This window comes from Rhizobium sp. WCS2018Hpa-16, assembly GCF_031843705.1.
GTDB lineage: Bacteria > Pseudomonadota > Alphaproteobacteria > Rhizobiales > Rhizobiaceae > Agrobacterium > Agrobacterium tumefaciens_C.
In genome coordinates this window covers 574,733-632,111 of the sequence record NZ_JAVTIX010000003.1, presented here as the reverse complement: position 1 = coordinate 632,111, position 57,379 = coordinate 574,733, and the positions used below count along the sequence as shown (strand labels likewise).

Annotated in this window: 52 protein-coding genes and 4 pseudogenes (1 of these 56 only partly in view); 34 read left to right on the top strand and 22 right to left on the bottom strand. The window is 55.9% G+C overall.

Translation table 11 applies throughout. From position 1 onward, the window contains the following. Positions 1–658: 658 nt before the first annotated feature. Positions 659–2,110, top strand: a complete 1,452-nt coding sequence (locus RQI55_RS14040) for an EAL domain-containing protein (RefSeq protein WP_311272887.1) — start codon at positions 659–661, stop codon at positions 2,108–2,110. Between the two features lie 198 nt (positions 2,111–2,308). On the opposite strand, the gene RQI55_RS14035 is transcribed toward RQI55_RS14040, so the two are convergent. The 4 genes from RQI55_RS14035 to RQI55_RS14020 are packed head-to-tail and all read right to left on the bottom strand — an operon-like array spanning position 2,309 to position 6,312. Next, the gene (locus RQI55_RS14035) at positions 2,309–3,082 is read right to left on the bottom strand and encodes an ABC transporter ATP-binding protein (RefSeq protein ID WP_042618973.1); all 774 of its coding nucleotides are present in this window, start codon (positions 3,080–3,082) and stop codon (positions 2,309–2,311) included. 3 nt (positions 3,083–3,085) lie between these two features. Further along, entirely contained in the window at positions 3,086–4,063 is a 978-nt protein-coding gene (locus RQI55_RS14030; RefSeq protein WP_311272886.1) for an ABC transporter substrate-binding protein, read from the bottom strand. A 48-nt stretch (positions 4,064–4,111) separates the two neighbouring features. After that, a complete protein-coding gene (locus tag RQI55_RS14025) occupies positions 4,112–4,951 on the bottom strand; it encodes an ABC transporter permease (protein WP_311272885.1) in 840 nt (279 codons plus the stop codon). An 8-nt stretch (positions 4,952–4,959) separates the two neighbouring features. Continuing rightward, complete coding sequence (locus RQI55_RS14020; RefSeq protein WP_311272884.1) at positions 4,960–6,312, bottom strand: LLM class flavin-dependent oxidoreductase; 1,353 nt, start codon at positions 6,310–6,312, stop codon at positions 4,960–4,962. A 265-nt stretch (positions 6,313–6,577) separates the two neighbouring features. Here RQI55_RS14020 and RQI55_RS14015 point away from each other — a divergent pair, with 265 nt between their 5' ends. Beyond that, the gene (locus tag RQI55_RS14015) at positions 6,578–7,024 is read left to right on the top strand and encodes an Rrf2 family transcriptional regulator (protein WP_042618993.1); all 447 of its coding nucleotides are present in this window, start codon (positions 6,578–6,580) and stop codon (positions 7,022–7,024) included. On the opposite strand, the gene RQI55_RS14010 is transcribed toward RQI55_RS14015, so the two are convergent. Next, positions 7,000–7,875 (bottom strand): hypothetical protein, encoded by an 876-nt coding sequence (locus RQI55_RS14010; RefSeq protein ID WP_311272883.1) that lies wholly within the window; start codon positions 7,873–7,875, stop codon positions 7,000–7,002. The genes RQI55_RS14015 and RQI55_RS14010 overlap by 25 nt on opposite strands. A gap of 27 nt (positions 7,876–7,902) precedes the next feature. Next, positions 7,903–8,442 (bottom strand): flavin reductase family protein, encoded by a 540-nt coding sequence (locus RQI55_RS14005; RefSeq protein WP_243257055.1) that lies wholly within the window; start codon positions 8,440–8,442, stop codon positions 7,903–7,905. A gap of 154 nt (positions 8,443–8,596) precedes the next feature. Between RQI55_RS14005 and RQI55_RS14000 the strand changes: the two genes are divergently transcribed. Continuing rightward, positions 8,597–10,042, top strand: coding sequence for an FAD/NAD(P)-binding protein (locus RQI55_RS14000; protein ID WP_311272882.1), 1,446 nt, complete (start codon positions 8,597–8,599; stop codon positions 10,040–10,042). Between the two features lie 124 nt (positions 10,043–10,166). Here the strand turns inward: RQI55_RS14000 and RQI55_RS13995 are convergent, their stop codons facing one another. From RQI55_RS13995 to RQI55_RS13970, 6 genes are read right to left on the bottom strand one after another with little or no spacing between them, the layout of a single operon-like run. Next, entirely contained in the window at positions 10,167–11,462 is a 1,296-nt protein-coding gene (locus tag RQI55_RS13995) for an LLM class flavin-dependent oxidoreductase (RefSeq protein ID WP_311272881.1), read from the bottom strand. A gap of 14 nt (positions 11,463–11,476) precedes the next feature. Continuing rightward, on the bottom strand, positions 11,477–12,817 hold the full coding sequence (locus tag RQI55_RS13990) for an MmgE/PrpD family protein (protein ID WP_311272880.1): 1,341 nt from the start codon (positions 12,815–12,817) through the stop codon (positions 11,477–11,479). 2 nt (positions 12,818–12,819) lie between these two features. Next, entirely contained in the window at positions 12,820–13,608 is a 789-nt protein-coding gene (locus RQI55_RS13985) for an amino acid ABC transporter ATP-binding protein (protein ID WP_067646392.1), read from the bottom strand. Positions 13,609–13,620: 12 nt separating this feature from the next. Beyond that, on the bottom strand, positions 13,621–14,334 hold the full coding sequence (locus RQI55_RS13980) for an amino acid ABC transporter permease (RefSeq protein ID WP_409233734.1): 714 nt from the start codon (positions 14,332–14,334) through the stop codon (positions 13,621–13,623). Between the two features lie 59 nt (positions 14,335–14,393). Beyond that, on the bottom strand, positions 14,394–15,146 hold the full coding sequence (locus RQI55_RS13975; RefSeq protein ID WP_042618984.1) for an amino acid ABC transporter permease: 753 nt from the start codon (positions 15,144–15,146) through the stop codon (positions 14,394–14,396). Between the two features lie 23 nt (positions 15,147–15,169). Further along, a complete protein-coding gene (locus tag RQI55_RS13970; protein ID WP_311272878.1) occupies positions 15,170–16,006 on the bottom strand; it encodes a transporter substrate-binding domain-containing protein in 837 nt (278 codons plus the stop codon). A gap of 224 nt (positions 16,007–16,230) precedes the next feature. Here RQI55_RS13970 and RQI55_RS13965 point away from each other — a divergent pair, with 224 nt between their 5' ends. The 13 genes and pseudogenes from RQI55_RS13965 to RQI55_RS13905 all read left to right on the top strand — a co-directional run bounded on the left by RQI55_RS13965 (position 16,231) and on the right by RQI55_RS13905 (position 29,115). Then, complete coding sequence (locus tag RQI55_RS13965) at positions 16,231–16,377, top strand: hypothetical protein (protein WP_155398927.1); 147 nt, start codon at positions 16,231–16,233, stop codon at positions 16,375–16,377. Positions 16,378–16,410: 33 nt separating this feature from the next. After that, a pseudogene (locus RQI55_RS13960) lies at positions 16,411–16,833 on the top strand (hypothetical protein); the annotation flags it as partial. Between the two features lie 251 nt (positions 16,834–17,084). Beyond that, complete coding sequence (locus RQI55_RS13955) at positions 17,085–17,774, top strand: FadR/GntR family transcriptional regulator (protein ID WP_082249936.1); 690 nt, start codon at positions 17,085–17,087, stop codon at positions 17,772–17,774. 118 nt (positions 17,775–17,892) lie between these two features. Then, on the top strand, positions 17,893–19,356 hold the full coding sequence (locus RQI55_RS13950; RefSeq protein WP_409233733.1) for an ABC transporter substrate-binding protein: 1,464 nt from the start codon (positions 17,893–17,895) through the stop codon (positions 19,354–19,356). Positions 19,357–19,442: 86 nt separating this feature from the next. Then, entirely contained in the window at positions 19,443–20,390 is a 948-nt protein-coding gene (locus RQI55_RS13945; RefSeq protein WP_042618986.1) for an ABC transporter permease, read from the top strand. Next, on the top strand, positions 20,387–21,262 hold the full coding sequence (locus tag RQI55_RS13940; RefSeq protein WP_042618987.1) for an ABC transporter permease: 876 nt from the start codon (positions 20,387–20,389) through the stop codon (positions 21,260–21,262). Before RQI55_RS13945 ends, RQI55_RS13940 begins: the two co-directional genes overlap by 4 nt. Before the next feature lie 20 nt (positions 21,263–21,282). Next, positions 21,283–23,067, top strand: coding sequence for a gamma-glutamyltransferase family protein (locus tag RQI55_RS13935; protein WP_311272876.1), 1,785 nt, complete (start codon positions 21,283–21,285; stop codon positions 23,065–23,067). A gap of 4 nt (positions 23,068–23,071) precedes the next feature. Further along, positions 23,072–23,830: a DUF1028 domain-containing protein gene (locus RQI55_RS13930; protein WP_311272875.1), complete on the top strand. Its 759-nt coding sequence runs from the start codon at positions 23,072–23,074 to the stop codon at positions 23,828–23,830. A gap of 16 nt (positions 23,831–23,846) precedes the next feature. After that, complete coding sequence (locus RQI55_RS13925; RefSeq protein ID WP_311272874.1) at positions 23,847–25,676, top strand: ABC transporter ATP-binding protein; 1,830 nt, start codon at positions 23,847–23,849, stop codon at positions 25,674–25,676. Positions 25,677–26,379: 703 nt separating this feature from the next. Further along, on the top strand, positions 26,380–27,885 hold the full coding sequence (locus RQI55_RS13920; protein WP_042618823.1) for a helix-turn-helix transcriptional regulator: 1,506 nt from the start codon (positions 26,380–26,382) through the stop codon (positions 27,883–27,885). A 161-nt stretch (positions 27,886–28,046) separates the two neighbouring features. Next, entirely contained in the window at positions 28,047–28,226 is a 180-nt protein-coding gene (locus RQI55_RS13915) for a CsbD family protein (RefSeq protein WP_042618822.1), read from the top strand. Positions 28,227–28,291: 65 nt separating this feature from the next. Beyond that, positions 28,292–28,549 (top strand): BON domain-containing protein, encoded by a 258-nt coding sequence (locus tag RQI55_RS13910; RefSeq protein ID WP_042618821.1) that lies wholly within the window; start codon positions 28,292–28,294, stop codon positions 28,547–28,549. Between the two features lie 47 nt (positions 28,550–28,596). Further along, positions 28,597–29,115 carry a DUF992 domain-containing protein gene (locus RQI55_RS13905; RefSeq protein WP_311272873.1) on the top strand — a complete coding sequence of 173 codons (519 nt, stop codon included), beginning with the start codon at positions 28,597–28,599 and terminating at the stop codon, positions 29,113–29,115. Positions 29,116–29,570: 455 nt separating this feature from the next. On the opposite strand, the gene RQI55_RS13900 is transcribed toward RQI55_RS13905, so the two are convergent. Together RQI55_RS13900 and RQI55_RS13895 are read right to left on the bottom strand one after the other, a co-directional pair. Next, the gene (locus tag RQI55_RS13900) at positions 29,571–31,565 is read right to left on the bottom strand and encodes a diguanylate cyclase (protein WP_311272872.1); all 1,995 of its coding nucleotides are present in this window, start codon (positions 31,563–31,565) and stop codon (positions 29,571–29,573) included. A gap of 506 nt (positions 31,566–32,071) precedes the next feature. Continuing rightward, positions 32,072–33,091, bottom strand: a complete 1,020-nt coding sequence (locus RQI55_RS13895) for a zinc-binding alcohol dehydrogenase family protein (RefSeq protein WP_311272871.1) — start codon at positions 33,089–33,091, stop codon at positions 32,072–32,074. A 116-nt stretch (positions 33,092–33,207) separates the two neighbouring features. Between RQI55_RS13895 and RQI55_RS13890 the strand changes: the two genes are divergently transcribed. Further along, positions 33,208–33,576, top strand: a complete 369-nt coding sequence (locus tag RQI55_RS13890; RefSeq protein WP_311272870.1) for a helix-turn-helix domain-containing protein — start codon at positions 33,208–33,210, stop codon at positions 33,574–33,576. A 478-nt stretch (positions 33,577–34,054) separates the two neighbouring features. After that, complete coding sequence (locus RQI55_RS13885; protein ID WP_311272869.1) at positions 34,055–36,247, top strand: EAL domain-containing protein; 2,193 nt, start codon at positions 34,055–34,057, stop codon at positions 36,245–36,247. A gap of 356 nt (positions 36,248–36,603) precedes the next feature. Here RQI55_RS13885 and RQI55_RS13880 read toward each other — a convergent pair whose 3' ends face one another. Beyond that, complete coding sequence (locus RQI55_RS13880; RefSeq protein ID WP_155398913.1) at positions 36,604–37,269, bottom strand: MarR family winged helix-turn-helix transcriptional regulator; 666 nt, start codon at positions 37,267–37,269, stop codon at positions 36,604–36,606. A 238-nt stretch (positions 37,270–37,507) separates the two neighbouring features. On the opposite strand from RQI55_RS13880, the gene RQI55_RS13875 reads away from it, so the two are divergent. The 7 genes from RQI55_RS13875 to RQI55_RS13845 all read left to right on the top strand — a co-directional run bounded on the left by RQI55_RS13875 (position 37,508) and on the right by RQI55_RS13845 (position 44,674). After that, the gene (locus RQI55_RS13875; RefSeq protein WP_311272868.1) at positions 37,508–39,088 is read left to right on the top strand and encodes an ABC transporter substrate-binding protein; all 1,581 of its coding nucleotides are present in this window, start codon (positions 37,508–37,510) and stop codon (positions 39,086–39,088) included. An 81-nt stretch (positions 39,089–39,169) separates the two neighbouring features. Then, complete coding sequence (locus RQI55_RS13870) at positions 39,170–40,150, top strand: ABC transporter permease (protein WP_042618814.1); 981 nt, start codon at positions 39,170–39,172, stop codon at positions 40,148–40,150. After that, positions 40,143–41,063, top strand: coding sequence for an ABC transporter permease (locus RQI55_RS13865; RefSeq protein ID WP_311272867.1), 921 nt, complete (start codon positions 40,143–40,145; stop codon positions 41,061–41,063). Before RQI55_RS13870 ends, RQI55_RS13865 begins: the two co-directional genes overlap by 8 nt. After that, positions 41,060–42,034 carry an ABC transporter ATP-binding protein gene (locus tag RQI55_RS13860; protein ID WP_311272866.1) on the top strand — a complete coding sequence of 325 codons (975 nt, stop codon included), beginning with the start codon at positions 41,060–41,062 and terminating at the stop codon, positions 42,032–42,034. The genes RQI55_RS13865 and RQI55_RS13860 overlap by 4 nt, the downstream gene beginning before the upstream one ends. Further along, the gene (locus RQI55_RS13855; RefSeq protein ID WP_243257096.1) at positions 42,031–43,077 is read left to right on the top strand and encodes an ABC transporter ATP-binding protein; all 1,047 of its coding nucleotides are present in this window, start codon (positions 42,031–42,033) and stop codon (positions 43,075–43,077) included. The genes RQI55_RS13860 and RQI55_RS13855 overlap by 4 nt, the downstream gene beginning before the upstream one ends. A gap of 1 nt (position 43,078) precedes the next feature. Further along, positions 43,079–43,906, top strand: coding sequence for an alpha/beta hydrolase (locus RQI55_RS13850; protein WP_311272865.1), 828 nt, complete (start codon positions 43,079–43,081; stop codon positions 43,904–43,906). A 141-nt stretch (positions 43,907–44,047) separates the two neighbouring features. Next, positions 44,048–44,674, top strand: a complete 627-nt coding sequence (locus RQI55_RS13845; RefSeq protein ID WP_311272919.1) for a hypothetical protein — start codon at positions 44,048–44,050, stop codon at positions 44,672–44,674. 34 nt (positions 44,675–44,708) lie between these two features. On the opposite strand, the gene RQI55_RS13840 is transcribed toward RQI55_RS13845, so the two are convergent. Beyond that, positions 44,709–45,464, bottom strand: coding sequence for a DeoR/GlpR family DNA-binding transcription regulator (locus RQI55_RS13840; protein WP_311272864.1), 756 nt, complete (start codon positions 45,462–45,464; stop codon positions 44,709–44,711). Positions 45,465–45,473: 9 nt separating this feature from the next. On the opposite strand from RQI55_RS13840, the pseudogene RQI55_RS13835 reads away from it, so the two are divergent. From RQI55_RS13835 to RQI55_RS13795, 9 genes and pseudogenes are all read left to right on the top strand, one after another. Continuing rightward, positions 45,474–45,788, top strand: a pseudogene (locus RQI55_RS13835) (GDP-mannose pyrophosphatase); the annotation flags it as partial. Continuing rightward, a complete protein-coding gene (locus RQI55_RS13830) occupies positions 45,788–46,147 on the top strand; it encodes a DUF4406 domain-containing protein (RefSeq protein WP_192064544.1) in 360 nt (119 codons plus the stop codon). The pseudogene RQI55_RS13835 and the gene RQI55_RS13830, both read left to right, overlap by 1 nt. A gap of 371 nt (positions 46,148–46,518) precedes the next feature. Then, on the top strand, positions 46,519–47,715 hold the full coding sequence (locus RQI55_RS13825; protein WP_311272863.1) for a cadherin-like beta sandwich domain-containing protein: 1,197 nt from the start codon (positions 46,519–46,521) through the stop codon (positions 47,713–47,715). 15 nt (positions 47,716–47,730) lie between these two features. After that, positions 47,731–48,669, top strand: a pseudogene (locus RQI55_RS13820) (putative Ig domain-containing protein); the annotation flags it as partial. Positions 48,670–48,741: 72 nt separating this feature from the next. Further along, entirely contained in the window at positions 48,742–49,134 is a 393-nt protein-coding gene (locus RQI55_RS13815; protein WP_311272916.1) for an Ig domain-containing protein, read from the top strand. Further along, positions 49,127–50,287 (top strand): autotransporter outer membrane beta-barrel domain-containing protein, encoded by a 1,161-nt coding sequence (locus tag RQI55_RS13810; RefSeq protein WP_311272862.1) that lies wholly within the window; start codon positions 49,127–49,129, stop codon positions 50,285–50,287. Before RQI55_RS13815 ends, RQI55_RS13810 begins: the two co-directional genes overlap by 8 nt. A gap of 145 nt (positions 50,288–50,432) precedes the next feature. Beyond that, positions 50,433–50,697: pseudogene (locus RQI55_RS13805) on the top strand (IS3 family transposase); the annotation flags it as partial. Positions 50,698–50,807: 110 nt separating this feature from the next. Further along, positions 50,808–50,993 (top strand): hypothetical protein, encoded by a 186-nt coding sequence (locus RQI55_RS13800; RefSeq protein ID WP_042618807.1) that lies wholly within the window; start codon positions 50,808–50,810, stop codon positions 50,991–50,993. Positions 50,994–51,106: 113 nt separating this feature from the next. Next, a complete protein-coding gene (locus RQI55_RS13795) occupies positions 51,107–52,432 on the top strand; it encodes an FAD-binding oxidoreductase (protein ID WP_042618806.1) in 1,326 nt (441 codons plus the stop codon). 68 nt (positions 52,433–52,500) lie between these two features. Here the strand turns inward: RQI55_RS13795 and RQI55_RS13790 are convergent, their stop codons facing one another. The 6 genes in view from RQI55_RS13790 to RQI55_RS13765 are tightly spaced (at most 57 nt apart) and all read right to left on the bottom strand, a layout consistent with a single transcriptional unit that may run on beyond the window. Then, positions 52,501–52,854 carry a cupin domain-containing protein gene (locus tag RQI55_RS13790; protein WP_311272861.1) on the bottom strand — a complete coding sequence of 118 codons (354 nt, stop codon included), beginning with the start codon at positions 52,852–52,854 and terminating at the stop codon, positions 52,501–52,503. Positions 52,855–52,876: 22 nt separating this feature from the next. Then, positions 52,877–53,557: an ABC transporter permease gene (locus RQI55_RS13785; RefSeq protein WP_042618804.1), complete on the bottom strand. Its 681-nt coding sequence runs from the start codon at positions 53,555–53,557 to the stop codon at positions 52,877–52,879. A 1-nt stretch (position 53,558) separates the two neighbouring features. Beyond that, positions 53,559–54,272, bottom strand: a complete 714-nt coding sequence (locus tag RQI55_RS13780; protein WP_042618803.1) for an ABC transporter permease subunit — start codon at positions 54,270–54,272, stop codon at positions 53,559–53,561. A gap of 57 nt (positions 54,273–54,329) precedes the next feature. Further along, on the bottom strand, positions 54,330–55,148 hold the full coding sequence (locus RQI55_RS13775; protein ID WP_311272860.1) for a transporter substrate-binding domain-containing protein: 819 nt from the start codon (positions 55,146–55,148) through the stop codon (positions 54,330–54,332). A gap of 41 nt (positions 55,149–55,189) precedes the next feature. Next, positions 55,190–55,966 (bottom strand): amino acid ABC transporter ATP-binding protein, encoded by a 777-nt coding sequence (locus RQI55_RS13770; protein WP_311272859.1) that lies wholly within the window; start codon positions 55,964–55,966, stop codon positions 55,190–55,192. A 29-nt stretch (positions 55,967–55,995) separates the two neighbouring features. Beyond that, positions 55,996–57,379, bottom strand: partial view of an aspartate aminotransferase family protein gene (locus RQI55_RS13765; RefSeq protein ID WP_409233728.1) — the 3' portion only. 17 nt of this gene lie beyond the right edge of the window; 1,384 of the gene's 1,401 nt are visible here — the last part of the coding sequence; the start codon falls outside the window, past its right edge; it ends in the stop codon at positions 55,996–55,998.

Sequence of the window (57,379 nt, the reverse complement as noted above, 5' to 3'; positions counted from 1 at the left end):
CTTTAGTGAAAGCCACGCGGGCGGTTTACTGGGTGACAGTATTCCGGGGCCGGTGACTTGGTTCTCTCTAAGCTACGAATGCCCGAACTCTCGCGGCGAGCGACCGGATTTTCCATTCCGAGGCAATACCTACTCGCCGCCGCCCGAACGGTCTGTCGAGACGACATCAAGGCAGCGAGTCTCTGTCGGAAACATGGGCAAGTTCTGCCAGGGTGAGGCTTCGTCCACTTTCGGCCGCAGACCTCAGGACATACTGACCCTTCCGGTCGAAAGAACAGGCGGCGGCTTCACCGTCTATGGGCAGTTCCCTCCAGAAGGTTCGAGGGTCACCACATTCGAGTGCAGGTTCGACTCGTCGGGAGCGTTCAGGCGTGTGGTTCGCGACTAGCGTTGCGGACGGGGCATGCCGCTCACTTCGATGAGACTTCTGCTCTAGGGTAATCGCTGCATAGGCAGCATGCCTTGGATCAGCATTCTGCATCATGACAAGCTCGGTGCATTGTTATAACTGGAAATAGAAAGCAGCAAACGGGAGGTCCGCCTGCGACGCTCGAAAATTATCGCGGTTTCGTTTCTGCTTGGCATACTGGGTGCCGGCGTTCCGATCTTTGGCATGCTCTGGATCACATGGGCTCTCGCCCAAAGTGACGAGCAGGCAATGCTCAACACTGTTGCAGAGCGTATCTTGGTTCGGGCAACGCGCGCCGCATCGGAAGCGGAAGCTGCAATCACCATGCTATCCAACAGCGATGACGAACCTTGCTCAACCGCAAATATCGCCCTGATGCAGCGTGAAGTCTTCAATACACTGACGATTGAGGAAATGGGATATCTTCAGGACGGAACTCTACGATGCACGTCCTGGAACACGCTTCTCAATCTTCCGGAGACTACTGCGGACTTTCGAACGGAAAGTGGCTTGGACGTGACCTTTGCCCTGAGGCCAGCCCTCAAGGGTGGCACTCCCAAGCTAGCCTACAGAAAGGACAACTATAACGTCCTTGTCGATCCTGCTCGATTTGTCGATGTGATCACAGAACAGAAAGTCCATATGGCATTGGCCGCAAGAGACGGCCGCATCTTTGCGCACACCGAAGCTGCCGATCTTGCGGCAATCCGACGGATTGTCGCCCAGCCTCAATACGCCCCTGATGAAACCTATGCTTACGGGGTCGTTAAATCCGACGACTGGATCGCTATCGCCCTTGAACCGCATCCAGCGCTGTTGAGCACGTTGCGACGAGAGCAACTCCTCATGCTTCCGCTTGCTCTCATGCTCGCGGGCGTGATGGTGGCGACCGTGGTCTGGTTTTCAAGACAGAGACTGTCCATGCGCCGCGAGCTTGAGATCGCGATCCGGAAGCAAGAGTTTACAGTCCATTACCAGCCACTTATCGACTTGAAGACAGAGCAGTGTATTGGCGCGGAGGCTCTGGTACGGTGGAAGCGCCCGGACGGCAGTTGGGTTCGCCCGGATCTGTTCATCCCTGTCGCGGAACAGTCAGGGCTTATCCAGAAGATTACTGCACAGGTCATTGGCAGGATTGGGCAGGACATCGGTCAGATTTTGTCCCAGAATCCGTCCTTGCATATCGCCATCAACCTGTCGGCTGAGGACCTCGCCGACGGTGGCTTTCTCCAGCTTATCGACGGACTTGTTCGGGACCATCGCCTCGAACCGAACCAGATCTGGCTAGAGGCAACGGAGCGTGGCTTCCTCGACTATGCCGCAGTCAGGGAGACAATCTTGCGAGCACACCAATCAGGCTATGTTGTCTGCATTGATGACTTTGGAACCGGCTACTCAAGCCTCCAGCATCTCGAGCAGCTTTCGTTTGATGTCCTGAAGATCGACAAATCCTTCGTTGACAGTATTGGTATCTCATCGCCCAAAAGTATGGTAATCCACCATATCATCGAAATGGCGAAATCGCTCGGAGCCCGCATTGTAGCGGAGGGTGTGGAGCGGTCTGAACAAGCGGAATACCTCAAGGCAAAGGAGGTAGAATTTGGACAGGGATGGCTGTTCAGTCGTGCATTGCCGAACGATGAATTTGCTACTTATCTCCAAGAGCGCTCCACCATCGCTCAAGGAAAATCCCTAGTCTGAGCAGCAGGCACGGCTGTACCAAACAACGCCTTCAGGCGGCAGAACCGCCGACCCTCAGTTCAGTGGGTCGGTCTGTCTCAATTTTTCAGTAGCCAAATACTTTCTCTTCCGAATTGCCGGCGCGCTATCGCTCCGAATCTAGATCGAAAAGAAAAGCGCAGCCACAGACCGCGCTTCCTCGAATTCGGCTTAGCAACTTCAATGCAATCCAAACAACCCGAGCAGTTCCTCTCGCTGGCGCACGAAACTTGAAGCACTACGATCGCGGGGCCGGGGCAAGTCGATGTTGATCAGCCGCGGTTCACCGCCCTTCTCTCGCGGCAGGATCAGGATGCGGTCGGCAAGGAAAATAGCTTCTTCAAGATCGTGGGTCACGAGCACCGTCGTCACGTCCTCCTCCTTCCAGATCCGCGCCAGTTCCTGCTGCATGCCAATCTTGGTCATGGCATCAAGCGCACCCAGTGGTTCGTCGAGAAGCAGGATTTCCGGCTGGACGGCGAGCGCACGAGCGATGCCGACTCTTTGCGCCATTCCGCCTGAGAGCTGGCGCGGATAGGCGGTTTCGAAGCCCTTCAGCCCGACCAGGTCGACATAGCGCTGGGAGACAAAGCGCGATTCCTCGCGGGAAACACCCCTCGTTTCCAAGCCAAAGCCGATGTTGTCGATGACCGTCAGCCACGGGAGAAGACGCGGCTCCTGGAAGATGACGGCCCGCTCGGTTCCGACACCGCGAATGCGGCGACCGTCGATCAGTACGTCGCCGCTGTCCGCCTCCTCAAGCCCCGCGAGAATGCGCAGAAGCGTCGTCTTGCCGGAGCCGCTGGCACCGACGATGGCGAGGCTTTCGCCGGAGCGGATGGTAAGGTTCAGGTCTTTCAGGATCGGCAGCGGCTGTCCGTTTAGGGTGAAGGTCTTGGAGAGGTGACGGATCGTCACCTCTCCGTGGATGGTGTTGAACTGAGCGAGGGCCATGGATCAGTTGCTCGCAGTTTCGGAGGTGTAGAGAAGATCGTTGGCCGATAGCTGGCCTTGTTTCAGTTTGCCTTCGCGAACCAGAACGTCGATCCAGAACTGCAGGTCGCGCTCGACCGCCTTGCCGCCTGGACGCACACCATAACCACGGAAATACTGGGCAATGTCGGCATTTTCACCTCGCTCGGCCAGAGCCTTGGCGAAGATTACCTTGGTTTCCTTAGGGTTCTCACGGGCATAGTCGAGGGCGCGCTCGGACTGTTCAACGAAGACCTTGGCGGCTTCCGGGTGTTTTTCGATGAAGTCCCGGCGCAGGACGATGAAGCCACCGGCGATTTCGCCAAGCACATCGGTGTCGTCGAAGATCGCACGTAGCCCGCCCTTCTGCTTCGCCATGCCTTCAAAAGTCGTCTGCCAGTAACCGAAGGCCGAGATATCGACCTGCCCCGAACGGAGGACCTGTTCAAGTTGCGGTCCTGGAACCACGATCTGGTTGGCGGCGTCGGTCGGCAAACCGACGGAGTGCAAGGCTTCCCGGATCGTGTAGTCGAGATGGGCACCGAGCGTGTTCACCGCAATGCTTTTTCCGGCAATGTCCTTGATATCGCGAATGGGACTGTCTTCCAGCACGTAAAAGATCGACTGGACCTCGTTGTTGATGCCATTCGACGGATAGGCAGCGACAAAATCGTTGCCGCCGACGATCGAATTCAAGACGGCGGAGGTTGCGGCACTGCCGATTTCAACATCGCCCGAGGCGAGCGCAATGAGCGATGCAGGGCCACCTGTGGCGTAACCGACATTCTCGATGGTGATGCCGGTGCCATCGAAATAGCCGAGTTCGGCGGCGAGTTCATGCGCTGACAAACCGCCCTGGCTGGCGAGATAGCGGAACTTTACCTCTTCTGCGGCAAAAGCGGAGCCTGAGAGGGCGAAAGTGAAGGCTGCGGAGAGAAGGAACTTGCGGGAGTGGAATGTCATGGGAGAATCCTTCGGATCACGAATTTTTGGATGAACTTTGGTACCTGGTTAGGCCCAGCGGCACAGACGCCGTTGCATAAGGACGAGAGCGGCATTGGCGGCGAGGCCGAGCAGCGCGAGAAGCAGGATCGCTGCGAACATAAGCGGGATCTGGAAATTATATTGGGCGTTCATCACCTGGAAGCCGATGCCCTTGTTGGCACCGATCATCTCGGCGGCGATGAGGAGCAGCAGTGCTGTCGTCGCTGAAAGACGCAGGCCGACGAAAATCGCGGGGACGGAGGCCGGCAGAACCACGCGGCGGAAGATCTGCAGCGATCCGGCCCCGTAGGTGCGGGCCATCTCGATAAGTTTCTGATCCACCTCCTTCACGCCGCCAATCGTCGACAACAGAACCGGAAAGAGCGTCGCCCAGAAGATGACGAATATCTTTGACGTTTCCCCGAGGCCTAGAAGAAGGATGAAAACTGGATAAAGGGCGAGCGCCGAGGTCTGGCGAAAGAACTGCAAGAGAGGATCGAGGGCTCGCTCAACGGCTCTCACCTGGCCCATGAACAGGCCAAGCGGGACGCCGAGCCCGACGGCAGCGACGAAGGCTATGCCTGATCGCTGTAAACTGATGGCTATATCGTCGACGAAGGCACCAGTTGCAATCGCGGTCCACAAGGCCCTGATGATCTGGTCCAACGGCGGAAAGACGGATGGGTTGACCCAGCCCAAGGTAGACGACGCCTGCCAGAGAACCAGGAAGGCAATCACAACTCCATAGCGCGCAAGGAAGGGTGTGATTGCCAACATTGCGTGGCTTAGCCAGCGTGGCGGGCGCGCCGCATCTGGGGCAAGGTCTAGGCCATAGGCCCTTCCATGGCGGATATCTTCATAGGACATGGCGGACCTCACTCGGCTGCCTGCACGACCGAGCGGTCGGCTGCGTAGCGGTTGATTGGGAACGGCAAGCCGAGGTTTTCGCGGAGCGTTTGCCCCTCATAGGCGGTGCGGAACAGACCACGACGCTGCAGCTCGGGGATGACGAGATCGACGAAGTCGTTAAGGCCCGTCGGCAGCCATGGTGGCAGGATGTTGAAGCCATCAGCCGCTTCGTCCTCGAACCATTCCTGCAGCGTGTCGGCGATCTGACCGGCGGTACCGACAATGGTGAAGTGACCGCGTGCCGAGGCGACCCATTGATAGAGCTGACGGATCGAGAAATTGTTCTCGTCGGCAATCTGGCGGATCAGCGCCTGACGGCTCTTCATACCTTCCGTTGGCGGGGCGGGCGGCAGCGGCCCATCAAGATCGTAACCCTTCAGATCGAGCGTGCCACCTGTCAGGCCGTTCAGAAGGCCAATGCCGTCCTCTTCCAAGATGAGCGAGGTTAGGCGGTCATACTTCTCCCGCGCCTCAGCTTCGGTGCGACCGACAAAGGGCGAGACGCCGGGCATGACCAGAACGTGATCCGGACTGCGACCGAGGCCACGGGCCCGGTTCTTGATGTCACGGTAGAATTCCTGAGCGGTCTCGATGTGCTGATGGGCGGTGAAGATCACCTCCGCTGTTGCTGCGGCAAGCCCACGCCCGTCATCGGACTGGCCAGCCTGGACGATCACGGGATGCCCCTGTCGGGAGCGAGCGACGTTGAGCGGTCCCTTGACCTTGAAATACTCGCCCTTGTGAGCGGCATCATGTAGCTTCGCGGGATCAAAGAAGACGCCCGTTTGCTTGTTGCGAATGAAGGCATCGTCTTCAAAACTGTCCCAGAGCTTCTTGACGACATCGACATGCTCGGCGGCGCGCTTGTAGCGGTCGGCATGCGGTAGTTGTGTGTCGCGATTGAAGTTCTGCGCCGTGACATCGCCTGTCGTTGTCACGACGTTCCACCCTGCCCGGCCGTCAGAGATGAGGTCGAGCGAGGCGAATTTGCGCGCAGTGTTGTAAGGCTCCTCGTATGTCGTTGAGGCTGTCGCGATGAAACCGAGATGGGTGGTGAACGGGGCCAGCGCCGAAAATAGTGTGACGGGCTCGAACCCGGCGACGCGTGCGTTGCCGCCTTCGCGCGCACCGCCGAACCCGACGGCAAGGCCGTCGGCCAGGAAATAGGCGTCGAACAAGCCCCTCTCTGCCGTCAGAGCCAATTGCTTGTGAAACTCGAAGCTGACGGCGCCGTCGACCGGTTGATCCGGGTGCCTCCAAGAAGCGATATGCTGTCCGCCACCTGGAAGAAATGCTCCTAGTCTGATCTTGCGTGTCATGGCTGGTCCTCTCTCAGTCGATGATCGAATATGAGCAGCCTATATTGTCTATCGTTTTTATGGAGAAATGAGATTTCGAAGATTGAGCCGGATGGCAAATGGATTTGCGGGCCAAGCAATCGATGCGAACAAGCCTGCCGCAGATTTCGAAACGGTGCGAAGAAGGGATACGGTCGCGACAATCAGGGCTTGAACGGATAATTTATAAAAACTATGTAATTTGGACAAATTCAATCGCGGTGGCCATTGGCCGGATGTCTCAACAATGCTCACTAAAAAAGGCAAATATGGCCTGAAAGCGCTGGTCGACCTCGCCGGTCTGGAACCAGGGCAGACTGCCTTCGTGACCGACATCGCCACGCGAAACAATATTTCGAAGAAATTCCTCGACACGATCCTGCTGGAACTGCGCAACAACGGCTTCCTGCGCTCGAAAAAAGGACCGAATGGCGGCTACGCCCTGTCAAAGCCAGCCGACGAGATCATGATTGGACAGGTCATCCGCGCCCTCGACGGGCCGCTTGCGCCAATTCGCTGCGCCAGCCGCACCGCATTCGAAGCCTGTGACGACTGCCGGGATCCAGCCTCATGCCAGATCCGTATTTCAATGACGCAGGTCCGGGATGCGATGGCAGCCGTTCTCGACACGATGACGCTGACCCAATTCGTGGCGTCAGGACAGCCGGATCAGGATTTGATCGCTGGCGAATGATCACCAGAACAGCGTAATCGCGCCGTGTCCAGCGCGCGGCAAAATCGATCTATTTGTTCAAAGTCGATCTGGGGATCATCCACCTGAATGACATCGATCAGAGATGCGGACTTTTGGATCATCCCGTCCAAGAGTTCGACTTCAACTGCCATGGCGGGTTCCGGCGGATTTGTCCGCATCTGGGCGTTGACGTGTCCGCGTGTGTAAGCAGCCTTTAGAAATGCCGTCATCAGACGCGCGAGACAGTCTGCGTTTTCACCACGTGAAAGAACGTAGTCGGGGTGAACGGTCAAATCCGATGATGCGTTATTGCGCACCGACACGTGCTTGTGGTCCAGAATAGCGACCACCGGCTCAGAGCCGGCGCCAGATGCCCCTATGATTTGCCAGTCAACCGCGCTGTTCGCTAAAACCGATCCACCATGTTCCAGCGCGAAAGCCAGACCCGACCGCACCAGCCTTGGTAGCGCGACGCCCTCGCGACGACTGCTAAGTTCGAAGACATCACCCAGAACGACACGTGCGTAAATTGCCTTGCGCTGTTCTGTCGATCCGCTGGTGCGGACCAGTTCCAAGGCCACAAGATGTCCGAGAAGCCGCTCGGCCTCGGTGGTGCTCCACGTCACGATCCGGCTGACGGCCTCTGCAACGATCAGGTTTGAAATATCCGCGCCTCCGAAGCTTGCCGGAATGGACATAGCGAGAAGCCCGCTTGAGGGGAGAAGAGAGGACTGGTCCGGACTGCCGCTGGTCGCCAACGCTTCCAACCGATCGAGCGCTGCCACGACATCGCCCTCCCTTGTCAGGGCAAGCGGCACTGGTCGCAACCGGTCAGAAGTCGGTACCATCATGCAGGCCATCCTTCACTCAGACTGATGTCACGTCAACGCGTGATATTTGCCATTCTGATAGAGCAGCGAACTGCCACCACCGATGCGTATGGACAGAACCCGGCCGATGAGGATGACATGGCTGTGTCGCTCGATCGCCTCCTCGACCTCGCAATCGAGCGCGGCAACCGCATCTTCCAGAATTGGCGCTCCGCTGGCAAGCCTCGTCCATTCTGACCCGACATAGCGCTCGGCGCCTTTCAAGCCGCCGACGCCTGCAAACCGGTTTGCTACGTCCTGATGATCGGCGCCAATCACATTGACCGCGAAATGGCGGTAACGCTCAACGACGGGCCAGGTGGAGGAGGATCTGTTGAGGGATACCAACATGCGCGGTGGATCGACGGACAATGCCGTCGCAGAGGTGACTGTCGCGCCTGTGCGTTCTGCGCCGTCACCTACCGTGATGACACTGACGCCGCCACCCAGCGTTCTCAAGGCCTCCTTCAAACCGGCCGCATCTGCCGGGCGATCCGACACTGAGCGCGTCCGGGGCTCCTGAAATTCACTTCTGGTAAAAATGTTCATCTGACCTCTCCGTGCACGCTTCATCTGAACCATGGGTAACAGCCCCGGAACCCAAGCAGTAGACAAGCGTTTTTAATCTCCATATATTTTATAGAAAATATGCCCAGATCTAACCTCGCGAACCGGAAGGAAGACTGCCATGTTAAGGATCAGGATGTCATCGCCGAGACTGCAGGCGCAAACGACACGCCCGGCCTCTCGCGTCGTCATCATCGGCGGCGGATACACCGGTGCGATCATTGCCAAACTTCTGGTCGAGCGCGGATTGCGCGACATTGAAGAGGTGACTGTTTTCGAGCCTCGCGAGCAGCTCGGTTGTGGCCTGGCCTATGATGTCCAGAACATCGATGTTCGCCTCAACGTCGCTGCGCACAGAATGCGCGCCATCCCCGGCTCGCCCACAGCCTTTCTCGACTGGCTGCAGACCAGCGGAACTCTGACTGTCGATCCCGAGGCCGTGACCCCGGAAGGCATCTTTGCCCGCCGCAGTGATTTCGGGCGCTTTATGCAGGCACAACTTGCGCCACATCTGGACAGCGGCGCGATCAGGCACCTTCGCCAAACCGTTCGGAGCGTTGATCGCCAGAACGAGCATTGGCGGATCACGGACTCCAGCGGCACCGCGGTCTTGGCCGATATCCTGATCATCGCTACAGGGCATCCTCCTCTATCGAGACCGCCCGTGATCGACAACCTCGATCCTCTCACAGCGTCTCATATCGCCGATGTCTTCGCGCCGAACGTATTTGATGGCATCGGCAAATCTGACCCGATCCTCATCCTAGGTTCGGGGCTTACAGCCCTAGACGCACTCAGCCGCCTGGATGCCCTTGGCCACAACGGGCAGATCACACTTCTTTCCCGCTCCGGCCTGATGCCAAGGCCACATGCAGGCGGAGGCTTCTCGCCCTTCGGTGACTTTAGAGGCGCTGACCTCACCTCCGCCAGAAAGCTGCTAGCAAAGGTGCGGGCGACGATCGCCGATGCGGAAATACAGGGTATTCCATGGCAATCCGTTTTCGATGCGCTAAGACAGGATGCGCAGGAGTTATGGCAGGGTCTACCGATGCCCGAGCGGCAGAAGTTTCTGCGACGCCTTCGCCGCTGGTACGACGTCCACCGCTACCGAATGCCGCCACAGGCTACACATGCTTTGGAAAAGAGCCTCGACACAGGTCGCCTCACAGCAGAGCGCGGTACTCTCGCATCCATCACTCGAGATGGGCAAAGCCTTCTCGCAGCGATCGAAACCCGCGCCGGCATGGCCAAGGTCCGCTGTCGCCACATCCTTATGGCTACGGGCCCGGATTTCCGAGACTACGCGGCCAACCAGAGGTTTCTGCTCGGCATGCACCGGGATGGCTTCATCCAGTCGGATCCTCTAGGTCTCGGCCTTGCCTGCGACACGGCAGGCCGCGCACTCACGGTTACCGGTACTCCAAACACAAGTGTCTTTATCGGCGGCCCGCCCGCCCGCGCGGCGTACGGGGAGCTTACAGGCGTTCCTGAAATTGCTACCCAGTCTGCGAATATGGTGGACAGGATTATTCGCAGTTGCGCGCGAGAAACAAGGACGATGGTCATCTGCCAATCGGGTTGAGTTGAACGCCTATGCCTTGGGTGAACGATTGTTTGTGCAAACGACAACACCGCCACAGCTTGTATCAGCGCTGGAGGCGATACCGCCGCCATAAGCGTTGATGGCAGCGGCTGCGTCGCGTTCGTTACAGCGGTGGGCGCGCCAGACCGAGATGATCGCGCAGCGTTGATCCTTCGTATTCCGTGCGGAACAGGCCCCTTTCCTGAAGGATCGGGACAACCAGCTGCGTGAAATCCTCAAGCCCTTCCGGGAAGAAGGGAGGCATGACGTTGAAGCCATCGGCGGCGCGTCCGTCAAACCATTCCTGCATACGGTCGGCAATTTCGACTGGTGTACCAAGGACGATATGATGACCGCGACCGGCGGCCACACGCAGAGCCAGCTGACGGATCGTCAGGCTTTCACGGCGTGCAAGAGCCGTCAGCAGTTCAGCTCGGCTGCGCAATTGGTCCGATATCGGCAGATCCGGCAACGGACCATCGGGATCATATTCGCCAAGGCTGTGGCCAATGCGCTCTTCGAGAAGCGGCATAGCGCTTTTCAGCTCGGTCCACTGGTCAAGCTCGGCAAGTTTCTCCGCCGCTTCCTTGGAGGTGCGCCCGACGACCGGCAAAAAGCCGGGCATGACGGCAACATCATCAGGCTTGCGACCAAATTTCTCGACGCGGGATTTCAGGCTTTTGTAGAAAGCCTGTGCTTCGGCAAGGCTTTGTTGTGCGGTAAACACCACGTCAGCCGTGCGGGCGGCTAGATCCTGTCCGGGGCCTGATGAACCGGCCTGAATGAGGATCGGATGGCCCTGTGGAGAACGGGGAATGTTGAGCGGTCCTTTGACGGAGTAATATTTACCCGCGTGGTCAAGCATGTGCACCTTGTTTGGGTCGGCATAGATGCCGTTCTGCTTGTCCTTGATGAAGGCGTCATCATCCCAGCTGTCCCACAGGCCGCGCACAACATCGACGAATTCTTCTGCTACTGCGTAACGTTCGTCATGCTCGGGATGAGACTTGGAGAAATTATTCGCCGTGCGGGCATAGGATGTCGTCACGATGTTCCAGGCGGCGCGGCCATGGCTCAAATGGTCGATGGAGGAGAAGGAACGCGCCGTGTGGTAAGGTTCGCCGTAGGTTGTCGAGGATGTCGCGGCAAGACCGATCTTCTCAGTGACAAGCGCAAGCGCGGCAAGCAAAGTCAGCGGTTCGAAGCGGGCGATTGTCGAAGGGTGTGCATCCACACCGCTGGTCAGGCCGTCCGCCAGGAAAACCATATCGAACTTTGCCTGCTCGGCCATTTGCGAAACGCGGCGCAGCAGATCGAAGTTTTCGCTGCCTGCTTCCGCGTTCGGGTGACGCCATCCGGAAACGTGGTGGCCAGCACCCTGAAGGAAAAGACCCAGATGAATTTGTCTCTTGGCGCTCATGGTAAAATCTCTCGTCAAACGAAGTTCTGATTAAGCAGTTGAAGAAGCCGGGCAAAATCTGCCTCACTCCTCATGCTGCGGACAAGGTCGGGAATTTCTGCAAAGGCCGGTTTACCTGCCGTCGCGTCCTGAAATTTTTGCGTTGGATCGGTCACGCCCGGCAGGCCATCGAAGCGGCGCTGGATGGTGCTGCCATCTTTGAGCGCAATATCCAGCACGACGAAACGCGTGGTCGGATCACTCGTCATCCGTTGTGCCGTTTCATCATGTTGGCGGCCGGCAAGGCTGGCGAGCGCCATGATGCGGCTCTCGACCGGACGTTCATCGAAATGGTCAAGCCGCAATGCGCCATCGAGCAATGCTGCGGAAAACACATATTCCGGGCTGAACCGTGCCTCGATTCCATTGCTCGGCTTTGTCACGACCAACGCCGCATCCGCCCCGGGCGGATAGGTGAAGGTGATCCTGTCAATCTGCTCGGCTTTCAGCCCCTCACCGTGGAGTTCGATGCCGAGTGACGCGACAGGGTGGCTGGCCGTGCAGCAGGGATAGGCTTTGAGCGTCAGGCCGGGTGACAGGATCTGCCATGGCTCACCCCAGTTTTTGCTCGTCAGTTCCGCCTGTCCTGCGTCAAATGCATAGGCGGCGTGGAAACTGACCGGATTGTCCAGAAAATCATGCGCGCCACCAAAGCCTGCCGCTGCCAATCGCGCGGCGAGAAGGCCAGCCCGTGCGGCCATGCCAGCATGATATGGCTTTGCATCAAACCCGAACTGCAACCGCAGTCCGCCAGACTGGGTTGCGGCCAGGCCAAGCGCAATGGCAGTTTCTTCCACTGAAGCACCGTTCAGATGACAGATCGCGGCAGCGACACCAATGGGGCCAAGCGTTGCGGTGGCGTGAAATCCGTTCTCGTAATGCTTGGAGCCTACAGAAAGCCCCAGCCGCGCCATGGCTTCCAGTCCCACAATGTAAGATGCGATAAAAGCATCTGCACTGAAGGTTCGTTCTGCGGCCAGCGCCAGCAGTCCTGGTACAATCACCGTTGTCGGGTGCCCACGCACGCTTGCATGAACATCGTCATAATCCAGCACATGGCCCGCATAGGCGTTCAACACTGCCGCGACCAGCGGATCTGTTTGTCTGGCCTGACCGACCAAGATTGCCTTTCCCGGAAAATCGCCGCCGATGGCACTAGCCAGAACACCCCCCGTGCGGTCATTGGCTCCGGCAATCATGCAGGCCAGAAAATCCGTTATCGCCGTGCGTGCCGCATCCATTGCGGCGTGATCCCCGCTTGGATCGGATTGGACGATTACCTTGGCAAAGGCAGTCGTGAATTTGGCATTCTCCATGGTCAGATACCTTCGCCGTCACGCACCGAGGCGCGCGCACCGGACAAGCCGCCGACAAATTGTCGGATACGGGAATTGTCGGAATCGTGAAAAATCTCCTTTGGCGAACCATGAGCAACGACGCGACCGTTTTCGGTAAACACCACCGTGTCGCTGATCTCCTCTGCAAAACGCATTTCATGGGTAACGAGGATGCTGGTCATGCCATCGCGGATCAGGTCGCGGATGACCCACAGAACCTCGCCCACCGTTTCAGGGTCGAGCGCCGAGGTCACCTCGTCGAACAGCACGAGTTCCGGCTTCATGGCCAGTGCGCGTGCAATTGCCACGCGCTGCTGTTGGCCGCCGGAAAGCTGGCCGGGATAGGCATCGGCCTTTTCAGACAGCCGGACTTTCTCCAGCAATTCGCGCGCAAGTTTCTCGGTCGCTGTGCGGTCGGCACCCAGAATGCGCGTCGGCGCAAGCACGATGTTGTCGAGAACGGTCAGATGCGGAAATAGATTATATTGCTGGAACACGATGCCAACACGCTTGCGCAGTTCGATGCGCTCGCTTTCTTTCGTCAGCGTGTCTACCCGTGTGCCCGCCACGGTGATCCTGCCGCTTTGCGGCATGGCCAGCGCGTTGATACAGCGCAGCAAGGTAGATTTGCCGGAGCCGGAAGGGCCGATGATAGAGACGGCATCACCTTTATTGACGGTGAGATCAATGCCCTTAAGCACCTGCGTATTGCCGAAAGACAGGTGAACGTCTTCCAGTTTCACAATCGCGGTATCTGTTGATGTAGTCATCGTCAAAATCCTTCAGCCCGCGTTGAAACGCTGTTCGAGGCGGCGAGTAAGCCGGGATATCGGGTAGCAGAGCGTGAAAAACGCAGCCATGACAACAACATAGGCGATGATGGTGAAATCAAGTCTGCGCACCGCTGTGCTGGCATCCGTTGCGGCATGCATCAATTCATGAGCGCCCACAAGCGAAGCAAGCGAAGTGCCCATGGCAATCGAAGACGCGACATTCATCCATGGCGGCAGTGAGCGGCGCACACATTGCGGCAGGATGACAAAGCGTAGCGATTGCATGCGGGAAAAGCCAAGTCCCTTGGCCGCTTCCCACTGCGTTGTCGGTATGGAGAGCACGGCACCCCGGGTGATTTCGGCTATGTAAGCGCTGGCAAGAATAGCAAGGCCGATCACCGCTTTGATCCAGTCGGGAAACGCCAGGTAGTTGCCGAACAGCACGATCTCAAAGGGAAAGATATAGGTGGTGGCAAAGATCAGAACGAGCGCCGGTGCGTTGCGAAAAATCTGGACGTAGATGGCCGCTGGCCAGCGAATGAACCAGTAAGGCGCCAGTTGCATGAGGCCGAGCAAAACACCTGCCGTCGTGCCGATCGTGATCGCACAGAGCGTAATCACGATGTTCATCGAAAAGCCGGACGCAAGATAGGGTACCCACGTCACCAGTTCCTTGCCCAGTGTCAGGTCAACAAGCGACCAGACGACGACCAGAAGCGGCATGGCAACAAAGCCGGCATAGCGCAAAATACGGCTGCTTTTCTTGGGTGCATGGGTCTGTGTCATGCTGATAACCCATATCCCGGGACGGCCAGCTTTCGCTCCACCCACGAACCGGCGCGAGCGATCAGAAAATTGATCAGGCTGAAAAAGGCGAGAAGAACAATCATCAGCTCAACGACATTGTCGCGCTGTGTCCATACCATAATCGATGCATAGGTGATTTCACTGACGGCAATGGCATTGCCCACGGTTGTCGATTTGACCAGGCTGATAAGCCCATTGACGATAGCCGGCAGGCAAGCGCGAAACGCCAGCGGTACCTGCACATAACGCAGGATTTCGAACTGGCTGAAGCCCATGCCTCGCGCCGCCTCGATCATCGATGATGGTACAGCCTCAATGCCGCCACGGATGGCTTCCGCATGCAACGCCGCGACATGCAGCCCAACCACGGCAACGACCCAGAAAAAGGGAGACAGCGGATTGTGTTGCGCCCCGCCAAACAGGTTGGAGACAAATGTGTTCAGCACCAGAAAGCTGAACATGAGCTGCACGAGTGTCGGCGTGTTGCGGGTCAGCTCCACAAAGGCACGCACGGGCGCAGACAGCCAAAGTCTGCCTGAGGTCAGGCAGCCTGCAAAAATCAATCCAAAAATCAGACTGACGGGAATGGTGATGGCGACAAGATAAAGCGTGGTTATGAAACCATCGCGCCATATCTGCGCCTCGTAACCCGTTGCCAGGAATTCATAATTGAGACCAAGCCTGCTCGTCAGATCGACGAACAGGCTTGTGAAATTCACATCATTCATCAGGATTTACCGCTGGCTTCCGCTCATTGTACAGCAGAAAGCTTCTTGTTCTCTTCCTCGAGGTACTTGGTGTTCAGCAAGCGGTTTTCCTTCGCCATCTCAAGCAGTTTGCCTGATTTGTGAAGCTTTTTCACAGCGGCATCAAGAGCAGTCTTGGTGTCACTTTCGTCCTTGCGAAGCCAGATTACGGAATCGGAAGGGATCAGCTCCGTTGGAAACGGAATGGCATAATCTTTCCACTCGTCGGCGCGGTCAACAAGCAGCAAGCCTACCGTCGCACCCACGTGGACGGCTGCAACGCAGTTGCCACCCTGCAGAGCCAGCAGCGATTCTGGCTGGCTTGGCAGCGCCTTCACGATGGCTCCATATTCTTCCGCCAGTGGCTGTGCGTAATTCGAACCCTGCGAGATGCACACAGGCTTGCCCTTGAGATCAGCCCAGTCCTTCAGGCCGCTATCTTTGCGCACAACGGCAGCGCCACCGGCGCGGTCATAAGCTGTTGGAACGTAATCGAGAATTTTTGCGCGCTCGTCGGTATATTGCATGTTGGCGATGAGGATATCGACTTTGCCCTGCTGCAGAAACTGCACACGGTTTGGCGGCGTAACGGTCACTGCTTCCAGCTCGACGCCGAGATCCGCGGCCAGCGCTTTCGCGAGGTCAACATTGTAGCCTTTCTGCTCCTGCGACTTTGGATCGATAAATCCAAACGGCGCACCTGAGAGAATAACGCCAACAGTCAGCTTGCCCCGGCCCTTGATCCGCTCCAGCGTTGCGTCTGCAAAAGCTTGAGTGCTCACCACTGTTGCAAGCGAAATGGAAACCCCGAAAATAACTTTAGTAATGGCTTTGGCAAACATCAATGACTCCTCGTTTGCGGCGAAGATAGACAAAGGCGTTGCTTGCAGCGAGGAGGAATTTTCCAAGAGTGCGGCAAACAATGAAATAATTTTACATCGAAAAGAATTGTCCCCACTTGGTCGCGGGGAGATCGCGAAAAGGATGAGCAGGGCGACCTATCACGAAGAATTCGTGAAACACTTGCGTGTTTTTAGGTTTGCAGCTCAACCTGCGAGAGGGAGCGATGGGCGATATGACGGTAAGACGTGGATTGGAGCCGCTATTTTGGTCAATTGCATCTGGCTCTTCTCCTGTTATCGGCATAGCCATTCACGATGTGGACGGCACATATGAAGAAGTCGGCGGGCTGATGGCGCTTTCAGATATGTAAAAAGACTGCGTTGGGAGACTCTTTACGGCGGGGATGATCCCATCGGTCGCATGTAAAAACGTCAACTCGTCTTTCTTCGGATCTAAGCCATTAAGGCTGATCCTGCCTGACCTGCTGGACCTCTAACTACATCAACGCCTACATCGTACGTCATCGGGTCGCGGAGCGATCGGTGGCTTGCTGCCGCACTGACCTCATAATGTTGGGGCCGTGTTGGCGAGGCATATTCTGAAAGTCACGGGTTCATATGAACAGGCGGGCTACGCCATTCAGGATACGCCGCAGATGGTTCAGCAGCATTACTCGCGTTTCCTAGTGAGGTGTAAACCCGTGGAAAAAGGCGATCGATTGATCGACTTTGTTCGCCTGATCATACTGCGTGCTACCCAAAGCCAAATCCTTCTCGCCTTCGTTCATCGCAGGACCAATTGCGCGCGGACCGCACAAATCGGCTGATTCTTAAGCGCATCTATCCCGATAGGATATCGCAGACGTTAATTCCAAGTCGTTGATTATTGTTTGACCTCTTCACTCCGCGACCTAACGATCGATGCCTAATTTTCAATCAATTTCCACATAGCCAAAAAAAGTGGCTTGACGAAACGCATGTTAACAGCTTCATTGAACCAATTAGCAATTGGTGCGGACCATTGAACGAAAAAACAGGCAACATTTCTGTTGAGAATTCTAACTACGCTTTGGAGCGTATGCGTGAACTGTTGCGCGTCACGACGCTGGTCGCTGACGGAAAGTTGCCGACCGAGCGCGCGCTTTCAGAGCGTTTTGGGGTGGGAAGGCGAGAAATCCGGCGGGCGTTGGAGGTTCTGGAGGCTGAAGGGCTGATCTGGCGCAAACAGGGTGCCGGCACATTCCTCGGCCAGAGACCAGACAGCTGGAGTGACCACGCTGCCAGTTTGGTAACTGGAACCAATTTCATGGAAATTATGGAAGTGCGCCTGAGACTTGAGCCGCAATTGGCCCAACTGGCCGCGCTGCGTGCCAAGGACGCCGATATAGAGCGCATGCGGGCTCTGCGCGACAAGATCTATGAGCGCACCGATGCGGATTGGCGCGAGCTTTGGGATGGTTCTCTGCACCGGTTGATCGCGCAGTCGGCTGGCAATCAACTTTTCCTCTCGCTCTTCGATGTCATCAACCGTGTTCGTCAGGACCCGGTTTGGCAGTCGGTTCGTGAACGAGCGCGCAAGCAGCATAAAACGTTGCGTGAATCACGCGATCAGCACACCGAAATCATCGAGGCCATCGCTTCGCGGGACCCTGCTCGAGCGGGAGAAGCCATGCGCACGCACCTGCTGACACTTCAGGAAAGGTTGATCCGCCAGACATCGATGGAGCTGAGTGATCAGGCCACACCCGTGGAGGAGACCAAGTTTTAAACTGCCCAAACGTCGAAAACAAAAGACCGGAAAACCGGCGTGTTGAAAAATCACCAGAGGAACAGAGATCATGAAACGACTGAAAAAACTTTCCGGACTTCTTTTTGTAAGCTCTCTTATGGCGACATCGGCACTATCAGCCGACTTGCGGATCGGCCTGATGGACGATGCCGATGTGCTCGATCCCGCACAGTCGCGCACATTCGTCGGCCGCATCGTCTATACCAGCCTTTGCGACAAGCTGGTCGATCTCGACAATAATCTCTCCATTATTCCGCAACTGGCCACCAAATGGGCGTGGGGTGACAATGGCGGCACGTTGACGATGGACTTGCGCGAAGGCGTGGTCTTCCACGATGGCACGCCGTTTAATGCTGAAGCCGTCGTCTACAACATCGATCGCAACATGACGATGCCGGAATCGCGCCGCAAGAGTGAATTGGCATCCGTCGCTAAGGTCGAAGCCACCGGCGACTATCAGGTCAAGTTCACGCTGAAGAGCCCCGACGCCAGCCTTCTGGCGCAGCTTTCCGACCGTGCGGGCATGATGATTTCTCCGACTGCAGGCAAGGAACTGGGTGCAAAGTTCAGCACGAAACCTGTGTGCTCCGGTGCTTTCAAATTTGTAGAGCGCATCCAGCAGGACCGGATCGTTCTGGAGAAGTTCGCTGACTATTGGAACAAGGACAATATCTTTATCGATAAGGTCACGTTCCTACCAATTCCCGATACCACAGTTCGTCTCGCCAACCTGCAATCAGGCGATCTCGATCTTGCAGAGCGCATTTCCGCATCTGACGTCGCCTCCGTTAAGGCAGACAACAAACTGAACTACGGCGAGATCGTAGGACCCGGTTACATGGCGCTGTATGTGAATATCGGCAATGGTGCCAAAGCCGACAATCCTTTCGGCAAAGACAAGCGCCTGCGTCAGGCCTTCTCCCTCTCGATTGACCGCGAAGCAATCAACCAGGTGGTGTTCGAGGGCACGGCGATGGCCGGCAACCAGCCATGGCCACCATCCAGCCCATGGTACAACAAGGACATCCCCGTGCCGGCCCGTGACGTCGAAAAGGCCAAGGCGCTGATGAAGGAAGCCGGTTTCGACAAGTACGAAATCGAACTTCAGCACGCTAACAACACCACGCAGACTCAAGCGATGCAGGTCATCCAGTCCATGGCTGCCGAAGCCGGGTTTGACGTGAAGCTGAAGGCCACAGAGTTCGCTACTTTGCTGTCGGAGCAAACTGCAGGCAACTATGTCTTGTCGCGCTCAGACTGGTCTGGCCGTTCCGATCCGGATGGCAACATCCACCAGTTCGTGACCTGCAAGGGCGGCATCAACGACACCAAATATTGCAACCCCGAGGTCGACAAGCTGCTGAACGAGGCCCGCGCCTCAACGGACAACGCGGTCCGCAAGGAAAAATACGATGCGGCGACCAAAATCCTCGATGAGGATTTGCCGCTGATCTATCTCGGTCATCAGGCCTATCTCTACGCCTCCTCCAAGAAAGTCACCGGTTTCACGCCATCCGGTGATGGCATGATCCGCCTGACCGGCGTCAAGAAGACCGACTGAGCCTGTCTTGCGTACTGGCGGGATGCGTCTTTCGGCGCATCCCGCAGCCCTACTCCAAAGCCTTGCCCGTATAAGGATTTGCTTTCATGCATATCTACATCGCCAAGCGGCTGCTGGTAGCGATACCGACGCTGCTGATCATCTCCGTTTTTGTCTTTTCGTTGCAGAAACTTCTGCCCGGCGACCCAATTCTCGCCATGGCGGGAGAAGAGCGCGACCCCGTGGTGATTGAACTGCTGCGCGAGAAATACCGAATGAACGATCCTGTCGTGTATCAGTATTTTTATTGGTTAGGGTCTGTGGTGCAGGGCGATTTCGGCGTATCGTTGCGCACCAACCAGCCGGTTCTGGAGCTCGTGGCTGAAAAGTTGCCGGTCACCATTCAGCTAGCACTGATGTCTATGTTTTTTGCCTTCGTCATAGGCGTACCGATGGGCATTCTAGCGGCTGTGAAGCAGAACACGTGGATTGATTATCTTGCCAATATCGTTGCTTTGTCGGGGCTTTCCATTCCAAATTTCTGGCTCGGTATCATGTTGATCCTCCTGGTTTCGGTTCAACTTGGCTGGTTACCGGCCTCGGGTTACGAGTCCATTTTCGTTGATCCAGTGCGGTCACTGCAAACAATGATCATGCCGTCCTTCGTTCTAGGCACGGGTCTTGCTGCAACTCTCATGCGACACACGCGCTCATCCATGCTGTCAGTGATGAAGTCCGATTATATCCGCACGGCTCGTGCCAAGGGATTGTCCACCCGTGAAGTGGTGCTCAGCCATTCGTTCCGCAACGCGCTTTTGCCCGTGATAACGCTGACGGCACTGCTGTTCGGCGAGCTTCTGGCAGGCGCCGTCCTTACGGAGCAGATTTTTACCATTCCCGGATTTGGCAAGCTGATCGTTGATGCAGTGTTCAACCGTGACTACGCGGTGGTGCAAGGCGTGGTGCTGTGCACGGCCGTTGGCTTCATCTTCATGAACCTGCTCGCGGATGTCGTAACCGTCCTTCTCAATCCACGCATGAGGGCCGCCATATGAGTGTGTCCGCACAGACCTTCCCAGCCGCAAAGACAAAACCCCGCGAAAACCGGGCGTGGAAGAAAATGAAGCGTAATCGCAGTGCGATTGCCGGTCTCATCATCATTGCGTTCTTCACTTTGCTTGCAATCACCGCCCCCCTTCTTCAGCTGGCAGATCCGCTTGCCACGAGTTGGGGTACCATCCGCAAAGCACCTTCGGCAGCGCACTGGCTCGGTACCGACGATATTGGTCGCGACGTTCTTTCCAGAATGATCTGGGGTGCTCAGGCCTCGTTGATGGCGGGCGTTATATCGGTCGCAATCGCCGTCCTGACCGGCGTTCCCTTCGGACTCATCTCCGGTTATTTCGGCGGCTGGGTCGATCAGGTGATTTCGCGCATCACAGAAGCATTTCTCGCAATGCCATTTCTGATCATGGCAATTGCGCTCGCCGCGTTCCTCGGGCCCAGCCTGATGAATGCGATGATTGCCATCGGCCTGTCCGCCATGCCGATCTTCGTGCGGCTTACACGCTCGCAGGTGCTCGCAGTCAAGACGGAAGACTACATTGAGGGTGCGCGCTCCATCGGGCTTGGCCACGGCGATATCATGCTGCGTTATATCCTTCCCAACATCGTGCCACCGATCATCGTGCAAGCGACATTGACAGTCGCCACGGCCATCATCGCCGAGGCAAGCCTTTCCTTCCTCGGCCTTGGCCAACAGGCTCCGGCCCCAAGCTGGGGTTCCATGCTCAACGTCGCCAAGAACTTCCTGACTCAGGCACCGTGGATGGCAATGTGGCCGGGGGCTGCAATCTTCTGCGTCGTGATCGGCTTCAATCTGCTTGGCGATGGTCTGCGCGATGCGCTCGACCCACGCGAAAACTAAGAATTCCAAAGGATACTGCAATGACCACATTCACCACCCGTCCTGAAATTCTGGGTACGTTCGGCGTCGTCACATCGACGCACTGGATTGCCTCTGCTGTCGGCATGAGCATTCTGGAAAAAGGTGGCAATGCCTTTGACGCCGCCGTTGCCACCGGTTTCGTCTTGCAGGTTCTGGAGCCGCATCTGAATGGTCCAGGCGGCGATATGCCCGCCATCATCTATTCGAAAAAGAAAGACAAGGTCGAAGTCATCTGCGCGCAGGGCACGGCACCTGCAGCGGCCACCATCGAGCATTATACCGCCGAAGGCATAGACCTCATCCCCGGCGATGGCCTGCTGGCGACCGTCATTCCCGGTGCCTTCGATGGTTGGATGCTGATGCTGCGCGATTACGGCACCATGACCGTTCGCGAAGTGCTGGAGCCGTCCATCTACTACCTCGAAAACGGTCATCCTATGCTGCCGCGCGTGGCAGCCACCATCAAGGGACTAGCCGATTTCTTCCAGAAGGAATGGCCTACCTCCTATGAGACGTGGTTGCCGAGCGGGTTTGCACCCGAGCCGTATTCCAGCTTCAAGAACCCGGTTCTCGCTGAGACGTGGAAGCGCATCATCTCGGAATCTGAAGCCAGGCCCGGTCGCGAGGCTGGCATAGAAGCTGCACGTGACGCGTTCTATCGCGGTTTCGTCGCGGAGGCGATCAGCGCCTATCTCAAGACTGCGGAAGTCATGGATGCCAGCGGCAATCGCCACAAGGGTGTGCTGACCGCCGAGGACATGGCCAACTGGACGGCGACCATCGAAGAACCCACGACCTATGATTATCACGGCTGGACAATTGCCAAGACAGGTCCATGGGGGCAAGGCCCGGTGCTACTCCAGTCACTGGCAATCCTGAAGGGCATCGATATCGCGTCAATGGATCCGGCGGGCGCGGACTTCGTCCACACGGTGGTCGAAGCCATGAAACTGTCCTATGCCGACCGCGAAGTTTATTACGGCGACCCGGACTTCGGGCAAATCCCAACCCAGACGCTGCTGTCGGACGGATATAATGACGAGCGACGCAAGCTGATCACTGACAAAGCGTCGATGGACCTGCGCCCCGGTCGCATTCCCGGTTTCGATGCGCAGCATGATCTCACCATGGGCATGCTCAATTCGATGGCTGGCATCGGCGCGGTCTACGAGCCGACCATGTCGCACCTGACCGAAAAACGCGGTGATACAGTGCATATCGATGTGATCGACCGTGACGGCAACATGGTGTCGGTCACACCATCCGGTGGCTGGTTGCAGTCGTCGCCTATCATTCCCGGTCTTGGCTTCTGTCTCAATTCCCGCGCACAGATGTTCTGGATGAAGCCGGGTCTGCCGACATCTCTGGCACCCGGCAAGCGTCCGCGTACCACACTGACGCCATCACTGGCCCTGTTTGAGGGAAGGCCGACGCTCGCCTTCGGAACACCAGGCGGTGATCAACAGGACCAGTGGCAGCTGTCTTTCTTCCTGCGTTACGCCCATTTCGGAATGAATTTGCAGCAGGCAATCGACCTGCCGCTGTTCCATACCACCCACTTCCCAGGCTCATTCTATCCGCGTACGCGCCAGCCGGGCAATGTCATGATCGAGCGCAGCATTGGCGAGGCAGCACTTTCCGATCTCAAGACGCGTGGCCATGATATTTCCGCAGCCGACCCCTGGACCGTTGGTCGCCTGACCGCGGCGCGACGAGACGCCGACGGTTTGTTGAGGGCTGCCGCCACGCCACGTCTGATGCAAGCCTACGCAGTGGGACGGTAATCGCATGACCTGGTCCATCGTTGCGCGCGAACCCGAAACAGGCCACCTGGGAATTGCCGTTGCCACCCGCTTCTTTGCGGTTGGCGCGCTCGTTCCGCATATTCGCGGGAAGATCGGCGCGATTGCGACGCAGGCCTTTATCAACCCCACCTATGGCACGGATGGATTGACCCAACTTGCCGAAGGCAAGATGCCGCAAGAGATCATCGATGCCCTCATATCGAGGGATGAAGGCAGCGCCCAGCGGCAGTTACATATGACCGATGCCGAAGGTCACAACGCAGCTTTCACCGGACAAAGCTGCATTGATTGGGCGGGACACCTGGTGGATCACAACGTGTCCGTCGCAGGCAACATGCTGGCCGGGCCTCAGGTGATCGAAGAGACGATGAGGGTCTACAAGGACACTGTGGGCCTGCCATTTGCCGAACGTCTGCTTCTTGCCATTGAGGCAGGCGAAGCCGCAGGTGGAGACAAACGCGGCAAGCAATCGGCAGCGCTGGTGATCTACCGGTATCAGGATTATCCGTGGCTGGACATTCGCACCGATGACCACGCCGACCCTCTGGCGGAACTCCGCCGCCTCTATGCGGTGGCGCAGGAACGTTATCTGTACGTGGCCGAGACCATGCCGACGCGCGCCAATCCGCATGGAATGCGCGACCGAGCTGAAATCGATGACAAAATAGCAGCTGTGGAAGCGGCGCGAGCAGCGAAGGGCGTGCCTTCTTCGTCCTTCGCGACGCCGCTGAAACCAGCATGATGCCGGGGAAAACGATATGACCGAAGCCGTTAAAACATCGCCGCGCGAAACCGTCCTTTCGGTCCAAAACCTCACCACCTCATTTATGGTGGACGGGGAATGGAAGAGCGTCGTACGCGACCTTTCCTTCGAGGTGAACGCAGGAGAAACCGTTGCCATCGTCGGGGAAAGCGGATCGGGCAAGAGCGTCACCTCTCTCTCCGTCATGCGGTTGCTGGATACGCGCTCCAGCCGCATCGAAGGCAAGGTCTTGCTTGGTGGACGAGATATTCTCGCAATTCCCGAAAAAGAAATGCGCGGGGTGCGTGGCAATGATGTGGCGATGATTTTTCAGGAACCCATGACATCGCTCAATCCTGTCTTCACGATTGGTCGCCAGATTTCGGAAGTGCTGACCCGTCACAAGGGCATGAACAAGGCGCAAGCGCGGGCAGAAACCATCCGGCTTCTGGAAAAGGTTCGCATTCCAAATGCGCAAAGCCGCTTCGAAGAGTACCCGCACCAATTCTCAGGCGGTATGCGGCAGCGGGTGATGATCGCCATGGCGCTGGCATCAAGACCCAAGCTGCTGATCGCCGACGAGCCGACGACCGCACTCGATGTCACGATTCAAGGCCAAATCCTCGATCTCATCAAACAGCTGCAGGAAGAGGAAGGCATGGCCGTTCTCTTCATCACCCATGACATGGGTGTCGTTGCCGAAATTGCGGACCGCACGATCGTAATGTTTCGCGGCGATCAGGTCGAAGCCGGCGAAACTGCCGATGTCTTTCACCGTGGCCAGCATCCCTATACCCGCGCCTTGCTGGCAGCAGTTCCTAAGCTCGGCTCCATGGAGGGGCATGAGTGGCCTTTGCGCTTTCCCCGTGTGGACATGGAAAGCGGCGAAATCTCGGAAGCCAAAGAAGTACCCAATACCGTAGAGGGCGGCATGACGCCCGTTCTTTCGGTCAAAAACCTCGTGACACGTTTTGATATACGTTCAGGGTTGTTGGGCCGGCCAACGGGTGCTGTGCACGCTGTGGAAAATGTCTCCTTTGACCTGTTTCAGGGCGAAACCCTATCTCTGGTGGGCGAGTCCGGCTGCGGCAAATCAACGACCGGGCGCTCGATTGCCCGCTTGGTGGAACCGCGCAGTGGTGAGGTCACTCTAGATGGTTTCGATGTTCTAAAGCTCGATCAGGTCGCGCTGCGCAACATGCGCCGAAGCGTACAGATGATCTTTCAGGACCCCTTCTCAAGCCTCAATCCGCGAATGACGGTGGGCTATGCGGTGGCCGAACCGATGATCAAACACAACATCGCCCCATATTCCCAAGCCAAAGAGATGGCTGCGGATCTGCTGGAACGCGTCGGTCTCTCCGCTTCAATGATGGATCGTTATCCGCATGAATTTTCCGGCGGGCAGCGTCAACGTATCGCTATTGCGCGTGCACTGGCATTGAACCCCAAGGTCATCATCGCGGATGAAAGCGTCTCTGCTCTCGACGTGTCGATCAAGGCCCAGGTGTGCAACCTAATGCTCGATCTTCAGGAGCAATTTAAGATCGCCTTCCTTTTCATCAGCCATGATATGGCAGTCGTGGAACGCGTCAGCCACCGCGTCGCGGTCATGTATCTTGGTGAGATCGTAGAAATCGGCCCACGAGCATCGATTTTCGCCAATCCACAACACCCCTATACCAAGAAACTGATGGCCGCAGTGCCAGTACCTGATCCCGCACGGCGAGGCTTGCGCCGCAATGCTGCGATCGATGAACTGAAAAGCCCAATTCGTCCGTTGGGATACAACAGCCCGGAAAGAGTTTACCGTATCATTTCACCGGGGCACACGGTCTTGGCGTGATGGGGTTATTAATGGAACACCAGTGCATTCGGTTTGAACCGTATCGAACCAGGGGCCCTTAGTTGACAGGCTTCCTTCGCTTTGGCTTTTTAATGATAAAAGACTCGTCGCAGAGACCGGACTTCAGCGAAAAATGAGGCTTGTTGCGCTGCTTCTTCTATAAGGTCGGCGGCCGTCTGTGGCTGCGAGACCATAGCTACTAGGGAGGCGCCTTCCACGACAAGCGTGGACCGGCGCGGCTCGGGTAACTCGTTTACATGCAGCTCTCTAACACGGTTAAAGTGGATCTCCGCCAAGTAGATACCAGTGCGATACCCCAGGTCGATTTGCGTCAGAGGCCCAGCCTCTGGCTGTCAGGATCTTTCTAAAGGCTTATCACGCTCTCGTACTCCGTTCGCAAAAGATTGCAAATGTTCGGTAAAAGCCTAGCAGGACGAAAATTCATTATCCAACCTCGCTAGCAGCGCTCAATCCGGGGCATTTTGAATCCCCTTGATCTGACTTGGTGTCAATCACAGGACATAGCTGATGCTCAAAACCTTATCGGGCGCTCCTAGGCATCTTTGTATTGAGATACGGGCGTACATCTTGATGTTCGAGAGATTACAAAATTGAGTTCGGCATTGACCATTAGCAGTTTCTTCTTTTCCATTTCAAGGAAGGATGCGACGTATTTGTCGAGAAAAAACAATTGAGAAGAGACATGAGTGAAGCTGCCAATCGACCCCGAATTAACCGCGTTAGCCTGCAGGAGCTCATAGGTGGGCTGAGTGACGGCATCATACTTGTCGAACAAGATGGGCGCATTGCGTGGGCCAATACTGCCGCAATCGAAATGCACCGCGTGGACGGGATCGATGATCTTGGCGGGGACGCTGCGGGCTATCGGCGGAACTTCACGCTGCGGTATCGCAACAATCATCCACTTGAGGAAGGCCAGTATCCGATTGAGCGACTCTTGTCCGGCGAAACGGTCGATGATGTCACGGTCGAGGTATCGCCGTCAGTCGATCTTGATTTGGTATGGGTTCACACCATTCGCAGCATGGTCATCGCCGATTCCAGCGACAAACCGGATGTGCTAGCTCTGATCATGCGCGATGAAACGCCTCGCTTCGAAGCAGAGGAGCGGTTCGAACGTTCGTTCAATGCAAATCCCGCACCTGGCCTCATTTGCCGCCTGGAAGACCACCGTTTCATTCGCGTTAACCAGGGTTTTCTTGAGATGACGGGATTCGCCAAGGAAGATGTCGTCGGGAAAACCGTGCAGTCCATTTGTTTGTTCTCAAACTGCGAGACGGGCGAGGACGCGTTGCACAAGCTCAGCGAGGGTCGGGTGATCCGCCACCGAGAGGCGCTTGTTCCGCTTCCGGACGGTGGGGATCGGCTTGTTATCGTCGCCGGTGAGCCCATTGCTGTGGTCGAAGAGCCATGCATGCTGTTCACCTTCGCTGACCTCGACGCCCGTCGAAAAGCACAGAATGCATTGCGGCAGAGCGAGGAGCGGTTCTCCAAGTCGTTCCGGCTTTCGCCAGCACCCGCCGCCATATCAAGGCTAGACGATTTTGTGTTCACGGAGGCGAACGACGCTTTCCTGCAGATCTCAGGCTACGGCCTGACGGAGGTCGTAAGCCGGACCGCCGGCGAACTTCACCTATGGGAAGATATAGCCGCACGGCGGGCGCTGGAGCAGAAGCTGCGCGACAACACTTTTATCCGAAACGAGCCGCTGCGCATGAAGCAGAAGGATGGCGGCATGGCCGATTGCCTCGTTTCCGCAGAGCGGGTCGAGATCAATGATGAGCAATGCGTGATCTGGGCTCTTCAGGACGTGACCGAGCGCAGGCGCAGCGAAGCGCAACTGGTTGAGGCCATCGAGAGCGTCATGGCCGATACTTCCTGGTTTAGCCGCTCTATCGTTGATCGCCTCGCGACGCTCAAGCAGGGTTCAGCGGTTCCCCCAACTGCGCAACTGATGGAGCTGAGCGATCGGGAACGGGAAATACTCGGGCTGATCTGCAACGGCCAAAGCGACGCGGAGATGGGAGAAAGCCTGCACCTATCCAAGAATACCATTCGCAACCATATCGCATCCCTTTACGGAAAAATCGGGGTAAATCGGCGCGCTGCAGCAGTCATATGGGCACGCGAGCGTGGCTTTACGGGCGGAACGGAAGCGAAGTCGAAGGCACGCAACGGGAAAAAATAACGCTGAAAATGACGTTTACCCCGTAAAAAGGTCATTTGATACTAATTGCAATAGTACTTTCCAATCTGAAATTCCGCCGCCAGTCGTTCTATCTGCTTCATCATGACGCCGGCACATCCGGGGTCAGATGATCGAAACGCTGTCTGTGGAAAGGATGTATCATGGATAAGAACCGTATCGAGGGTGCCGCAAAAGAACTGAAGGGCACAATTAAGGAAGCTGCTGGCAAACTCACCGGCAACAAGAAGCTCGAAGCGGAAGGCAAGATCGACAAGGCAGCCGGTGAAGTGCAGAGCACAGTCGGTAAAAGCAAGGACTCGGTCAGGGACGCGCTGAAGTAACAGAAGCGCTTAAACCGGGCTCGCCACGGCTGGCGAGCCATATCTCCCATCCAAGGTCAATCACTATGCTATTTCCGCTGTTCTCGAGCGTGGTCACGCCCGCTGCAGACTTTGGCGCCACCAGCGCAGCGATAAAATGCCTGTTGGCTTACACCAGTGGCCTCGAAGACTGCCAGATCGATGTTGAAGTCATTGACGGCACCATCAAGCTCACCGGCACAGCTCCGTCCCAGGAGGCCGCACACGCGGCCACCGCCCTCGCCGCCGATTTCAGGTCGGGGCGGGTGACATGCAGCATCCTAGTGATTGGCCACCCAGCTTGAGACCGTCAAGAAAAGGCTCGATCAAGCAATCAGAAAAGGAACGTAATGTGAAAAAGACGCTCTTACTCGCACTGGTCAGCACCCTCGCTATCAGTTCCGTCGCTTCGGCAGCAAGCACGCATCATAACAAGAAGCAGAATAGTCAGCCAGTTGCGTCGCAGACCAAGCAACGCGTCGGCACCCTGTCCTGCGAAGTCGCAGGTGGTATCGGCCTATTGCTCGGCTCCAGTCGTACTGTGGAATGCCAATTTAAACAGCGCACAGGCAAGGTTGAACGCTACACCGGAACGATCGGCAAACTCGGAATCGATGTTGGCGTCACGGGAAAATCCTATCTGAGCTGGATCGTTGTCAATACGACGCCAAGCACCGTCGGCGAAGGCAGTCTTGCCGGAACGTATGTCGGCGCATCGGCAGGCGCTTCGCTCGGTGTGGGTCTTGGTGCCAACGCCCTGATCGGTGGAAACGCAAAGAATTTTGGCCTCCAGCCGCTCAGCGCGGAAGTGGGATCGGGTCTGAATGTCGCCGCGGGTGTGTCGCGCTTGCAACTGCGTAAGGCGAGCTAAATCACCAGCCACTCGCTTTGCATGGATCGCGCTGGACCATCTAGCCTAAGACCAAAGCAACGCGAGTGAGCTTCGCATTAAGCAGTATGACTGAGACGGACTTTGGTCTCTGTTCATAGATATCAGAAGTGCGCGGGTAAGCTGGTTGATAACGGCAAACCGCATGCCGGAGGCAGGGCGGCGGTTCTTCGGCACGTTCCATTCGAAATCTTGAACGGTCAGACACCAGTGTGGATTCGAACGCAGTGACCTGCACTTACCTGTCACCAACCCATTCGGAATGCCCGTGGTCGTATATTGGTGAGACTCTTGATCCTCAATTTCGATGTCCGCAACCACGAGATGGTCGGGAATCGCGTTATCACGAGTAGTTTTGGCTATGGGTTCAAGGCCGCAGATTACAGCCGCACTCGCGAATTCGCTGCGCTCCATCTGCTGCCGCGTTGAAAGGGTTACTAACGTTTGCGAAACGCATGAACTGCCGATGTCTGAGCTCCAGTCGACGCGACCACTTTGTTCCGACCACTCCGCTTTGCAGAATAAAGAGCATCGTCGGCAAGTTTCAGAAGCTCACGCTGTTCCAATTGCCCGTTGCTCGTAACGACACCAATGCTGATCGTGACATGTCCGACTTCGTTGCCAGAATGCTTGCGGTTTAACGAAGCAACAGCGTCTCTAATAATCTCGGCACGAGCCCATGCTTCCTCCTCGGATGTGTTGGGAAGAAGCACGGCAAACTCTTCACCGCCGTACCGGGCACAACTATCCGACGGTCGACCTATTGCATTCGAAATTGCACCGGCGACCTCCTGCAAGCAGCGATCTCCTTCAAGGTGACCATATGTATCGTTGAACGATTTGAAATGATCGACATCTATGAGCAATACAGAAAGTGGCGGCCCTTCCCTCGCGGCGCGTCTTGCTTCGAGATCAAGACGTCTGTTCAGCTCGCGTCGATTGTTGATCCCTGTGAGCTCATCAATCGTCGCAAGTCTAGAGAGCCGGATATTTGCGGCCTCAAGCTCTGCTTCGACCGCTTTTCGTTTTGATATATCGCGCATGGTGAAAACGAAGTCGCCGCTGCCAGGCATGCGCCGACCACTCACCTCAACCCACAAAAGAGAGCCATCTTTGCGGGCGACACGATATCGCTCACTGCCACCATCCTCAGATCTACTCGTCTTCCCAAAAAGCTCTTTCACCCGGTCGCGATCCTCCGCAACCACGAGCTGGAGTGCATTCTTGCCAATGAGCTCCTCGGGTTCGAAACCCAGAATTTCGCGGCAGGCGCCGGATACGAAGGTACGCGTACCCGTAGGATCGATCACTGTAATCATGTCCGCCGTATTGTCCGCCACGAGGCGGAAACGGCGGTCAGATTCGATCGTCCGCCTCTCGATTTCCTGGGCAACGAGGAGCTTGTGAGCCGTTTTGTTGAGGCTACTGGCGAGACCTCGAAATTCATGAGCCTGCCAGGGTTCAATAACGACTTGGTCGGAAAATTCGCCGTCACCAATGCGCTCAGATTTTTGCACCAGCCGAACAAGTGGCCTCAGTTGTGTCCAATAGGCAATCGTCGCCGACAGCAGAGTGGCGATGACGAAAGCGAGCGCGGACAAGACTATGGCGTAATTTGATCGCACCTGAACGTCTGCAAATGCCTCATTCTCGGGAAGCCCGAGCGAGACGGCCAATGAGCTGCCCGTCGCATCGATCACGGGAGCGTATCCGAAAAATCGGTGGATGCTGTCGAACCCTATCGAAAAGGACGTACCGCCTTGCGGGTTCTGGGCGATCGCTTGGATGAGGGGATGATCAGGAAACGCTGCTCCGAAGGAGCCTATGGCTGGCCAACTGACCAACACACGCTGATTGGCAGGCTCGATGAGTGCGACGGTATGATTGGTGCCAGCTGCGATCGACTTTGCCAGGTGACTGAAAATGTCGAGATTCAGCGAGCCAAACAGGGAGAGTCGCTCGCCGTTCTTTGCCGAAGGCAATCGCATCATGACCGCAACGGTCGGTTTTTTACTGACTGGACCAATCATGAAACGGCCGACTACGAGATCATCTGGCGCCGCTTGCGCCATGCGACGTGCAAGCTCTGCATCACCGAATTTTCCCGTCGCGTCAGGCTTGTTGTGGCAAACGATGTTCCCTTGTTCATCCACAATGCCCATGGTCACAAAGACCGGTTGGTTTGCGAGAACTTTTTGGACAAAGCTGTCACAACGCGGGCGATCCGCGGTCTGGAGAGGCGGCATACCCCGCAAGGTCCCCAAAACGACTTTGGCATCGAGAAAAATGCGGGAGAACTTCGCCGCGCTTAGCTGTGCATCGGAGGCGACATTTCTCCTGGCAGCTCTGTCCGCCTCATCGTAGGAAAAGATGATGCCTGCAGCAATCAAAGCCAGAAAGGGAAGGATGGCCGTAGAGATCAGCGTGACCATGCGCGACCGCACACCCATCCGATAGAGTATAGACATTCCCTGTTCCCTTGTTGACGTCTCTGGTGAGGCCATAGCACCCAGCCGTCAATGAAGGCCTAACATGTTGCACCTCTTAAATAAGGTTTGCCTGATAATTCTTAGCTTGTGTTTTGGAGCATTGCGGTCGCATGAAGCTACACCGCTTCTCCGGGGGAAGTTTCTGAACGGCGCAGGTTTTTCTCATGCTGTCTCAGACCGTCGAGGTAAGCAGGTCATGCGATGCCCCCCTCGCATATCTTGGCCGTTGGCCTGGCGGCCCGTTAGGGTCAATCGCCTGTCAGTGCAATGTGCCTGCGGTGATGAGCAACTTATTGAAAGGAGAACATCACCGACTAGGACGTGATGATCACACAGGTCTTACAGGGGATCAGTGAGCAACACTGTGATGGCGGCCATCCTTCAAACTTGCTGAAAATGGCTGAAGCAAAAGAGGGGTCGAACCTCTCCTGCCTCGAAGCATCACTGCCTCACTTTACAAAACCCTCGAGCACGACCTTGCCTCTGGTCTTGCCGCTCTCAATGGCGGAATGGGCTCGGCGGAGATTGGCCGCGTTGATGGGAGACAAGACCTCGGTCACGGTCGTACGGATCTTGCCCTCGTCAATCAGACGAGACAGGTCGTTCAGCAACTTGCCCTGCTCTGCCATGTCGGCGGTCTCGAAGATCGACCGGGTGAACATCAATTCCCAATGGACGGATACAGATTTCCGCTTGAAGCCGAGTACATCGAGGCTATCGGGGTCATCGATCAGTCCGAACCTGCCCTGCGGCGCGATGAGTTCGACGATTTCCTTCAGATGCGGTTGTGTTTCCGTTGTCGAGAAGACAAAGGCTGGCGCACCGATACCGAGCGCCGCCACCTGTTCTGCAATGGGCTTGGAATGGTCGATCACGTGATGAGCACCGAGCGTCTTTACCCAATCTTGCGTTTCCGGCCGCGATGCCGTGGCAATGACGGTGACATCCGTCAGGGCTCGTGCAAGCTGGATGGCAATGGAGCCAACTCCACCTGCACCGCCAATGATGACGATGGCATTTGCTGCACCCGGAACGCGCTTGCGAATATCCAGCCGGTCGAACAGCATTTCCCAGGCGGTGATAGCCGTCAAAGGCAGAGCCGCAGCCTGGGCGTTGGACAAAGTGGTTGGCTTCTTGCCGACAATCCGTTCGTCAACGAGGTGAAACTCGCTGTTGGCACCGGGACGGATAAGAGAGCCTGCATAAAACACCTCGTCGCCAATATTGAAATCTTTCGCTGCGGGGCCAGCTTCCACAACAGTGCCGACGGCATCCCAGCCAAGCACCTTCCACTGTCCAGCTTCCGGACTGGCACCCTTACGAACCTTGGTATCTACCGGATTGACCGAAATGGCCTTCACCTCGACGAGAAGGTCCCGACCCACTGGAACCGGCCGGGGAAGTTCGATGTCCTGCAGTGCGTCTTCGCGTTCGATTGCGCCTGGCGCCTTGTAACCAATGGCTTTCATGTTCTGCTCCTTTGATGATCGACTGCCTTGGCAATTGATATGTAGCTAAGATGCGCTATTATCATAATGAAGCAATACGCACAAAAAACACACGTAGTATCAAAAAGGATACTGTTATGGCCAAAGCCCGCCATTCGCGCTTCGATTGTTCTCCCGGCTGTTCGGTAGAGGCAGCCATTGGCCTCATTGACGGAAAATGGAAATCGGTCGTGCTCTTTCACCTGATGTCAGGAACATTGCGGTTCAACGAGCTGCGGAAGCATATCGTCGACGTCACGCCGCGGATGCTGACCAACCAGTTGCGAGAACTCGAGGACGATGGGCTGATCACACGCAAGGTCTATGCCCAGGTTCCGCCCAAGGTGGAATACAGCCTTTCCGAGCTTGGACGCAGCATGGAGCCAATCCTGCTGGCCCTTAAGATTTGGGGTGATGTCAATATTGGACTGTACGGCAAGCCACGTGGCCTTGATCCGCAGGAGTAAGCTGCAGATACGCGCACCGAACGGAAAGTTGCGCAAGCATCCTGATACATCGTCCATAATCCCGACGTGCGAAACTGGCGTTTAAATGTCCTTCCAGACGCCCCGAGATGCGACGCAGCGTTCAGCGACCGCGGCAAAAGAGATCAAGGTCATCATCACTGCGTCTGCTTCATATGGCAGCAACGGTGGTAAGCTGGCAGATAGAGTGTCGGTTTCAAAGTCCCTGGGAGGATGAACGGACTGAGACGACGTGAAGTTTACCAATAGCTTAGATTTTGGGCGGCCGATGCGGACAGTCCAAATGTATTTAGACAGCTATCACTCTGTACTTCACTTAGAACCAGCTCGATTTATTTAGAACTCATAAAGGCTAATGGCATGGTTTGACGTGCTGGCCGAAATTATTGCTTCAGAATCATTGTGCATTAAGCTTTTTCGATATTTCTAAATTTCAATATAAATCGAGCGAGCGATTGTGATGACCCTATACCCGATTCCACACGATGACGAAAAACGGATTGAGGTGCTGGATAGTTTCGCGCTGATGGATACCGCGCCCGAGCGTGAATACGACCATATTATACAGATGGCGTCACGGATTTTCGATGTCCAAACTGTTTTGATCTCGTTGGTCCATCGTGACCGGCAATTCTTCAAAGCTCGTATTGGTCTGGATGTGTGCCAGACGGGACGAGATGTTTCATTCTGCACCTATGCAATCATGGAATCCGGCGTCTTTGTTATCCCCGACGCGTCCAAAGATGAGCGCTTCCGATCAAATGCGTTGGTTACGGGGTATCCGAACATTCGATTCTACGCTGGTGCACCACTCACCACGTCTGAGGGGCATGCGCTTGGGAGCTTATGCTTGATTGATCCGAAACCGAGAGAGACATTCTCGGATCGTGACCAGCGAGTACTTCAGGATCTGGCAGCTATGGTCCTTGAACGAATGGAATTGCGACGGTTAGAACGGGAGAGCGAGACTAGCCGTAACAAATTCATCAACATTACATCCACATCTCCAGACGCCATCATCTGCGCAAATGGCAAAAACCAGATCACGTCATGGAATGCGGCCGCAGAAGAGATTTTTGGCTATTCTAGAGAAGAAGCGCTGGGTAAACCTCTCGACATTATCATGCCCGACGCTATGCGGGCCAGACATGGCGCGGGTCTCGCCAGAGTGGCTTCCGGCGGTCCGCCTCATATCATAGGAACTTCAGTCAATTTGACGGGAAAGCGTCGTGACGGCTCCGACGTTCCAATAGAGCTGTCCCTCTCGCATTGGAGCGAGGCGGGAGAAACGCAGTTCGGCGCTATCATTCGCGATATAACGAGCCGTTTGGAAGCTGTTAAGAAGCTAAAACATGCTGCCGAATACGACGATCTTACCGGCCTTGCAAACAGGGCGAGTTTGAAGTTGCGTCTCCGACAGGCTTGCGAAAGCAATCAGCCATTGGCGCTCCTCCTTCTTGATCTGGACGGTTTCAAGGATGTAAATGACACGCTGGGACACTCTGCGGGGGATTTTGTACTCAAGATTGTCGCACGCCGTCTCCGAGAAAGCGTGCCTGCGCACCACATGGTGGCCCGCCTGGGCGGGGACGAATTTGTCGTTGTGATGTCTGAAACGGTGGATCCCCTCAAAACCAGTGAGCTTGCCTCGGCGCTCATCGCTGCTATCGAAGAACCTATAGAGTTCGACAACGAGCCCATTCACATCGGGGCCAGTATCGGCATCTCCCTCAAATCGGGCCCTGAAGATGACAGTGAGCAGATGCTTGGGAACGCAGATTTGGCCCTTTATCAGGCAAAGGCAGACGGTCGCCACCTCGTCCGCATATTCACCCCTGAGCTTCGCCAAACGGCTTTGAAAAAAGGATCTCTGAGTTCCTCGATCCGTCAAGCCTGGGAAAATCAGGAGTTTGAGCTCTATTACCAGCCTCAGATCAAACTGAGCGATGGAAGCCTTTCCGGTGCAGAAGCACTGATAAGGTGGAACCATCCGCAGCTCGGCGTCGTCTCGCCTGCTGCTTTTTTGCCCGTACTGGAAACAAGCCTTCTTGCTGTCCCGGTGGGCGAATGGATATTGCGAACAGCCTGCGCGCAGGCCGCGCAATGGCGCAAAGCTGGTTGCGAGAATTTCAGAATTGGAGTCAATCTGTTTGCAGCACAATTCCGGACACGGGATTTTGCCAAATCGGTCGAAGCAGCGCTTTCCGACAGCAATTTACCGGCAACTTCGCTCGAGTTAGAGATTACAGAGAACATTATTCTGCGTAATGAACAACGGATTATGGAGCCCCTTCATCACCTTCGCTCACTCGGTGTGGGCATTGCTTTTGATGACTTCGGAACCGGCTTCGCATCCCTGAGCCTTTTAAAAGATTATCCTGTCACTCGCCTGAAGATTGATCGTTCGTTTGTCAGCGGCAGCGAGCGCAATAAAAAAGACGAGGCGATCGTTGAAGCGGTCGCAAAACTTGCGGCGGGATTTGATCTCGAAGTTATTGCTGAAGGTATTGAGACCGTCGAGCAGGAACGTCTCATGCAGCACTACGCATGCGATGAGGGACAGGGCTATCTATACGGCCGCCCGATGAAGGCGAGCGACTTTAGACATCTTTATCTGACGACGGCTACGGACGAGATTGCGGTAGGAGTTTGAGCCCAAGCCCGTCAAAATACCTGATCTAGCTTTCAGCGCTCAAAAACTCAGCCTAGCGGAGACCGCAGCATTTGATAGGATCAGAACCGCCGAGCCGGTGGTTGAATGCTTAAAGCTATCTCTCACCTGCGGTCGGTTCTTGATCGTAAAAATGCAGATGTTGATGTCCAGCAACGAACTTCAATGCCGCGAGGTTTCTCTATTTTCCCTCCTACAGCACAATCGCAAACCGCGCCCTTATCTCAACAATTCCTTCGGTGTCAGAGATCGGCACCTGTCAACACAGGAAATCCGCCTTCAGCGATCAACACGCCGGTCAGACCAAATTAAGCGACCGCAAACCTTTGTCTGAGCGGCTAGGCTCCATAGTTTTCAAAGATACTTGCAGGTTCTGGTTCCACTGCTGCCGCTCTTGATGAATTGCCTTTCAGCTCTTGCAGAAAGCCAAGAGACGATTTCGTCACCTTGCTGATGAGGTGCATCAGCGTCAGGCGTTCGGATTCATCCAGTGCCTCCAGCATCCGCCGGTTGCGGTCGCGTGAGCGTATCATCAGGCTATTGACCAGATCGCGGCCGGATGGCGTCAGCGATAACAAATTGATGCGTTTGTCATAGGTATCTGTCTTGCGGATAATTAACTTGCGGCGCTCAAGGCTGGCAATCAATCGACTGGTCTGGCTTTTCTGGATCCCGGCACGTTGGGCAAGCAAGTTCATCGGAGCGCTTCCAAGAAAGTCCAGAATGGCCAATGCCCTCCATTCCTGGCTCGTCAGCCCAGCGTCTTCCAACATATATAACATCGTGGCCTGCGAAGATACTGACGCAAGACGTTGAAGATTATAGGAAAACAGATAGCGCACATCGGACGTGTCGTCGCCAATACCGTCAAGCGGGGCTGTGGGTTGGGGGGCATACATATGGTTTTTGCTCGCGCTTATAGGTGGATGCAGAGAAACTGAATAAATCCAAATGTTTCCCAACTCTTTCACAATGTCAACCATTTGGTTGTAGAGACGGCCCACGTGGTTCAATCGTCAAAGTTGTGGCACCCCTCCCTTTGGAGTTGGATTGAACGTACCGACCAGCGTTCGGCAGACACGTCCGAAGCTTTTTCTCGTTAATGTCTCAAACGCCCTCTGCACGCTCCGTGCAGCCATGCCTAACAATTTGGTCTTCCTTGCCTAACAATTAATTAGTTGCTCAAAGCAATTAATTAGTTCCATTTGCAACATTCGAAACGGAACAGGGGGGAGACCTGAGATGCAGAGTTATTTGAGGATCGTGTTGGCATCGGCCTTGTGCCTTGCTGGAGCAACATCGGTATCGGCACGCGATCTTGTGTTTGCGCGAACCACTGAACACGCGGCCATTGACCCGCTCTTCAATGCGGCCGGGCCAGAAGCATCCACGACGCCCAATATGTTTGAGTCTCTTGTGACCTATGACAAGGACTTCCAGATCCAGCCATTGCTGGCAACATCCTGGCGCATCGTCGATCCGACAACCTGGGAGTTCGACCTGCGAGAGGGCGTGACGTTCCACGACGGCAGTCCGTTCACCGCTGAGGACATCATTTTTTCGTTTAAGCGAGCCGAGGCAACCACGACTTCGACAGCCAATTTTGCCCGCAATCTCAAAGAGGTGAAGTTGGTCGAGGCGATCGGCCCACACAAGATCCGGGTGCAGACAAACGAACCCTCCCCCTTGCTGATTGATCAGCTCGGCGAAGTGCCGATCATATCGCATATTGCAGGGGCAGGCATGAACACGGAGGACTACAATACCGGCAAGGCGGCCATCGGCACCGGCCAGTATAAGTTCGTACGTTGGCTGCGCGGCGACCGGCTGATGCTGACGGCCAACGAGAACTACTGGGGTGAAAAGCCGAGGTTCGACAATGTCACATACCGGTTCATCTCGAACAATCCGGCGCGTATCGCAGCGTTGTTATCAGGCGAAGTCGACATTATCGAAAATGTGCCCCCGACCGATCTTGATACCATTCGAGCACGCGGCAATCTCAACATAAGCCAGGGCCTGACCACGCGCCTCACCCATCTTCAACTGGATACGGCGCGCGACGTTTCACCCTGGGTGACCGACCATAACGGCAAGCCGATGACGGTCAATCCGCTGAAAGACCCGCGGGTGCGCCAGGCACTTTCGCTGATGATCGATCGCAATCTTCTTGTGAAACGGATTGCCAACGGCTTGGGCGCACCAGCAGGCCAGGTCGTGCCGCCTGGCCTCGGCGGCTACAATCCCGATCTGACACCCGATCCATACGATCCAGCGCGTGCCAAGCAATTGCTGATCGAGGCGGGGTATCCCCAAGGATTTGGATTGACGATCCATTCCACCAACGACCGTTTCCCTGAAGATTCCGCATCGCTTCAAGCCATCGCGCAGTTCTTTTCGCGTGGGGGCGTGAAGATCAACTCGGTCGACTCGGTACCATTTAGTGTGATCCTGCAAATGCAAAGGGACCGCCAGCTGAGCCTCTTCCAATATGCGTATAACGGCTGCTGCCCGAATGCGTCAGCTTTTCTGCGCAACATGATGGCGACGAACAACCCCGAAGCCGGTTTAGGCGCATCGAACAGAACCATGTTCAGCAATCCGCAATTTGATGAGTTGTTCATCTCCGGCTTGCAGGAAATGGATGAGACCAAGCGAAACGCCAAACTCGCGGAAGCGACAGCGCTTGTGATGAAAGAGGGACGTGGTCACCTGATCCCTCTTTACTGGCAGTCCCACGCGTGGGCGAGCAAGTCGGACCTGACCTATGACGCTAATCTCATGGATCGCAGCCTGATCCGTTTCGTCAACATAGTGAAATAGACGAACACCGTTCGAGCCTTCCCTACGCACGGGGCGCACCAGACGTCCGTCGCCCCTTCGGCCACTTAAAAGGAAATCGAGATGTCGCTGAGTTGGTTCATCCAGCGTCTGAGCCAGGCATTGCTTGTCGTGCTTGTGATGACAATTATTGTTTTCGTCGGCCTGCATCTAATCGGAAACCCAGTGGACATTCTGATCAGCCCACTGGCCGATCAGCAGGACCGCGAGCGTCAGCTTATCCAACTGGGGCTGGATCAGCCACTTTGGAAACAGTATCTCGACTTCCTGGGTGGGGCGTTGCACGGCGACATGGGCCGCAGCTTCGTTTACAACGCGCCCGCCCTACAGATCATTCTGGAACGCGCACCGGCAACATTCGAACTGGCTTTCGGTGCCGTCTTTTTATCGATCATCATCGGAATTCCCCTAGGCCTTTACGCAGGGTTCTATCCCGACACCATCTCGGGTCGCGTGATCATGTCTGGAAGTGTGCTGGGTTTTTCTCTCCCGTCCTTCTGGGTCGGCGTCATGCTGATCATGGTATTTTCGGTCAGTCTGGGTTGGCTACCGTCATCGGGACGTGGCGAGACCGTTAATGTGTTGGGCATCGAGTGGAGCTTTCTGACCCTCAATGGCCTGGCGCACATGGCACTACCAACGCTCAATTTGGCCATCGGCAACATAGCCCTTGTCTTGCGATTGACCCGATCGGGTGTGCGCGAAAACATCTCGATGGACTACGTCAAGTTTGCCCGCGCAAAAGGCTTGGCACCCCGCAGGATCGTGTTTGTTCATATCCTTCGCAATTTGCTGATCCCGATTGTCACCGTCACCGGACTGGATTTCGGGCGTCTGATCGCCTTTGCCATTATCACCGAGAGCATCTTCGCCTGGCCCGGCATGGGCAAGCTGATCATCGATAGTATCACGGTGCTCGATCGCCCGGTCATCGTGTCCTACCTCGTGATGATCGTCATCCTCTTCGTCATCATCAATCTGATCGTGGACGTTCTTTATACGATCCTTGATCCCCGGATCCGCGTGGAGAACCGCAATGACTGACACTCCCTTAGCGCAGAGCGAGCCGCACTCAATCGGCGCAGAACCTGGGCGACTTTCGATGTTCATGCGTGACTTCCTATCAAACCCGGTTGCTGCCGTGGGTGCCGCGGTCTTTCTGACCATCGTGTTTCTGGCCATCGCCGCCCCCTTGGTTTCCCCTCAGAACCCCTATGATCTGATGACGATCAACTTCTTCGACTCTCGCTTGCCGCCGGGCACCGTTTCCCCCGACGGCATGACCTACCTGCTGGGCACGGACGAGCAGGGTCGAGACATGCTCTCAGCCATCATCTATGGCCTGCGTATTTCCCTGTTGGTTGGGGTGGGCTCCGCCATCATCGCCGGCATCATAGGCAGCACCATCGGGTTGATTGCTGCCTATGCAGGCGGGCGTGTCGATGCATTCCTGATGCGGCTGGTTGATCTGCAATTGTCGTTTCCGTCCATCCTCATAGCCCTGATGTTGCTCAGTGTGCTTGGCAAAGGCATCTTCAATGTCACACTAGCCTTGGTTCTGGTGGAATGGACCATCTATGCGCGCGTTGCCCGAAGCGCTGCGCTTGTCGAAAAAAAGAAAGAATACATGGAAGCCGCCGCCTGCCTCGGCATCCCGAAGTGGCGGCAAGTCATGCAGCACCTTTTGCCGAACTGTATGCCACCGCTGATCGTCATCTGTACCATCCAGATCGCCGGTGCGATCGGCCTAGAGGCCACCCTTTCGTTCCTTGGTCTCGGTGTACCCTTGACCGAACCATCCCTGGGTCTCCTGATTTCGAACGGCTACAGCTCCATGCTGTCAGGGGCTTACTGGATCAGTTTCTTTCCCGGCATTGCCCTCCTGGTCACGATTGTCTCGATCAATCTCGTCGGTGACCATCTCCGCGATGTCCTTAACCCGCAGAACCAAAAATGACTGATATCACACTCTCCGTCCGCGATCTTGAGACGCGGTTCATCACTCGTGCCGGTACGCTGGTTCCTGTTAACAAGATCTCTTTCGATATCCGCCGCGGCGAAATCATGGGGCTGGTCGGTGAAAGCGGCTCCGGCAAAACTGTCACTGGCTTCTCGATCATGGGTCTGGTTGATCCACCCGGCCGCATCACCGGCGGCGAAATCCTGTTTCAGGGGCGCAACCTGATCGGCCTTTCTGAGCCAGAGATGCGACATCTGCGCGGCAACCGCATCGCGATGATTTTCCAGGATCCGATGATGACGCTGAACCCCATTCTGCGGATCTCCGAGCAGATGATCGAAACTGTCCTTGCGCATGAAAAGGTGTCGCGAAAGGAAGCTTGGGAACGGTCGCGCGATGCGCTTGGCAGCGTTGGCATTCCCAGCCCCGCTGAGCGTATATCGGCCTATCCCCATGAGTTTTCCGGGGGGATGCGGCAGCGTGTGGCGATAGCTATCGCTATGCTGCACCGGCCTGACCTGATTATCGCAGACGAACCCACGACCGCTTTGGATGTGACCATCCAGGGCCAGATCCTTTCTGAAGTGCAACGTCTGGGACAGACCTACGGCACCTCGATCATTTGGATCACGCATGATCTGTCGGTGGTTTCGGAACTCGCGGATACCGTTGCGGTCATGTATGCCGGAAAGATCATCGAGAGCGGGCCCGTAGATAAGGTGCTTGGTGCGCCGCGCCATCCCTATACGCACGGCTTGATCGGCAGCGTGCCTGGCGCGCATGTCACCGGGCGACATCTGGCACAGATTCCCGGCATGACGCCAAATCTCTTGAATCTTCCCGAAGGCTGCGCCTTTCGGGAGAGGTGTGAACGCGCTGACGAGCTCTGTCGCACGACACCGCCTTTGACCCATATGGCTCCGGCTAGAAGCGTCCGCTGCCTGCATCCGATCGAGGCTGACACATGACCCAAGCGCCTATCGTTATTGAAGCGAAAAACCTGAGCAAGACCTTCGGCGGCCACCAGTCGCTGCTTTTAAAGACCGGTCGCCGCCTTGGTATCCCACTGAAGCAGCCTTCCGTTGTTCATGCAGTGGATGGCGTCAACCTGCAGATCCGGCGAGGCGAAGTGCTTGGACTTGTTGGCGAAAGCGGATGCGGAAAGTCGACGCTGGGCCGGATGCTCGCCGGTATCACGCCGCCCTCAAGCGGTGAAATTCACCTCAACGGTGAAAACCCTTACGCTCTTTCGGCGAAAAAGGCACGCAGTGCGCTTTTACGGGTGCAGATGATTTTTCAGAACCCCTATGCCAGCCTCAATCCGCGCCACCGCGTTGCGCAGATTATCGGTCAGGCACCGCATCTGCATGGTCTCGTCCGCCGGTCGGAGCTGGAAGATTATGTTGATCTTCAGATGAAGCGCTGCGGCCTCGATACCGCTTTCAAACGTCGCTTTCCCCACCAGTTCAGCGGTGGCCAGCGCCAACGCGTCGGCATCGCCCGTGCTCTGGCCGTCAACCCGGAGGTGGTCATTTGCGACGAAGCCGTAGCAGCGCTTGATGTCTCCATTCAGGCCCAGATCATCAATCTGTTCGTGGATCTCCAGTCGGAACTGGGTCTGACCTATCTGTTTATCAGCCATGACCTCGGCGTCGTGCGCCATCTGTCTGATCGGGTGGCGATCATGTATCTCGGCCGCATTGTTGAGCAGGGAACGAAAACCGACATCTTTGAGCGGGCCAATCATCCCTATACACAGGCCTTGCTGTCGCAAATCCCGCGCATGGATCGCCGCTCGACCAAATTCCCTTCCATCAAGGGCGAGATACCGTCACCGCTGGCACCGCCCCCAGGCTGCCATTTCCATCCTCGCTGCGTTCACGCCATGGATATTTGCCGCCGCAGCGTGCCGCCACTGCGCGAGATTGCACCGGGCCATCTGGGTGCCTGTCACCTCAACGATATCCCCAATGCGCCGTCGCAGCAGCCACTTAACAAACGGACCGTTTAAAATGACCTCTGAGCCTCAATCGAAATTCTTCAACTCCAACGGCGTTCGTATCCACTATCTTGAGGCGGGGGAAGGCGTGCCGGTGCTGATGATGCATGGCTTTTCAGGCACCGCCGAGCGACAGTTCGGGACGCCGGGCGTGATCCGTGCTCTGGCTGCGAATTATCGTGTGTTGGCGATTGATGGACGGGGCCATGGGCAAAGCGACAAACCCTACGACCCCGCCGTTTATGGTCCGGAAATGGGCCAGGATTTGCTGCGGTTGCAGGACCATATCGGTGTCACGCGCAGCCATATGGTCGGTTATTCCCTTGGGGCTATGGTGCTGGCCAATCTCGTTTGCCACCGGCCAGAGCGTTTCCTGTCCTGCGTTCTCGGCGGCGCCACCGGACGCTTCAACTGGAGCGAGGCAAAGCAAAGGCAGTTGGAGCTGGAGGCGTCCGAACTGGCTGACGGATCGCAACGATCCCAGATTTTGCGCCTTTGGCCAGAAGGCCGTGATCTTCCCGACGAAGACTATATCGCTGAACGTTCAAGGCTATCGCTTGCTGGCCAGGATGTTCGTGCGCTGGCCGCATCCCGGCTGGGCGGCGGGCGTCTGGTTGTCCGGCCCGAGCAGATGAAGTCCGTGCAGGTGCCGGTTTTGGGCATCGTTGGTACTGACGATCCTTACACAGACGATTTCCATGAGCTGGAGCAGATCATGCCGAAACTTGAGGTCAAACGGATCGAAGGCGCTGACCATTCCAATACGACAGCAAGACGGGAGTTTTCGACCGAATTGCTCCGTTTTTTCGAAACCATCAATCGAGATATGTCGATTGCTTAAGGCCTTGAAATATCTTCGGCAGATTGACAGCCAATCATCATAGTTCGATCTTCCCCAAGACAAATAAGCCGACGCGTCCCCCAAATCCAAGACAATGAATATCTGTAAGACCTACTGGTTTCGTTGTGCAAGAATGCCGATTTGCGCAAATGCGCGGATCGGCTTGGAACCTGGACAAGTGAGGCTGACGTCTCGCCCGATTTTTATCCAATTTTGAGTTTTCTTAAGCGGTTTTGGGTTGCTGTATTCGGGGCGGTAGCGGCGGGCTGCGGTGCGGAGCCAATTTGGCTTCGCAGCATCTCATCTCATCTCGTGACCGTGCCCGCCTCGTGCTCCTTCAAATTGCCGATGATCTGTTTGTCTGTAAAACGGTTGCTCTTCGTTCCCTGGTCCTCTCAATGGGCCAGACTTTACTCAAAATGGATTATTTCAAGGGGGCAACGTCATTGCCCGTTAATGAGCCATTGGCGCAGGGCTCATTATTTTAGAAATATTCCCGCTCATTCCAACTGGATGACAATCGACCACGAATGGTGGCAACGCTGCCCTGCCCGCTATGCTAAAGACAGTCTATTCAACTTCTCTAAATCCATGGTGCTGAGAATGACTGATCAAGATTCCAACAAAACCAAACGCCCTCCAGCCAAGAATGACTTCGATACACTGAAGCTGATCGCAACCGGCCTTGAGGAAAAGCGGGTAAGCGGAGACAGAGAGAAAACCAAACTTCTCAAAGCGGCAAGACTGAAGAAAATCGAAGATGAATAGACGGCTGCCCGTTTACAGCCCAAAAAGCCGAGCTTCACGGTTTGATAATGTTCACCTGGCTCGTCTCGAAACCTTTCGCTAGCTCATCCGGGATGTCAGATTCAGTGATCACCGACGAAATTGCAGAAAGCGGCACAATTCTGTAGGCGGACGCTGCTCCCAACTTTTCCTTTGTCGCCATGATAACGGTTTCGCTCGATTTGCGGCAAATCCGCCGCTTCAGTGCGGCTTCTTCGTGATCCCCGGTGGTGGCGCCCGTATCTGGATGCAGACCGGTCACGCCCATGAAATACGCGTCAATACGAACGTTCTCGATTGCATCTAATGTAGTCGCACCCATCGCAACAACAGAATGCTTGAACAGTCTCCCGCCAATTATTTCAACTTGGACCAAAGGATGGTTCGCTAATTCCACTGCTATACTTGGGCTGTGTGTGACGACCGTGAGAGCGATTTGATGAGGCAGGTGCCGAGCCAACTGCACATTGGTCGTTCCGCCGTCAAGAAAGATAATCTGTCTGGCACTGATCAATTTGACCGCGGCCTTCGCTAACGACACGTTGGCCAAAATTCCCATTCGTTCTCGAGCTGAAAAATCCGCCGTCGCCGCTGATGCCGGGAGGGCTCCACCGTGCACCCGTTGCAGAAGTCCTTCGCTTGCAAGCTCTCGCAGGTCTCTTCGTATAGTGTCTTCAGAGAAGACCAATTCCTGGCTGAAATCCTTTGCAACTATCCGCCCGGTTTCCCGCAGAACTTTTTGAATAAGAGATCTTCGCTCTGTCGTCTGCATCTGTTCACCCGCGCGGAAGCTGAGGAAGAAACCGGCTTCCGTGTTCGCGACGTTCGGCAGGTTTTTGATGCGTTCATGAGCCCCGGCTCCGTGACCGAACGCTTGTTCTTCTTTGTGGGACAATATGATGGCTGTGACCGCGTATCGGAAGGTGGCGGAAATATCGATGAGGGCGAGGACATTTCGGTCCTCGAATTGACCATAGATGAGGCAATGAAAATGATCAAAGCTGGCGAGATCAGGGACGGAAAGACGATCATGCTTTTGCAGCACGCAGCCCTTGACCTTTTTAGCAGTGACCCAACGAACAAGGATGCACGATAATGCTTATTTTGATTGCTGGCCCTTATCGCTCAGGAACCGGGGACGATCCTGAAAAAATGGAACGCAACCTCAGGAAGCTTGAAGAGGCATCTTGGCCACTATTCGAAGCCGGGCACATTCCGATGATCGGAGAATGGGTCGCGTTACCGGTATGGCATGCAGCAGGTGGGGTAAAACTCGGAGATGAGCTTTATGATCAGATATTTTACCCCACGGCAGATTGCTTTTTGAAGCTCTGCGACGCAGTTCTCAGAATGCCCGGCGATTCAAATGGTGCGGATAATGACGTGAGACTGGCGCAAGCGCGTGGCATTCCCGTCTACTATCGTCTGGAGGACGTTCCTGGCCTGAGCGGCTGATGCAATTGCCCTGCCAGGCGGTGCATGACTTACACGCAGACAAGGCAGACTTTGCGCGAACTAGATGATGATTGGAGGCAGCGCGCATTTGAAAAATGCTCGCTTGCAGACGAAGACCTATTGAAGCATCGGAGACACCGCCTTTCAACAAAGTATGTGATCTTCAGAAAGCGTGACGATCGCCCCCCATGAAGGCAAGCGCTTAAGCAATGCTGTGACATCAGCCCGTCCAGGGCCTCCATGATGACGATATCAAACTCGCCTCTGCCTGCACACTCGATCAGCCCCCCCAACTGCGGGCTCTTCGCTCGGATTGTATCTCAAATACAACAGTACATTTTAATTTCGACACCACTCCAATAGACACCCCATTGCGGCTAGAGGTTGCAAATAAAACTGTTAGTGATTTTTTGCGTTGCATCAATATGTGCGACTCATGGTTTTTAATTTTGTCTTTATATTGGGTCAGTTCTGTGCAGCTAAGAAATTTAAAGCATACGGCTAATGGCATTTCAGCAGTCTTCGAATTCCGCAGCATTGCAAACTTGTTGCTGGGGTTTTTCTTTTCCTGCTTTTTCGCGGGACAGGCGGTTGCATTGTCTCAAGGATGTACGGCTGTAAATTCGATGTGGGGCAACGGCCTAACCGCGACAAATCAGGAGGCATCCGGAGATACCTACACTCTTTTTGTCGGCGAAAAATTGAGCTGGACAGCGACTTATGAAGGCAGTGGTACGATCAACAATAATGCGGCGGCATCAATTGCAGTGGATGGCAATTTTGTTTTAAATAAAAGCAATGAGAATGGAAACACGCCAATATCGTCAAGTATTGTCATTTTTGGATCTGCTAAACAGGCTGAAATCAACATCAACGCAACCGACGGCAACCCTTCAGACCATAATAAGGTTACACTGCAAGTTACCTGCACAGCGGCATCTTCGACTGCCACCTTGTCCTCGCTTTCCGTCTCCAGCGGCAGTTTATCGCCAAGCTTTTCCTCAAACATAACCGACTACACGACATCAGTAGCCAATAGTGTAAGCTCTATTACCGTCACACCAAGTGCGACCGATCCTAATTCAACCATCACGGTGAATGGAACGTCGGCAACATCCCCAGTTTCGCTGGCTGTTGGCAGCAAAACAATTACGGTTATTGTCACCCCGGAATATGGTGCCACGAAAACCTATACCATCACGGTCACGCGCGCGGCTCCTCAGCCGCCAGCCATCGCGTCCATCTCGCCCAACAGTGGCAGCAGCAGTGGCGGAACAGCTGTCACCATCACCGGCGCAGACCTTTCCAACGTCACAAGCGTAAAGTTTGGCACCACAGCTGCATCGAGCTTCGCCGTCATCAGCGCGACGTCGATCACTGCAACAACGCCCGCCCATACCGTAGGTGCAGTCGACGTTGTCGTCTCCGACGGCACAAATACCTCTACGCTATCAAATGCCTTTACCTATGAGCCTGCTTTGTCCTTCAGTCCTGCGGCGGGCACGCTCACTGCAACCAACGTGGGCGCGAACTACAGACAAACCATCACGACGTCAGGCGGCACATAACCTTATTCCTATGGCGTCAGTGGCACCTTGCCAGCAACCCTTAGTATCGACCCGCAAACAGGCATCATTGAAGGCACCCCGACCACTCAAGGAAGTTTCAGCTTCAGCGTCACTGTCACTGATGCAAACCAAGCCACAGCCTCTGCGGCCTATACCCTGAACGTGAAGCCTCAGGCCCCTATCGCCAATCCCGTAACTGCGCCCGTTGCTGCTAACAGCTCGTCCAATATCATCACGCTCAACATCATGGGTGGAACTGCCACAGGCGTTGCGGTTGCATCTCAGGCATCTCATGGCACTGCGACCGCTTCCGGCACCAGCATCACCTATACTCCCACAACGGGATACTCCGGCTCGGACAGCTTTACCTATACCGCCACAAACGACGGCGGCACCTCCACTCCGGCAACTGTATCCATCACGGTAACCGCGCCAGCCCCAACATTCACCTTTTCGCCAGCGGCGGGTACACTGACACCAGGCACTGTGGGAACGAGGTATACCCAAACCATCACTGCATCCGGTGGCTCAGGAACGTATACCTATGCCGTAACATCAGGCACACTGCCCACAGGTTTCACCGTCGATCCAACAACAGGTTTACTGAGCGGCACACCAACGACGGCTAGGAATTACAGCTTCACCATAGCGGCAACCGATGCAAACAATGTAACAAGCACGGTGACCTACAACCTCGCCATTGCAGCTGCAATTCCAGCCCCTATCGCCAATCCCGTAACGGCGCCCGTTGCTGCTAACAGCTCGTCCAATATCATCACACTCAACATCACGGGTGGAACTGCCACAGGCGTTGCGGTTGCATCTCAGGCATCGCACGGCACTGCGACCGCTTCCGGCACCAGCATCACCTACACTCCCACAACGGGATACTCCGGCTCGGACAGCTTTACCTATACCGCCACAAACACCGGCGGCACGTCCACTCCGGCAACCGTATCCATCACGGTAACCGCGCCAGCCCCAACATTCACCTTTTCACCAGCGGCAGGTGCTTTGCCAGACGCAATGGCGGGCGAAGAATACGAGCAGCAGATTAATGTATCGGGAGGCACATCCCCGCTGACCTTTAGCGTGCTGCCTGGCACCGGCACCCTGCCCAACGGACTGGTTATCAGCCAATCGGGGGAACTCTCGGGTACGCTGGCGGCCAATACGCAGAACGACTACACCTTTACGGTCAAAGTCATGGATACAAACGGTGCAGACGCAACGGCCACCTATACGCTGAAAGTGAAGCAACGCGCTGTTAGCGTTTCCGATCAAGTGGTCGACGTGCCAAGCGGCTCCGCGCCTCCTGACACCCGTTTGGACAAGCGCGCGACCGGGGGACCGTTCAACAGCGGACAGCTTGTTTCAGTTCAGCCGCCAAACAGGCACGGCCACACTGACAATGGGTGACTATGCACAGGTCGGACCTGTCGCGCCTGTTGGCTGGTATCTGAAGTTTACGCCAACAACGGGTTATTCCGGCTCTGTCGTCATCACCTTCAGCCTCACAAGCGGTCTCGGCAGCAGCACCGGTACGGTAACCTATAATCTCAGCTACGATCCAGCCCAGGTGGTGACGCAGATCGACGGTGAGGTAAGGGATTTTGTGAAGTCACGCCAAAGCATGATTTCATCGGCGATCAACGTTCCCGGCCTTCTGGAACGGAGAAACGCCGAGAGCGCCAAGGAACCAGTCACAACACGGATTTCGCCATCCTCCAACGGCATGACACTCGGCTTCTCGACCAGCCTTGCGCAATTGGAGGCAGCTCGAAACAATGCTGACAGCCCGTCAATCAATGAACCCGGGGAAATTGCTCCGTCGCCGTTCAACATTTGGCTCAATGGAACGCTGATGTTGCATAACCGCCCCGCAAACGACAACGAATGGGGAAGCTTCGCCATGCTTTCCGCCGGGGCTGATTATCTCATCACTGACAAGGCCCTCGTCGGCATGTCGTTCCACTTGGACAGAATGACCGACCCGACCGCTGACGGTTCAGAGCTTACGGGCAACGGCTGGCTGGCGGGTCCTTATACCTCGTTTGAGATTGGCAAGGGTGTGTTCTGGGATACCAGCCTGCTCTACGGCGGATCGGCCAACGATATCGACACCGAGTTCTGGGATGGTGAATTTGATAGCCGACGCTGGATGGCCGAAACCTCGATCAAGGGGCAATGGTATCTGGACAGCACAACGGTGCTCACGCCTAAGCTGCGGGCCGTCTACTTCTCTGAAGATATTGAAGATTATACGGTATCCAATGCCAACGGTGATGCGCTGACCCTCGGTGGCTTCACATCGGAACAATTCAGGGTCAGTTTTGGCGGAGAAATTGCCCGGGAATACACGCTGAGCAACGACACTAAACTGAAGCCAAAAATCGGGTTGACCGGCGGCTTCTCAGGCATCGATGGTTCCGGCGAGTTCGGCTCAGTCTCAACAGGTGTTTCTCTTGCGACCGCGAATGAGTGGGCCATCGACTTCAGCCTTCTGTTCAATATCGAAGGCGATGGCGATAAGTCTGGAGGCGCGCGCGGTCGGATCAGCAAGCGGTTCTGAAACCTGACGAGATGGTCCAGATTGCAGTCCGGCGACAGTGTAAGCGTTTCGAGTTCAGCCGGCCTTTGGGCCGGCTGATGATTTTGAGAACGTGCGTTACGCTTTCGTACTCAAGCCCGATCATAGCCGCGAACCGCGCCAGCCTAGCGCCAGGCTGAAGCAGCAGCTGGCAGAGTAGATGCTGGACGTTGCCGCTCTTCGTGAGCTTCTCGAAAAAAATGATAGGGACTGCCGCGAAGCGTGAAGCCGTGGCGCATCTGAAGCCCATGATGGGGCTTTCGGAATGGCGGGCCTGCCAGATCATATCTGCCGATGGAAAGACGATACGCTATCGGCCCTCTCGACCGCCGGAGGTCGAGTTGAGAGCGAAGTTGCGCAATCTGGCCAATGAGCGGCGACGGTTCGGCTACCCGCTTACGCCCCATGCTCCGAATCTTGACTTATGCGATCAATTTTGGAAAGAGCTAAAACACGGATGTTTAATCCGCAATGGAAAGCAACAACCAGAAGGCACAATAAAATGATGTCACTGCCTGCCATCATCGGCATTTCAATCGGCGCTGCCGGATTTGCAGCATTCAGCCGCAAGAACAAGCCGGGTAGCTTTCTGAAGCGGATGGTTTATTTTATTGCTGCCACCGCTGCTATGTTGCTGATCATGCTGGCTGTCAATTTCGGCATATATTACGCGAACCACGGCGCATGATTTCTTCTGGTTCGGCAGGCTTCTTTGACACAAAACGCTGAAGCGGTGCTTTTAGAAGCGTATTCTGCGGTATGGTTTTGGGATAATGGTGCGCGTACTCAGCAGAGGCATAGATGGCACCTTTTATTCACAAGATCCGCAGCGATGAAAAGCTTCCCCAGTCCGTCGATGCCGTCGTTATCGGTGGTGGAATTGTTGGTGCCAGTGCAGCATATTTTCTGGCGAAACGCGGCCTGTCTGTCGCGTTGATCGAAAAGGGTTATGTTGGCTGCGAGCAATCCAGCCGAAACTGGGGCTGGTGCCGCCGCCAGAACCGCGATGCGCGGGAAATGCCTATCGCTAATCTCTCCCTCAGGCTTTGGGACGAGATGACCCAGGACATAGGGCTTGATCTCGGCTTTCGTCGTTGCGGGCTGACCTATGTGACATCCGATCCAAAGCAACTGGCTGACTGGGAATCCTGGCGCAAGATTGGTCAGCAATTCGGCGTCAACACACGCATGCTGACGGGTGACGAGGCAACGTCGACGGTCGTATCGGCCAGCGGTCGCAAATGGGTTGGCGGTGTGCATGCTTTCGAAGACGGCAAGGCAGAACCATGGCTTGCGGCCCCGCAGATTGCGGAAGGCGCGCGTAAGCTGGGCGCGACCATTCATCAAAACTGCGCGGCGCGCGGTCTTGATGTGACCAATGGACAGGTTACCGGCGTCGTTACGGAACACGGCCTCATCCGCACCAATGCAGTTCTGTGCGCTGCGGGGGCCTGGGCGTCCACTTTCATGCGTAAATATGCCGTTTCGATGCCGCAGGCCAGCGTTCGTCAGACATCCATGAGGACAGGTCCGGCACCGGATCTCGGCGACGCTGTTTACACATCCGATTTTGCCATGACCCGCCGCATCGATGGCACCTACACGATTGCCATCAGCGGCAAGGCAACGCTCGAAATCACGCCACAGGGTATCCGTTACGCGCGTCCATTCATGCCGATGTTCATCAAACGCCTGAAGGCGGTTGAGATCGGCATCGGACGCTCGTTTTTCGAAGGCCCGGAAGCGCTGGGCAGTTGGAGCCTCGACAAGCCAACGCCGTTTGAGCGCATGCGCGTGCTGGATCCGGCCCCAAATGCAAAAACAATCGCTCTCATCATGAAGCGGGTGACAGCCATGTTTCCGACGATTGCCAGCGCGGGTATCGCCTCTTCATGGGCAGGCTACATTGACTCGACGCCGGATGCGGTGCCGGTCATATCGCCGGTTGGCAGCATCGATGGCGTCTATCTGGCGGCGGGTTGCTCCGGACATGGCTTCGGGGTCGGTCCGGGCATTGGTCACCTCGCGGCTGAACTGGTGGCGGGCGATCAACCAACTGTCGATCCCACGCCGTTCCGCCTGTCACGCTTCTCCGACAGCTCTAAGATCAATGTTGGCGATTTCTGAGCCATATCAGACAGGCTAAGAAGTGCCGGGCGCAGAAAAGGTGATCTGCGCCCAGGACCAGCCGTTATTCAATCGCGGCAAACCCACAATTTGCGTGTGGTCTCAATGACCTTCCAGACGCCGGTAAAGCCTGGGTGCATCACGAAACTGTCACCGGCGACGATACGGCGCGGCTCGCAGCCGTCTTCAATCAATTCCGATACGCCTGAGAGAATAACGCAGACCTCGAATGTCGTGCCCTTGATGGAGCGGTATGCGCCTGGCGTGACTTCCCAGATGCCGGAACGAACAACCCCATCCTCGGTTTGCGCAATGTCCCAAGTCAGGAACTGGGGATCGCCCTCCACAAGCCTGTCAGCGGCTGGCTGACCTTTTCGTGCTTCGGGAAGATTTTTCTCATCGAAAAAGGTGAGTTTGGACATGGTGTAGCCTTTCTGGTGATGATTAGCGAACGAAGGACAAGCGACGTTCAAGGAGCTTGATGGCCGTGAGGGCGATGACATTCATGGCGAGGTAGAGAACGGCGGTGAGGATGAAGATGTCCATGATGGCGAAGGTCTCGCTCATCAGGCGCTTGGAATATCCGGTGATTTCCAGAACGGTGATCGTGGAGGCAAGGCTGGATTCCTTGACGATGATGGCAGCCTCGCTGCTATAGGCTGGCAGAGCCTGACGCAGGGCCAACGGAAACTTCACCCTTCTGAACACAATCCAGGGGGACATGCCGCAGGCTTCGGCAGCCTCGATAAGGCCCTTGGGAAGTGACAGGAAACCGGTGCGGAAAATTTCAGCCGTATAGGCACCGGTGTTCAGCACCACAGCAAGAATGGCTGCGTGCAACCCATCGCCAATCATCCACCACAAAACGGGATTGTGACGGATGAAATCCACCTGCGCCAAGCCGTAATAGATGACGAAGATCTGCACCAGCATCGGCGTACCGCGAAAGACGGCGCAATAGGCATCGCAGATTTTTCGCAAGGCACGGTTCTTTGATCCGCGTCCCAGCCCCGTCAGGATGCCCAACGGAAAACCGAGGACAATGCCGAAGACGGCAATGAGCAGGGTCGTCTTGGCGCCGGTGAGGAGAAATGGAAGGGCATAGCTCAAGATATCAAGGTCCATATCACCGCCCTCCGAAACCGCGATTGAGCGCGCGTTCCGCTTTGGAGAAAAGCGTCTGGCTGACCGCAGTCATGAGGAAGAACAAGGCCGCAGCGATGCAATAAAACAGCAAGGGAGAGCGCGTGATGCCGGCACCGATGGCTGCCGTTCTCATCAATTCCTGTAGCCCAACCACTGAAATCAGAGATGTGTCCTTGATGGTCATCTGCCAGACGTTATTGATACCGCCCAGCGCCAAGCGCAATGCCAGCGGAAAAGTAATGCGATAAAAGGTGATGTGGCGCGGCAGGGCGAGCGATTTTGCCGCCTCCAGCAGACCCGGTGGCACCGATTGGAGTGCGCCTCTGATGACCTCGATGGAATAGGCGCAGGAGATCGCTGCGATGGCGATGACCCCGACAATATATGGATAGGCGCTATCGACCGCATCCTGATAGCCAAACACCGTCGCCACGGCTTTTACCGTATCGACGGACCCGAAAAACAACAGATAGATCACCATCAGGCCGGGAACGCCGCGCACGACGATGCTGTAGGCATCGACCAGCTGCGAAATCACGATGACCTTTTGCCAACGCAAGACCGCCAATGGCGTTGCGATGATAAATCCCAATGACATGCCTAGCAGCCCGATCGCAATCGTAACCGCACTTCCGCGCAGCAGAGCGAGCGCCCAGCCCTGTTGCGCCATTAAAACCCAGAAATCAGCCAGCATTCTTCACCATCCCACGACCTGCCCGGGACACGCCAAGGCAGGTCTTGCCTTCAAATATTACTTCTTGCAGGGAATGGTGTAGTCGTCCTGGAACCACTGCATGGAGGCCTTCTTCACCTGGCCATCGTTGATCATCTTGCAGAGTGCCGTATCGATTTTCGTCTTCAGTTCTGTGTTGCCCTTCTTCATGCCAACGCCCATGCCCTTGCCGAGCGTGGCAGGGTCATCCATGGCCATGACCTTCACCTCGACTTTTGCGAAGTTTGCGCCATCGGACGTTGCCAGAAAATCCATGACGGTCGGCGAGTCACTATAGGCGGCATCGATACGGCCGCTGGACAGATCGGCCAGCTGCTGCGTCGTGGCGTCGTAGGTCTTCAGGTCTGCCGAGGGAACCGTCTTCTGGACGAACTTGGCATAGGTCGTGCCGTTGACAACGCCAACGCTCTTTCCGGCAAGCGCTTTTTGCACTTCAGCCAGTGTTGTCAGCTTGGCGATGGGTGAATCCTTTGCGACCACGAAATACTGCGGCGTTGTGGCGTATGGAATGGAATAATCGATCTTCTTTGCGCGCTCATCCGTAATGCTGAGGCCGGAAATGATGACATCGAACCGATCGCTATCCATGGATGGCACCAGCGAGCTGAAGGCCTGCACCACGAACTCGCATTTCAATTTCAGTTCGGCGCAGATGCCTTTGGCGATATCGGCATCGAAGCCGGTCACATTGCCACTGGCATCAGCCATGCTGAATTTTGGCGCATCGCCTTCCGTGCCGATGCGAAGAACGCCATCCTTGGCCGATGCGGCTGTGGCCAGTGCGGAGACAAGCAGGGTGGCTGTCAAAGTTGATTTGATGAGTTTGCTGATGATCATGTCTGTTTCCCTTTTATGGTTGTTGTCTTGACGTGACGCTTTCAAGCGTCGGCCGGCATGACACTCGATAGAAACCGCCGTACCCCATCTGTTGCGGGGTTTTTCAGCAGTTCTTCCGGTGCGTCATCCTGCACGAGGCGACCCTCTTGCAGGAATATCATCCGGTTCGACACATCGCGTGCGAACCGCATTTCATGTGTGACGAGGAGGATTGTGGCACCCTCCTCAGCCAGTGTTCTGATAACTTTGAGCACTTCACCGACGAGTTCAGGATCGAGTGCCGATGTCGGTTCATCACACAGCATCAGTTTCGGCCGCATCGCCAATACGCGTGCAAAGGCGACCCGTTGCTGCTGCCCGCCCGAGAGTTGATGCGGATACCGGTCACGCAAGCTTGCCATGCCAACCTTTGCCAAGGCCGACAGGGCCGTGTCTTCGGCTTCCTTCTTGTCCATGCCCAGCACATAGACAAGCGCCTCGGTGACATTGCCGATGACGGTTCGGTGGGGCCAGAGGTTGAAACTCTGGAACACCATTCCGATCTTCTGCCGAAACATCCTGACATGGGCGGCGTTGGCGATTTCGCTCTCACCGTGCTTGTTACGGCTGACCGAGACTGCCTGCCCCATAAACTCGATCTGCCCTGACGTCGGCGTTTCCAGAAAGTTGATGCAGCGCAAGGCCGTGCTCTTGCCGCATCCCGATGATCCGATCAGGGAGATGACCTCGCCTTCCTTCATGGAAAAGCTGATGCCATCGAGAACCTTGGTGGGGCCGAAAGCCTTTGTCAGTCCATGGACCTTTAGAACCTCGTTCATGCATGACACCCTTTCGAGGAGCTGAACACTTAGCCAGCAATGGCACCTTTCGCATCCAGTTCAAGCAAGACCTCGTCAACCGCAGCTTTTGCGATCGAAACCATCTCGTCAATCTCACCTTCTGTCATGACCAATGGCGGAGCAAAGCCAAGGATGTCCCCGTGCGGCATCGCACGGGCAATGAGATTGCGGTTGCGAGCCGCCTGCGAGATGCGCGCTCCGACCTTGTGCGAAGGATCGAACGCCGCCTTGGTGCCACGGTCTGATACGAACTCTATCGCCGCAAGCATTCCCACACCACGTATTTCACCGACGATCGGGTTCTGCTCGAATTCCGCTCTCAGCCGCTTCATCAAGTAAGCGCCCTTGGTTGCCGCCTGGCCTGCCAGATCCTCGCGCTCTACGATATCGAGAACAGCATTTGCCGCCGCAGCGCCGATGGGGTGGCCGGAATAGGTATAACCATGGGAGAAGGAGCCAACGCGCGGTGTCGCTTCTTCCATTACATCGTAGACTTTCTGGGAAACGATGGCGGCAGACAGCGGGAAATAGGCTGACGTCAGACCCTTGGCGACAGTGACCAGATCCGGCTCCATGCCATAAAGATCAGAGCCGAACATGGCGCCTGTGCGGCCGAACCCGCAAACCACTTCATCGGCGATAAGCAGCACATCGTATTTGTTCAGAACGGCCTGGATTTTTGCCCAGTAACCTGCCGGGGGTGGGGTAATGCCGCCGGTTCCGAGGACCGGTTCTGCGATAAAGGCACCCACTGTTTCAGGGCCTTCCGCCAGGATGAGCACTTCCAGTTCGTCTGCACGACGCTGCGAGAAAGCGTCTTCGGTTTCGCCGGGAACGGCACCCCGGTAAAAATGCGGGACACCGGTGCGCAGAATGCCGGAAACCGGAAGGTCCATATGCTCGTGATAGAAGCTCAAACCAGTCATGGAACCGGCAACAACGGAGCAACCGTGATAGCCACGCTCGCGCGCGATGATCTTCTTTTTCTTCGGCAGGCCCCGAAGGTTGTTGTAATACCAGACGATTTTAGCCTGTGTCTCGTTCGCGTCGGATCCTGACATGCCGTAAAAGACTTTGGACATATTGCCCGGCGCCATTCTGACGAGCCGGTCTGACAGTCGCGCCAGCTCTTCCGTCGTATGGGCCGCGTAGGAATGGTAATAGGCGAGCTTGTAGGCCTGGCGGGCAATGGCTTCTGCCACCTCGGTGCGGCCATAGCCGATATTGACGCAATAAAGGCCAGCAAATCCATCGATGAATTCCCGGCCGGTGGCATCCTTGATGCGCACACCCTTGCCGGTTTCCATGATGGTCGGATCGGTTTCACCGGATGCGTAGTCTTTCAGATAGGTGAAAGGATGGAGAACCGTTCTGCGGTCCATTTCTGCAATT

Excerpts from the sequence above, each read along its gene's own strand:
- RQI55_RS14040 (WP_311272887.1), top strand. The coding sequence starts at position 659 with ATGCTCAACACTGTTGCAGAGCGTATCTTGGTTCGGGCAACGCGCGCC.
- RQI55_RS14035 (WP_042618973.1), bottom strand. The coding sequence starts at position 3,082 with ATGGCCCTCGCTCAGTTCAACACCATCCACGGAGAGGTGACGATCCGT.
- RQI55_RS14030 (WP_311272886.1), bottom strand. The coding sequence starts at position 4,063 with ATGACATTCCACTCCCGCAAGTTCCTTCTCTCCGCAGCCTTCACTTTC.
- RQI55_RS14025 (WP_311272885.1), bottom strand. The coding sequence starts at position 4,951 with ATGTCCTATGAAGATATCCGCCATGGAAGGGCCTATGGCCTAGACCTT.
- RQI55_RS14020 (WP_311272884.1), bottom strand. The coding sequence starts at position 6,312 with ATGACACGCAAGATCAGACTAGGAGCATTTCTTCCAGGTGGCGGACAG.
- RQI55_RS14015 (WP_042618993.1), top strand. The coding sequence starts at position 6,578 with ATGCTCACTAAAAAAGGCAAATATGGCCTGAAAGCGCTGGTCGACCTC.
- RQI55_RS14010 (WP_311272883.1), bottom strand. The coding sequence starts at position 7,875 with ATGATGGTACCGACTTCTGACCGGTTGCGACCAGTGCCGCTTGCCCTG.
- RQI55_RS14005 (WP_243257055.1), bottom strand. The coding sequence starts at position 8,442 with ATGAACATTTTTACCAGAAGTGAATTTCAGGAGCCCCGGACGCGCTCA.
- RQI55_RS14000 (WP_311272882.1), top strand. The coding sequence starts at position 8,597 with ATGTCATCGCCGAGACTGCAGGCGCAAACGACACGCCCGGCCTCTCGC.
- RQI55_RS13995 (WP_311272881.1), bottom strand. The coding sequence starts at position 11,462 with ATGAGCGCCAAGAGACAAATTCATCTGGGTCTTTTCCTTCAGGGTGCT.
- RQI55_RS13990 (WP_311272880.1), bottom strand. The coding sequence starts at position 12,817 with ATGGAGAATGCCAAATTCACGACTGCCTTTGCCAAGGTAATCGTCCAA.
- RQI55_RS13985 (WP_067646392.1), bottom strand. The coding sequence starts at position 13,608 with ATGACTACATCAACAGATACCGCGATTGTGAAACTGGAAGACGTTCAC.
- RQI55_RS13980 (WP_409233734.1), bottom strand. The coding sequence starts at position 14,334 with ATGCCGCTTCTGGTCGTCGTCTGGTCGCTTGTTGACCTGACACTGGGC.
- RQI55_RS13975 (WP_042618984.1), bottom strand. The coding sequence starts at position 15,146 with ATGAATGATGTGAATTTCACAAGCCTGTTCGTCGATCTGACGAGCAGG.
- RQI55_RS13970 (WP_311272878.1), bottom strand. The coding sequence starts at position 16,006 with ATGTTTGCCAAAGCCATTACTAAAGTTATTTTCGGGGTTTCCATTTCG.
- RQI55_RS13965 (WP_155398927.1), top strand. The coding sequence starts at position 16,231 with ATGGGCGATATGACGGTAAGACGTGGATTGGAGCCGCTATTTTGGTCA.
- RQI55_RS13955 (WP_082249936.1), top strand. The coding sequence starts at position 17,085 with ATGCGTGAACTGTTGCGCGTCACGACGCTGGTCGCTGACGGAAAGTTG.
- RQI55_RS13950 (WP_409233733.1), top strand. The coding sequence starts at position 17,893 with ATGGCGACATCGGCACTATCAGCCGACTTGCGGATCGGCCTGATGGAC.
- RQI55_RS13945 (WP_042618986.1), top strand. The coding sequence starts at position 19,443 with ATGCATATCTACATCGCCAAGCGGCTGCTGGTAGCGATACCGACGCTG.
- RQI55_RS13940 (WP_042618987.1), top strand. The coding sequence starts at position 20,387 with ATGAGTGTGTCCGCACAGACCTTCCCAGCCGCAAAGACAAAACCCCGC.
- RQI55_RS13935 (WP_311272876.1), top strand. The coding sequence starts at position 21,283 with ATGACCACATTCACCACCCGTCCTGAAATTCTGGGTACGTTCGGCGTC.
- RQI55_RS13930 (WP_311272875.1), top strand. The coding sequence starts at position 23,072 with ATGACCTGGTCCATCGTTGCGCGCGAACCCGAAACAGGCCACCTGGGA.
- RQI55_RS13925 (WP_311272874.1), top strand. The coding sequence starts at position 23,847 with ATGACCGAAGCCGTTAAAACATCGCCGCGCGAAACCGTCCTTTCGGTC.
- RQI55_RS13920 (WP_042618823.1), top strand. The coding sequence starts at position 26,380 with ATGAGTGAAGCTGCCAATCGACCCCGAATTAACCGCGTTAGCCTGCAG.
- RQI55_RS13915 (WP_042618822.1), top strand. The coding sequence starts at position 28,047 with ATGGATAAGAACCGTATCGAGGGTGCCGCAAAAGAACTGAAGGGCACA.
- RQI55_RS13910 (WP_042618821.1), top strand. The coding sequence starts at position 28,292 with ATGCTATTTCCGCTGTTCTCGAGCGTGGTCACGCCCGCTGCAGACTTT.
- RQI55_RS13900 (WP_311272872.1), bottom strand. The coding sequence starts at position 31,565 with ATGGTCACGCTGATCTCTACGGCCATCCTTCCCTTTCTGGCTTTGATT.
- RQI55_RS13895 (WP_311272871.1), bottom strand. The coding sequence starts at position 33,091 with ATGAAAGCCATTGGTTACAAGGCGCCAGGCGCAATCGAACGCGAAGAC.
- RQI55_RS13890 (WP_311272870.1), top strand. The coding sequence starts at position 33,208 with ATGGCCAAAGCCCGCCATTCGCGCTTCGATTGTTCTCCCGGCTGTTCG.
- RQI55_RS13885 (WP_311272869.1), top strand. The coding sequence starts at position 34,055 with ATGACCCTATACCCGATTCCACACGATGACGAAAAACGGATTGAGGTG.
- RQI55_RS13875 (WP_311272868.1), top strand. The coding sequence starts at position 37,508 with ATGCAGAGTTATTTGAGGATCGTGTTGGCATCGGCCTTGTGCCTTGCT.
- RQI55_RS13870 (WP_042618814.1), top strand. The coding sequence starts at position 39,170 with ATGTCGCTGAGTTGGTTCATCCAGCGTCTGAGCCAGGCATTGCTTGTC.
- RQI55_RS13865 (WP_311272867.1), top strand. The coding sequence starts at position 40,143 with ATGACTGACACTCCCTTAGCGCAGAGCGAGCCGCACTCAATCGGCGCA.
- RQI55_RS13860 (WP_311272866.1), top strand. The coding sequence starts at position 41,060 with ATGACTGATATCACACTCTCCGTCCGCGATCTTGAGACGCGGTTCATC.
- RQI55_RS13855 (WP_243257096.1), top strand. The coding sequence starts at position 42,031 with ATGACCCAAGCGCCTATCGTTATTGAAGCGAAAAACCTGAGCAAGACC.
- RQI55_RS13850 (WP_311272865.1), top strand. The coding sequence starts at position 43,079 with ATGACCTCTGAGCCTCAATCGAAATTCTTCAACTCCAACGGCGTTCGT.
- RQI55_RS13840 (WP_311272864.1), bottom strand. The coding sequence starts at position 45,464 with ATGCAGACGACAGAGCGAAGATCTCTTATTCAAAAAGTTCTGCGGGAA.
- RQI55_RS13830 (WP_192064544.1), top strand. The coding sequence starts at position 45,788 with ATGCTTATTTTGATTGCTGGCCCTTATCGCTCAGGAACCGGGGACGAT.
- RQI55_RS13815 (WP_311272916.1), top strand. The coding sequence starts at position 48,742 with ATGGCGGGCGAAGAATACGAGCAGCAGATTAATGTATCGGGAGGCACA.
- RQI55_RS13810 (WP_311272862.1), top strand. The coding sequence starts at position 49,127 with ATGGGTGACTATGCACAGGTCGGACCTGTCGCGCCTGTTGGCTGGTAT.
- RQI55_RS13800 (WP_042618807.1), top strand. The coding sequence starts at position 50,808 with ATGATGTCACTGCCTGCCATCATCGGCATTTCAATCGGCGCTGCCGGA.
- RQI55_RS13795 (WP_042618806.1), top strand. The coding sequence starts at position 51,107 with ATGGCACCTTTTATTCACAAGATCCGCAGCGATGAAAAGCTTCCCCAG.
- RQI55_RS13790 (WP_311272861.1), bottom strand. The coding sequence starts at position 52,854 with ATGTCCAAACTCACCTTTTTCGATGAGAAAAATCTTCCCGAAGCACGA.
- RQI55_RS13785 (WP_042618804.1), bottom strand. The coding sequence starts at position 53,557 with ATGGACCTTGATATCTTGAGCTATGCCCTTCCATTTCTCCTCACCGGC.
- RQI55_RS13780 (WP_042618803.1), bottom strand. The coding sequence starts at position 54,272 with ATGCTGGCTGATTTCTGGGTTTTAATGGCGCAACAGGGCTGGGCGCTC.
- RQI55_RS13775 (WP_311272860.1), bottom strand. The coding sequence starts at position 55,148 with ATGATCATCAGCAAACTCATCAAATCAACTTTGACAGCCACCCTGCTT.
- RQI55_RS13770 (WP_311272859.1), bottom strand. The coding sequence starts at position 55,966 with ATGAACGAGGTTCTAAAGGTCCATGGACTGACAAAGGCTTTCGGCCCC.